The sequence below is a fragment of the Paenarthrobacter sp. GQ52 genome (assembly GCF_059759005.1).
The window spans coordinates 1-55,507 of the sequence record NZ_JCAXEJ010000016.1; the positions used below are offsets into that span (position 1 = coordinate 1).

Annotated in this window: 53 protein-coding genes, 1 pseudogene and 2 riboswitches; of the genes and pseudogenes, 30 read left to right on the top strand and 24 right to left on the bottom strand. The window is 62.7% G+C overall.

What is annotated here, in order from left to right:
* Positions 1-381: pseudogene (locus AC6CH8_RS17435) on the top strand (hypothetical protein); the annotation flags it as partial.
* Positions 382-388: 7 nt separating this feature from the next.
* Here AC6CH8_RS17435 and AC6CH8_RS17440 read toward each other — a convergent pair.
* Both AC6CH8_RS17440 and AC6CH8_RS17445 read right to left on the bottom strand, forming a co-directional pair.
* On the bottom strand, positions 389-961 hold the full coding sequence (locus AC6CH8_RS17440) for a pyridoxamine 5'-phosphate oxidase family protein (protein WP_420179153.1): 573 nt from the start codon (positions 959-961) through the stop codon (positions 389-391).
* A 126-nt stretch (positions 962-1,087) separates the two neighbouring features.
* Positions 1,088-3,262 carry an MMPL family transporter gene (locus AC6CH8_RS17445; RefSeq protein ID WP_498191646.1) on the bottom strand — a complete coding sequence of 725 codons (2,175 nt, stop codon included), beginning with the start codon at positions 3,260-3,262 and terminating at the stop codon, positions 1,088-1,090.
* Positions 3,263-3,428: 166 nt separating this feature from the next.
* On the opposite strand from AC6CH8_RS17445, the gene AC6CH8_RS17450 reads away from it, so the two are divergent.
* The 5 genes from AC6CH8_RS17450 (at position 3,429) to AC6CH8_RS17470 (ending at position 7,553) form a co-directional block, all read left to right on the top strand.
* Complete coding sequence (locus AC6CH8_RS17450) at positions 3,429-3,968, top strand: MarR family winged helix-turn-helix transcriptional regulator (RefSeq protein WP_364308988.1); 540 nt, start codon at positions 3,429-3,431, stop codon at positions 3,966-3,968.
* A gap of 69 nt (positions 3,969-4,037) precedes the next feature.
* Complete coding sequence (locus tag AC6CH8_RS17455; RefSeq protein ID WP_498191647.1) at positions 4,038-4,853, top strand: methyltransferase domain-containing protein; 816 nt, start codon at positions 4,038-4,040, stop codon at positions 4,851-4,853.
* A 100-nt stretch (positions 4,854-4,953) separates the two neighbouring features.
* A complete protein-coding gene (locus AC6CH8_RS17460; RefSeq protein WP_498191648.1) occupies positions 4,954-5,328 on the top strand; it encodes a YciI family protein in 375 nt (124 codons plus the stop codon).
* A 45-nt stretch (positions 5,329-5,373) separates the two neighbouring features.
* Positions 5,374-6,552, top strand: coding sequence for an RNA polymerase sigma factor (locus tag AC6CH8_RS17465; protein ID WP_498191649.1), 1,179 nt, complete (start codon positions 5,374-5,376; stop codon positions 6,550-6,552).
* A 17-nt stretch (positions 6,553-6,569) separates the two neighbouring features.
* Entirely contained in the window at positions 6,570-7,553 is a 984-nt protein-coding gene (locus tag AC6CH8_RS17470; protein WP_498191651.1) for an aldo/keto reductase, read from the top strand.
* Positions 7,554-7,581: 28 nt separating this feature from the next.
* Here the strand turns inward: AC6CH8_RS17470 and AC6CH8_RS17475 are convergent, their stop codons facing one another.
* Entirely contained in the window at positions 7,582-8,655 is a 1,074-nt protein-coding gene (locus AC6CH8_RS17475; protein ID WP_498191652.1) for a DNA polymerase IV, read from the bottom strand.
* A 171-nt stretch (positions 8,656-8,826) separates the two neighbouring features.
* Between AC6CH8_RS17475 and AC6CH8_RS17480 the strand changes: the two genes are divergently transcribed.
* Both AC6CH8_RS17480 and AC6CH8_RS17485 read left to right on the top strand, forming a co-directional pair.
* Positions 8,827-9,450, top strand: coding sequence for a LysE family transporter (locus AC6CH8_RS17480; protein ID WP_498191653.1), 624 nt, complete (start codon positions 8,827-8,829; stop codon positions 9,448-9,450).
* 73 nt (positions 9,451-9,523) lie between these two features.
* Positions 9,524-9,880 (top strand): hypothetical protein, encoded by a 357-nt coding sequence (locus AC6CH8_RS17485; protein WP_498191654.1) that lies wholly within the window; start codon positions 9,524-9,526, stop codon positions 9,878-9,880.
* An 11-nt stretch (positions 9,881-9,891) separates the two neighbouring features.
* Here AC6CH8_RS17485 and AC6CH8_RS17490 read toward each other — a convergent pair whose 3' ends face one another.
* Positions 9,892-10,935: a LacI family DNA-binding transcriptional regulator gene (locus tag AC6CH8_RS17490; protein WP_498191655.1), complete on the bottom strand. Its 1,044-nt coding sequence runs from the start codon at positions 10,933-10,935 to the stop codon at positions 9,892-9,894.
* Between the two features lie 200 nt (positions 10,936-11,135).
* On the opposite strand from AC6CH8_RS17490, the gene uriH reads away from it, so the two are divergent.
* From uriH to AC6CH8_RS17505, 3 genes are read left to right on the top strand one after another with little or no spacing between them, the layout of a single operon-like run.
* On the top strand, positions 11,136-12,161 hold the full coding sequence (gene uriH / locus AC6CH8_RS17495) for a uridine-preferring nucleoside hydrolase UriH (RefSeq protein WP_179017819.1): 1,026 nt from the start codon (positions 11,136-11,138) through the stop codon (positions 12,159-12,161).
* The gene (gene uriT, locus AC6CH8_RS17500; protein WP_498191656.1) at positions 12,161-13,606 is read left to right on the top strand and encodes a uridine transporter UriT; all 1,446 of its coding nucleotides are present in this window, start codon (positions 12,161-12,163) and stop codon (positions 13,604-13,606) included. The genes uriH and uriT overlap by 1 nt, the downstream gene beginning before the upstream one ends.
* A complete protein-coding gene (locus AC6CH8_RS17505) occupies positions 13,603-14,559 on the top strand; it encodes a ribokinase (RefSeq protein ID WP_498191657.1) in 957 nt (318 codons plus the stop codon). The genes uriT and AC6CH8_RS17505 overlap by 4 nt, the downstream gene beginning before the upstream one ends.
* 79 nt (positions 14,560-14,638) lie before the next feature.
* Here the strand turns inward: AC6CH8_RS17505 and AC6CH8_RS17510 are convergent, their stop codons facing one another.
* Positions 14,639-14,950, bottom strand: coding sequence for a putative antibiotic biosynthesis monooxygenase (locus AC6CH8_RS17510; protein ID WP_091469903.1), 312 nt, complete (start codon positions 14,948-14,950; stop codon positions 14,639-14,641).
* A gap of 99 nt (positions 14,951-15,049) precedes the next feature.
* Here AC6CH8_RS17510 and AC6CH8_RS17515 point away from each other — a divergent pair, with 99 nt between their 5' ends.
* The 3 genes from AC6CH8_RS17515 (at position 15,050) to pabB (ending at position 18,353) form a co-directional block, all read left to right on the top strand.
* Entirely contained in the window at positions 15,050-15,655 is a 606-nt protein-coding gene (locus AC6CH8_RS17515) for a TetR/AcrR family transcriptional regulator (RefSeq protein ID WP_091469900.1), read from the top strand.
* A gap of 107 nt (positions 15,656-15,762) precedes the next feature.
* Positions 15,763-16,323, top strand: coding sequence for a low molecular weight protein-tyrosine-phosphatase (locus AC6CH8_RS17520; RefSeq protein WP_498191658.1), 561 nt, complete (start codon positions 15,763-15,765; stop codon positions 16,321-16,323).
* Complete coding sequence (pabB, locus tag AC6CH8_RS17525) at positions 16,320-18,353, top strand: aminodeoxychorismate synthase component I (protein ID WP_498191660.1); 2,034 nt, start codon at positions 16,320-16,322, stop codon at positions 18,351-18,353. The genes AC6CH8_RS17520 and pabB overlap by 4 nt, the downstream gene beginning before the upstream one ends.
* 22 nt (positions 18,354-18,375) lie before the next feature.
* On the opposite strand, the gene cls is transcribed toward pabB, so the two are convergent.
* A complete protein-coding gene (cls, locus tag AC6CH8_RS17530; protein ID WP_243836856.1) occupies positions 18,376-19,776 on the bottom strand; it encodes a cardiolipin synthase in 1,401 nt (466 codons plus the stop codon).
* Between the two features lie 158 nt (positions 19,777-19,934).
* On the opposite strand from cls, the gene AC6CH8_RS17535 reads away from it, so the two are divergent.
* Both AC6CH8_RS17535 and AC6CH8_RS17540 read left to right on the top strand, forming a co-directional pair.
* Complete coding sequence (locus AC6CH8_RS17535; RefSeq protein WP_179017757.1) at positions 19,935-20,876, top strand: aminodeoxychorismate lyase; 942 nt, start codon at positions 19,935-19,937, stop codon at positions 20,874-20,876.
* Positions 20,877-21,133: 257 nt separating this feature from the next.
* Positions 21,134-22,588, top strand: coding sequence for an amino acid permease (locus tag AC6CH8_RS17540; protein WP_498191661.1), 1,455 nt, complete (start codon positions 21,134-21,136; stop codon positions 22,586-22,588).
* Positions 22,589-23,090: 502 nt separating this feature from the next.
* On the opposite strand, the gene AC6CH8_RS17545 is transcribed toward AC6CH8_RS17540, so the two are convergent.
* The 5 genes from AC6CH8_RS17545 to AC6CH8_RS17565 all read right to left on the bottom strand — a co-directional run bounded on the left by AC6CH8_RS17545 (position 23,091) and on the right by AC6CH8_RS17565 (position 27,812).
* Positions 23,091-23,573, bottom strand: a complete 483-nt coding sequence (locus AC6CH8_RS17545) for a carboxymuconolactone decarboxylase family protein (RefSeq protein ID WP_498191662.1) — start codon at positions 23,571-23,573, stop codon at positions 23,091-23,093.
* 9 nt (positions 23,574-23,582) lie between these two features.
* Positions 23,583-23,726 (bottom strand): hypothetical protein, encoded by a 144-nt coding sequence (locus tag AC6CH8_RS17550; RefSeq protein WP_498191663.1) that lies wholly within the window; start codon positions 23,724-23,726, stop codon positions 23,583-23,585.
* 125 nt (positions 23,727-23,851) lie between these two features.
* Positions 23,852-24,925 (bottom strand): PLP-dependent cysteine synthase family protein, encoded by a 1,074-nt coding sequence (locus AC6CH8_RS17555; protein WP_498191664.1) that lies wholly within the window; start codon positions 24,923-24,925, stop codon positions 23,852-23,854.
* Positions 24,919-26,484: an aromatic amino acid ammonia-lyase gene (locus AC6CH8_RS17560; protein ID WP_498191665.1), complete on the bottom strand. Its 1,566-nt coding sequence runs from the start codon at positions 26,482-26,484 to the stop codon at positions 24,919-24,921. The genes AC6CH8_RS17555 and AC6CH8_RS17560 overlap by 7 nt, the downstream gene beginning before the upstream one ends.
* Positions 26,484-27,812, bottom strand: a complete 1,329-nt coding sequence (locus tag AC6CH8_RS17565) for an NtaA/DmoA family FMN-dependent monooxygenase (RefSeq protein WP_498191666.1) — start codon at positions 27,810-27,812, stop codon at positions 26,484-26,486. The genes AC6CH8_RS17560 and AC6CH8_RS17565 overlap by 1 nt, the downstream gene beginning before the upstream one ends.
* Before the next feature lie 153 nt (positions 27,813-27,965).
* On the opposite strand from AC6CH8_RS17565, the gene AC6CH8_RS17570 reads away from it, so the two are divergent.
* The 5 genes from AC6CH8_RS17570 (at position 27,966) to AC6CH8_RS17590 (ending at position 32,391) form a co-directional block, all read left to right on the top strand.
* Positions 27,966-29,669 carry a SulP family inorganic anion transporter gene (locus AC6CH8_RS17570; RefSeq protein ID WP_498191667.1) on the top strand — a complete coding sequence of 568 codons (1,704 nt, stop codon included), beginning with the start codon at positions 27,966-27,968 and terminating at the stop codon, positions 29,667-29,669.
* Between the two features lie 83 nt (positions 29,670-29,752).
* Positions 29,753-29,864, top strand: a riboswitch (SAM riboswitch).
* A gap of 13 nt (positions 29,865-29,877) precedes the next feature.
* Entirely contained in the window at positions 29,878-30,144 is a 267-nt protein-coding gene (locus AC6CH8_RS17575; protein WP_054808796.1) for a DUF1737 domain-containing protein, read from the top strand.
* A complete protein-coding gene (locus tag AC6CH8_RS17580; RefSeq protein ID WP_091469876.1) occupies positions 30,141-30,551 on the top strand; it encodes a rhodanese-like domain-containing protein in 411 nt (136 codons plus the stop codon). The genes AC6CH8_RS17575 and AC6CH8_RS17580 overlap by 4 nt, the downstream gene beginning before the upstream one ends.
* Positions 30,552-31,760 (top strand): O-succinylhomoserine sulfhydrylase, encoded by a 1,209-nt coding sequence (locus tag AC6CH8_RS17585; protein ID WP_498191668.1) that lies wholly within the window; start codon positions 30,552-30,554, stop codon positions 31,758-31,760.
* A gap of 10 nt (positions 31,761-31,770) precedes the next feature.
* Positions 31,771-32,391: a hypothetical protein gene (locus AC6CH8_RS17590; protein ID WP_420179172.1), complete on the top strand. Its 621-nt coding sequence runs from the start codon at positions 31,771-31,773 to the stop codon at positions 32,389-32,391.
* Here the strand turns inward: AC6CH8_RS17590 and AC6CH8_RS17595 are convergent.
* Positions 32,378-33,574, bottom strand: coding sequence for a glutamate--cysteine ligase 2 (locus tag AC6CH8_RS17595; RefSeq protein ID WP_498191669.1), 1,197 nt, complete (start codon positions 33,572-33,574; stop codon positions 32,378-32,380). The genes AC6CH8_RS17590 and AC6CH8_RS17595 overlap by 14 nt on opposite strands.
* Before the next feature lie 156 nt (positions 33,575-33,730).
* The gene (locus tag AC6CH8_RS17600) at positions 33,731-35,254 is read right to left on the bottom strand and encodes a UDP-N-acetylglucosamine 1-carboxyvinyltransferase (protein WP_091469865.1); all 1,524 of its coding nucleotides are present in this window, start codon (positions 35,252-35,254) and stop codon (positions 33,731-33,733) included.
* A gap of 213 nt (positions 35,255-35,467) precedes the next feature.
* Here AC6CH8_RS17600 and AC6CH8_RS17605 point away from each other — a divergent pair, with 213 nt between their 5' ends.
* Both AC6CH8_RS17605 and AC6CH8_RS17610 read left to right on the top strand, forming a co-directional pair.
* Positions 35,468-36,424: a WXG100 family type VII secretion target gene (locus AC6CH8_RS17605; RefSeq protein WP_498191671.1), complete on the top strand. Its 957-nt coding sequence runs from the start codon at positions 35,468-35,470 to the stop codon at positions 36,422-36,424.
* On the top strand, positions 36,421-36,900 hold the full coding sequence (locus tag AC6CH8_RS17610) for a hypothetical protein (RefSeq protein WP_420179175.1): 480 nt from the start codon (positions 36,421-36,423) through the stop codon (positions 36,898-36,900). The genes AC6CH8_RS17605 and AC6CH8_RS17610 overlap by 4 nt, the downstream gene beginning before the upstream one ends.
* 14 nt (positions 36,901-36,914) lie before the next feature.
* Here the strand turns inward: AC6CH8_RS17610 and AC6CH8_RS17615 are convergent, their stop codons facing one another.
* Complete coding sequence (locus AC6CH8_RS17615; protein WP_498191672.1) at positions 36,915-37,649, bottom strand: siderophore-interacting protein; 735 nt, start codon at positions 37,647-37,649, stop codon at positions 36,915-36,917.
* Positions 37,650-37,750: 101 nt separating this feature from the next.
* Here AC6CH8_RS17615 and AC6CH8_RS17620 point away from each other — a divergent pair, with 101 nt between their 5' ends.
* Both AC6CH8_RS17620 and AC6CH8_RS17625 read left to right on the top strand, forming a co-directional pair.
* The gene (locus AC6CH8_RS17620) at positions 37,751-39,871 is read left to right on the top strand and encodes a penicillin acylase family protein (protein WP_498191673.1); all 2,121 of its coding nucleotides are present in this window, start codon (positions 37,751-37,753) and stop codon (positions 39,869-39,871) included.
* Positions 39,872-39,930: 59 nt separating this feature from the next.
* Positions 39,931-40,530 (top strand): GNAT family N-acetyltransferase, encoded by a 600-nt coding sequence (locus tag AC6CH8_RS17625; protein ID WP_178995809.1) that lies wholly within the window; start codon positions 39,931-39,933, stop codon positions 40,528-40,530.
* Here the strand turns inward: AC6CH8_RS17625 and AC6CH8_RS17630 are convergent.
* Genes AC6CH8_RS17630 through AC6CH8_RS17640 form a run of 3 tightly spaced genes read right to left on the bottom strand, consistent with a single transcriptional unit; the run spans position 40,527 to position 43,530 of the window.
* A complete protein-coding gene (locus AC6CH8_RS17630) occupies positions 40,527-41,321 on the bottom strand; it encodes an energy-coupling factor transporter transmembrane component T family protein (RefSeq protein WP_498191674.1) in 795 nt (264 codons plus the stop codon). The two genes, AC6CH8_RS17625 and AC6CH8_RS17630, sit on opposite strands and share 4 nt — an antisense overlap.
* Positions 41,318-42,910, bottom strand: coding sequence for an ABC transporter ATP-binding protein (locus AC6CH8_RS17635; RefSeq protein WP_498191675.1), 1,593 nt, complete (start codon positions 42,908-42,910; stop codon positions 41,318-41,320). Before AC6CH8_RS17635 ends, AC6CH8_RS17630 begins: the two co-directional genes overlap by 4 nt.
* Positions 42,910-43,530, bottom strand: coding sequence for an ECF transporter S component (locus tag AC6CH8_RS17640; RefSeq protein ID WP_498191676.1), 621 nt, complete (start codon positions 43,528-43,530; stop codon positions 42,910-42,912). Before AC6CH8_RS17640 ends, AC6CH8_RS17635 begins: the two co-directional genes overlap by 1 nt.
* Positions 43,531-43,605: 75 nt before the next feature.
* Positions 43,606-43,742: riboswitch (TPP riboswitch) on the bottom strand.
* Between the two features lie 355 nt (positions 43,743-44,097).
* On the opposite strand from AC6CH8_RS17640, the gene AC6CH8_RS17645 reads away from it, so the two are divergent.
* Positions 44,098-44,787 (top strand): NUDIX hydrolase, encoded by a 690-nt coding sequence (locus AC6CH8_RS17645; RefSeq protein ID WP_498191677.1) that lies wholly within the window; start codon positions 44,098-44,100, stop codon positions 44,785-44,787.
* 36 nt (positions 44,788-44,823) lie between these two features.
* A complete protein-coding gene (locus AC6CH8_RS17650) occupies positions 44,824-45,084 on the top strand; it encodes a DUF4235 domain-containing protein (protein ID WP_017199491.1) in 261 nt (86 codons plus the stop codon).
* Positions 45,085-45,155: 71 nt separating this feature from the next.
* On the opposite strand, the gene mnhG is transcribed toward AC6CH8_RS17650, so the two are convergent.
* Genes mnhG through AC6CH8_RS17680 form a run of 6 tightly spaced genes read right to left on the bottom strand, consistent with a single transcriptional unit; the run spans position 45,156 to position 51,500 of the window.
* Entirely contained in the window at positions 45,156-45,548 is a 393-nt protein-coding gene (gene mnhG / locus AC6CH8_RS17655) for a monovalent cation/H(+) antiporter subunit G (RefSeq protein ID WP_498191678.1), read from the bottom strand.
* On the bottom strand, positions 45,538-45,816 hold the full coding sequence (locus tag AC6CH8_RS17660; RefSeq protein WP_498191679.1) for an MrpF/PhaF family protein: 279 nt from the start codon (positions 45,814-45,816) through the stop codon (positions 45,538-45,540). Before AC6CH8_RS17660 ends, mnhG begins: the two co-directional genes overlap by 11 nt.
* Positions 45,813-46,379: a Na+/H+ antiporter subunit E gene (locus AC6CH8_RS17665; RefSeq protein WP_179017768.1), complete on the bottom strand. Its 567-nt coding sequence runs from the start codon at positions 46,377-46,379 to the stop codon at positions 45,813-45,815. Before AC6CH8_RS17665 ends, AC6CH8_RS17660 begins: the two co-directional genes overlap by 4 nt.
* Complete coding sequence (locus tag AC6CH8_RS17670) at positions 46,376-47,989, bottom strand: Na+/H+ antiporter subunit D (protein ID WP_498191680.1); 1,614 nt, start codon at positions 47,987-47,989, stop codon at positions 46,376-46,378. Before AC6CH8_RS17670 ends, AC6CH8_RS17665 begins: the two co-directional genes overlap by 4 nt.
* Positions 47,986-48,486: a Na(+)/H(+) antiporter subunit C gene (locus tag AC6CH8_RS17675; protein ID WP_091469832.1), complete on the bottom strand. Its 501-nt coding sequence runs from the start codon at positions 48,484-48,486 to the stop codon at positions 47,986-47,988. Before AC6CH8_RS17675 ends, AC6CH8_RS17670 begins: the two co-directional genes overlap by 4 nt.
* Positions 48,483-51,500 carry a Na+/H+ antiporter subunit A gene (locus tag AC6CH8_RS17680; protein WP_498191681.1) on the bottom strand — a complete coding sequence of 1,006 codons (3,018 nt, stop codon included), beginning with the start codon at positions 51,498-51,500 and terminating at the stop codon, positions 48,483-48,485. The genes AC6CH8_RS17675 and AC6CH8_RS17680 overlap by 4 nt, the downstream gene beginning before the upstream one ends.
* A gap of 203 nt (positions 51,501-51,703) precedes the next feature.
* Between AC6CH8_RS17680 and AC6CH8_RS17685 the strand changes: the two genes are divergently transcribed.
* From AC6CH8_RS17685 to AC6CH8_RS17695, 3 genes are all read left to right on the top strand, one after another.
* A complete protein-coding gene (locus AC6CH8_RS17685; RefSeq protein WP_179017770.1) occupies positions 51,704-53,107 on the top strand; it encodes an MFS transporter in 1,404 nt (467 codons plus the stop codon).
* Positions 53,108-53,171: 64 nt separating this feature from the next.
* The gene (locus tag AC6CH8_RS17690; protein WP_017199499.1) at positions 53,172-53,654 is read left to right on the top strand and encodes a cation:proton antiporter regulatory subunit; all 483 of its coding nucleotides are present in this window, start codon (positions 53,172-53,174) and stop codon (positions 53,652-53,654) included.
* A 5-nt stretch (positions 53,655-53,659) separates the two neighbouring features.
* Entirely contained in the window at positions 53,660-54,859 is a 1,200-nt protein-coding gene (locus AC6CH8_RS17695; RefSeq protein ID WP_091469826.1) for a cation:proton antiporter, read from the top strand.
* A 52-nt stretch (positions 54,860-54,911) separates the two neighbouring features.
* Here AC6CH8_RS17695 and dcd read toward each other — a convergent pair whose 3' ends face one another.
* Positions 54,912-55,487, bottom strand: coding sequence for a dCTP deaminase (gene dcd / locus AC6CH8_RS17700; protein WP_011776299.1), 576 nt, complete (start codon positions 55,485-55,487; stop codon positions 54,912-54,914).
* Positions 55,488-55,507: the final 20 nt, after the last annotated feature.

Genomic DNA, 55,507 nt, shown 5'->3' on the forward strand with positions numbered 1-55,507 from the left:
CTCGCTTTCGAAACGCCGACGGCGCCGGTCGCCGCCGTTCTGGTGGGCTCCTTAGTCTGTGGCTGGGCCTTCTTCCGCTTCCCACCATCATTTCTGACCAGGAACGTGCTGCTCCTGGTCATACCTGCCGCCGAATTCTGCCTCTTGGCTTTCCTGACCAGCATCAATGGTCAATCAGCTCTCCTGTACGTGTGGGCTTACGGCACCATGGCCGGGGTTCTCCTGGGCGGACGCTATTGGAGCGGCCCGCGACTAGGCCAACCGCGCCCGCCCTTCAACGGTCAGGCTGAACCGAAACGAAAACGACGAACCGTACGGCGCTCACAGGACAGGCTGAAGCAGGAGCATACGCAGAACGAAGTAACCGCTGAGCACCGCTGACCGGGTGTTAGGCGTCCGCCGGTTCAGCAGGGTCAAAGTCGTAGGCGGCAAGGCCATCAATGCTCGTGCGGTTCTTGGTGATCCGGTAGTCGGCGCTGCCGTCAGTGCCCTTGCGTTCAAAGTACGGACCTAACAAATCGCGGTGACCTTCAAAGCTCATCAAGGGAACACCCCACCCGCATGAATCCGAAACACGGTGGACGTCAACAACAATGACGGCCCTCGCACCGGGTTTGTCATCGAAGCGCTGGGCAAGAGATTCGAAGTCAGGGTCATAGCGGGTGACGACGCGCCCTGTCCCGTGGAGTCGGACGATGTTCGGGCGCCCGTCAAAGGCGCAGAACATGACGGTAATCCGACCGTTCTCCCGCAAATGTGCTATCGTCTCGCTCCCGCTGCCAGTGACATCAAGCCAAGCAAACGTATGCGAGTCAAGGACAGCGAACGTGCCCGGAAGCCCGCGGGGAGATACATTGACGTGCCCGTCGCTGGACAGCGGAGCGGTCGCAACGAAGAAGACCACCTGTTGTTCAATAAACTTGCTCAATCGCTCATCGATTGCCCCGTAGACCTTGCCCATGGGGAACACGCTGCCACGGGCAAGAGCGTGGTCCAAACCCGTCTCAGTGCTCGGAATTGATGGCGCGACGCCATGGTGCTGGAGCGCCGCCCGGCCCTCACCAGCTGAGGGCCGAGCAGGCCGAACTCACCGCCCCACCGGTGCCTCTTCCTCCTCGCGAGGAGCGACCGGCGCCGACGAAGACTCACGTGCCAGCTTCCCCGGCCACCAGATCTTGCTGCCGATGTCGTAGGCAAGCGCGGGAACCAGCAGGGAGCGGACCAGCACCGTATCCAGCAGCACACCGAACGCCACAATAAACGCGAGCTGGACCAGGAACATGATGGGGATGACACCAAGGGCCGCAAACGTAGCGGCCAGGACCACACCGGCAGAGGTAATGACACCGCCGGTAACAGCCAATCCCCGCAGGATTCCCGGACGTGTCCCATGCTTCAGCGACTCTTCACGGACACGGCTCATCAGGAAGATGTTGTAATCCACGCCAAGGGCCACCAGGAACACGAAGCCGAAAAGCGGCACGGTAGCGTCGGCGCCGGAGAATCCGAAGACTCCATTGAAGACCCACGCTGAGACACCCATCGCGGCACCGTACGAAAGCACCACGGAGAGCACCAGCAGCACTGGCGCCACCACGGATCGCAGCAGCAGCATCAGGATGAAGAGGATGACCACCAACACAATGGGAATGATGACCACCAGATCGCGTTGCGCGGTGGTGTTGGTATCCAGCGCGGTCGCCGTGACTCCACCCACCAAAGCGTCGGCGTCGGCGTCCTTAACAGCCACCCGCAGCGACTTCACCGCTTCTTCTGCTTCAATCGAATCTGCAGCCGAGTTCAATGTGGCGTTGATCAGAACCTTGCCATCGCGGACAGCCGGGTCAGCAGGAGTACCGGGGGCGCCCGTGATCGGGACATTACCGTCGGCCAATAGGTACGCGTCGCCCACACCGTCGGCTGCCTTGACCTTCTCCAGCACCTGCTGCGCGGCACCTTCGGAAGCGACCACGACGGCGGGGCTGCCGCTGCCGGCGTCGAAGTGGCGCGCCAGCGCTTCCTGGCCGTCGACGGCGTCGGATGCGGAAAGAATGACGTCCGTTTGCGGAACCCCGTTGGCCTTCAACTGCATCAAGCCGGTCGAAGCGGCAAGCAGCAGCAGGACCGAAGCCACCCACACGACGCGCGGCCGCTTGGAGACCAGCCGACCCGTGGCGCGCCACAGACCCTTTTGCCCCTCAAGTCCGGTGACAATCTCAGGTTCGCGTTCTTCGTCGGGCAGCAGCTTGGGCCGGAAGGGCCAGAAGGCGGCCCGCCCAAGCAAAGCCATCAACGCGGGCAGAAGTGTGAGCGCGGCGAACAGGGAGCAAAGGATGCCGGCCGCTGCCACAGGGCCAAGGGCCTTGTTGGAGTTCAGGTCCGAGAAGAGCAGGCAGAGCAGTGCAATGATCACGGTGGCACCAGAGGCAAGAATTGGTTCGAACGATGCCTTCCAAGCCGTGATGACCGCCTGCGTGCGGTTAGTGGTGTGGGTCAGGGCTTCACGGAACCTCGCAACATACAGCAGCGCGTAGTCGGTGGCCGCACCAATCACAAGAATTGAAAGGATGCCTTGGCTCTGGCCGTTCAGTTGGATCCAGCCGAGCTTGGCCATGCCGAACACCAGCAGAATCGCGGCGCACAAGGCGAAGACCGAGGTGAACAGCACCGCCAGCGGCAGCACCACGGAGCGGTAAACCAGCAGCAGGATCACGAACACGGCACCAAGGGCAACCAACAGCAGAATGCCGTCGATCCCGCCGAACGCGTTGACGAGGTCGGCGGTCAGGCCGGCGGGCCCAGTGACGAACGCCTGCATTCCGTCCGGGGCACCGGGCTGCACGACGTCGCGCAGCTCCTGGACTTTCTCCCGAAGCTCATCGGAAGACGCCATAGGAACAATGAACTGGACGGCTTTGCCGTCTTCGGACGGAATAGGCCCGACGACGGCGCTCCCCAGCTTGAGCGCCTCAATGTCGGCTTTCAGTTGGGCTGCTTCGCCCAGCTGAGCCGGGGTGAAGGCAGCGTCGTTCTCAACAATGACCACGGCCGGAATCTCTTCGGAGTCCCGGAACTTGGCCTGCCAGTCGCCAGCTTCCGTGGCTTCGGCGCCCGCGGGAAGGAAGGATGCCTGGTCGTTTGAGGAGACCTCCTCCAGTCGCCCAAAGGTGGGGCCGCCAATGCCTGCGATGCCGAGCCACGTAATGACCAGCACCACGGGCACCAGCCAGCGCAGCCAGAACGGTACTTTCTGCGAGTTCATGAGTCCTTCTTCTCTGGGGATGCTTCAGGGGCTTTATTCCATCATAGATTATCTCTATGATGGAACTATTCCAAGAGCGCCGAGAAGCGAATGCCGGAATCCCCTACGGCTGGGAGTAATATCCGGAAGGCAGTAAATACGAGACGACGCTGGCAGGAGGGCGGACATGTCGGACTCAACAGTCCCGCGCCCTGAGGCGAGCCGCCCGGAAACGGGCCAGGATACGAACCGTCCCGAGACCGCCGCTCCCCAGGAACTTGTGCGGCTCCTCCAGGACTTCACCCTCGAAGCCAACCACTACGTGGACGCCGCAGGCGGGCGGAACGACATGCACCGCACGGACTTGAACGCACTCGCCGTCATCATGCGCCACACGGCGGCGGGGAAAGTGGTCACGCCTGGTGTTCTCCGCGCCGAACTCCGGCTCAGCTCCCCCGCCACCACTGCGTTGGTTGATCGCCTGCATGCATCGGGGCACGTAGTACGCGAACGTCTTGGCACCGACCGGCGGCAAGTCCAGTTGCAGATGACGCCCAAAGCGTACCGGGATGGCAGCGCCATGTTCATGCCGCTGGCTATCCGCATGGGCAAGGCCATGGCCGCTTACAGCCCCGAGGAACTGGAGCTTGTCACCCGGTTCATGACGGACATGGTGGAAGCCACCTTGGCAGCGCGTGAGGAAGCCACCCAACCCGAACCCAACTGAGTCGCATTTGTGCGCGTTTTGACCGCCCAAAACGCGCACAAATGCGACCCAGTTGGGTAGCGTTTCCCTATGAACGCGCAGCAGCCTGAAGATGTCTATACCCACGGGCACCACGAGTCGGTTGTCCGGGCCCACGCCTCACGGACGGTCGAGAACTCGGCCGCGTTCGTGATCCCCCATCTCACCCCCGGAACGTCAGTGCTCGACGTCGGGTGCGGACCAGGCAGTATCACCTGCGACTTCGCGGGGCTGGTTGCGCCCGGGCAAGTGATCGGCTTGGACCGTTCCGCGGATATCGTCATCCAAGCCACCGAACTGGCTACCGACCGCGGCGTGGACAACGTGACGTTCCAAACCGGCAACATCTACGACCTCGACTTCGAGGACGAATCCTTCGACCTCGTCCACGCCCACCAAGTCCTCCAGCACCTGACCGACCCCGTCGCCGCCCTCCGCGAGATGCGCCGGGTGGCCAAACCCGGCGCCATTGTTGCCGTCCGCGACGCCGATTTCCACGGCATGAGCTGGTACCCCGAAGTCCCCGAATTGGACGACTGGATGGAGCTCTACCAAAAGATCGCCCGACGCAACGGAGCAGAACCCGACGCCGGCCGTCGCCTGGTTTCGTGGGCCCAGCAAGCAGGTTTCACCCAGGTGGCGCCGACCAGCAGCAACTGGCTTTACGCCACCGCCCAGCAGCGCGCGTGGCAATCAAGGGTCTGGAGCGAACGCGTGCTGCACTCCGCGTTCGCCGAGCAAGCCCTGGAGTATGGATTCGCCAACGAGGCCGACCTCGCAAGGATCGCCGCGGGCTGGCACCGCTGGGGAGCAACCGATGACGGCTTCTTCCTCATTCCGAATGGTGAGGTCATAGCCCGGGCGTAGTCGCCACAAAAAATTCGCCCAACCATGTAGAAAAGCCCGCCGCAGTTCCGACCCATGAGTGAAAGCACCCACACAGGGCGCTCCTCACAAGGAGTTTGAGATGAAATACATGATCATGATGTTCGGATCGGCCGAGGGCATGATGGAGACCGCCGACCCGGCTTGGATCCAGGAAATGATCGGGTTCATGATCCAGATCGACAAGGACCTGACGGAGTCCGGCGAAATGGTGTTCAACGCCGGACTGGCCGATGGCAGCACCGCGAAGCTCGTCAAGCAGACCCCCGACGGCGTCATCACCACGGACGGCCCGTACGCAGAGTCGAAGGAGTCGCTGGTGGGCTACTGGGTGGTTGACGTGGCCAGCGAGGAACGTGCCGTTGAGATCTGTTCAAGCATCGTGAAGTACGCGCAGGTGGTTGAGCTTCGCGCAGTTCAGCAAGCTCCGCCGCAGGAAGCTTCGCCGGAGGTCTAACTGGGTTCCCCGCGGGATACGCGACTGGAGGACCTGCTGCGCACGTTGGCGCCGCAGGTCCTCGGCGTGCTGGCCCGGACGCATGGACAGTTCGACGCTTGCGAGGATGCCGTCCAGGAAGCACTCCTTGAGGCCGCCCTTCAGTGGCCCTCCGGGCTGCCCGACAATCCCAGGGCATGGTTGATGGCGGTCGCATCCCGCCGGCTGGTGGATATGTGGCGCAGCGAAAGCGCCCGCCGGGCCCGCGAGGACCGGGTCGCGGGCATGAACGTTGATTTCTCCTACAGCTCCGTATCAGAAGCCGATGACACCCTCACGCTGATGTTCCTCTGCTGCCACCCGGCGTTATCGGCACCGTCGCAACTCGCCTTAACGCTCCGGGCCGTCGGTGGACTCACGACGGCGGAAATTGCCTCGGCCTTCCTGGTCCCCGAAGCGACCATGGGACAACGCATCAGCCGCGCGAAACAGGGGATCCAGAAGGCGGGAGCCACGTTCAGCATGCCGCCGCCTTCCGAGCGCAAGGCAAGGCTCGGCGTCGTACTTCACGTGCTGTACCTGATTTTCAACGAGGGTTACGCGGCAAGCTCGGGTCCGTCGCTCCAGCGCGAGGAGCTGACCACTGAAGCCATCCGGGTTGCGCGCCTGCTGGTGGCCGTCGCACCGCGTGAACCGGAGGCCGTGGGCCTGCTGGCCCTGATGCTGCTGACCGATTCCCGGCGCGCGGCGCGTGCGCTTGCAGACGGAACACCCGTCCCGTTGGCGGAACAGGACCGACGGCTCTGGAACCAGACGCAGATTGAAGAGGGCATCGCGCTGCTGTCCTCCGTCCTGGGACGCGGGGCCCCCGGGCCGTATCAACTTCAGGCCGCCATCGCCGCTGTGCACGCGGAGGCCACCACCGATGAGGAGACTGACTGGCCGCAGATCCTCGCCCTGTACACAGTCCTAGAAGCAGTGGCACCCAGTCCCGTGGTCACGCTGAACCGGGCCGTAGCTGTGGCCATGGTGCATGGACCCGGCGCCGGGCTTGAGCTGCTGGCCGGGTTGGATGGCACGCTTGGCCGGACGCACCGCTTGGACGCTGTCAGGGGCCATTTACTGGAGATGTCGGGCTCCTATGTGGAGGCCCGCGCCGCGTACCTTTCCGCCGCCAAGAAGACCGGAAGCCTGCCTGAACGAAAGTACTTGATGGGAAAAGTAGCGCGGATGGACGAGCAATAACCCATATAGTCGAAACCATGGAACAGCGCATACTTGGCAAGACCGGCAGGTCCGTCTCAACTGTCGGACTGGGGACGTGGCAACTCGGAGCCGACTGGGGTTCTGTCACCGAAGAGGACGCCTTTGCCGTCCTGGAAGCTTCGGTGGAAGGCGGCGTCAACTTCTTCGACACAGCCGATGTGTACGGAGACGGCCGCAGCGAGCAGTTCATCGGACGCTTCCTCCAGGCACATCCGGACCTGGACCTCACTGTTGCCACCAAAATGGGCCGCCGTGTGGATCAGGTCCACGGGAACTACACCTTGGAGAACTTCCGGACGTGGACCGACCGTTCGCGGCGCAACCTGCAGCAGGACACCCTGGACCTCGTCCAATTGCACTGCCCTCCCACGTCCGTCTACAGCAGCGACGAAGTCTACGACGCCCTGGACACTTTGGTCAGCGAAGGCGCCATCCGCAACTATGGCGTCAGCGTCGAGCGCACGGATGAGGCCCTTGAGGCCATCAAGCGCGGGAACACCGCCTCCGTGCAGATCATCCACAATGCTTTCCGCCTGAAGCCCCTCGACGAGGTGCTGCCCGCAGCGAAGGAAGCAGGCGTTGGCATTATTGCCAGGGTGCCGCTTGCCTCTGGTTTGCTGTCCGGGAAGTACACGCCGGACACCGAGTTCCCTGAGGACGACCACCGCAATTACAACCGCGACGGTTCTTCGTTCGACGTCGGCGAGACATTCTCCGGCGTCGATTTCGCAACCGGTGTCAAAGCCGCCCAGGAGTTCAGCGGCTTAGTGCCCGACGGCGTCAGCACCGCACAAGCGGCCCTCGCCTGGGTCATCGCTCAGGACGGTGTCACCTCGGTCATTCCCGGAGCACGATCCGCTTCGCAGGCAGCCGCAAATGCCGAGGCCGGTGGGATGCAATCCGTCGGGGCAGGGTTGGCTGACGGCGTTCGGGATATCTATGACCGCTACTTCCGCGAAGCGATCCACCCGCGCTGGTAGCTGCCGGGCCGCCGTCGGGCGTTGGCTTTCACCAGCCGCTGCGCGTCGGCGTATGTCCCTTTCGGGCTTCCTCGGGCATGGACATTTCGGCGCGCAATCCGAGGAGCCGGATGGGACGGTCCGGCTCCATTTTGGCGGTGAGGTCCAAGGCCTGCGTGAGGACTTCATCCCTGTCAAAAGTCTCGGGGATCTTCCTGGCGTAGGTCTTGGTGAAGAACGGTGCGTAGCGGACTTTCAGGGTCAGCCCGATCACCGGGCGTCCCTCCGCTGCGACGTCTCCCAGGACCTGCGCCGTCAATTCCTTCACGGCGTCCTCGATTTGTGAGGGGTCGGTGAGATCCTGCTGATACGTGGTCTCCCGGCTGTGTCCGCGGGCGACCCACGGGGTGTCATCCACCTCGCTGGAACCTTCCCCGCGTCCCAACTGGGCGTACCAAGGTCCCATCTTGGGGCCGAATTCGGGGACGAGATCCTGGGGATCGCACGCGGCAAGCTCAGCCACCGTGGTGATGTGGTGTTTCGCCAGCCTTTGCGACACTTTGCTCCCGACACCCCACAGCTCCTTGGTGGGCTTTTCGCCCATGACGTCGAGCCAGTTGTCCTTTGTCAGCCTGTAGATGCCGGCAGGTTTGCCAAAATCCGTCGCATTCTTTGCACGGACCAAAGTGTCGCCGATGCCCACGCTGCAGTGCAGCCGGGATTGCTCCAGGACGGCGGCTTGGATCTGCTTGGCATAGGCTTCCGGGTCCTCAGTTTCGACGCCAACGAAAGCCTCGTCCCAGCCCAGCACTTGAACCGTGGCACCCGGCTGTGCGCGCAGGGTGGTCATCACCACGTCCGAAGCCGCCAGGTAGGCCTCTTGATCCACCGGCAGGATGATGGCGTCCGGCACCTTACGGGCTGCGATCCTCAGAGGCATCCCGGAGCCGACGCCGAAGGCCCTTGCTTCGTAGGATGCCGTGGATACCACGGCCCGTTCCGTAGGATCTCCCCGACCACCCACGATGATCGGTTTCCCCGCTAGCTCAGGCCGGCGGAGGACCTCGACAGCCGCAATGAACTGGTCGAGGTCTACGTGCAGTACCCACGGGATTCCGCTCACGGCACCAGTTTGCCCTATGGCCCGGGGCGGTGGCTGTACCTTCACCACCTTCTTTGAGCTGCGGGAGCGCGAGAATCAACCAACTCCGGGTGCATTCCGCCTCGTAGGCCGCCAAAGTAGGTGGTGACGGCGCGCGTCAGAAGAATTCACTTACCGGGCATAAGCTGAGGTGTGCAGTTTTCACTTTGGCTGGCCCTGGTTGGTGCCGGCACCCTGATCAGTTTCACTCCCGGCGCCGGCGCCATCTTCACCATGAGCAACTCGCTCAATTCCGGCTTCCGGCGCTCCATCTGGGGCATCCTCGGGCAGCAGGTGGCCTTGGTCATCCATATCGTCATCGTTGCCCTGGGCGTGGGAGTCCTGGTTTCCAACTCACCCGTCATCTTCAATGTCATTCGCTATGCTGGCGCCGCGTATCTGGTGTACCTCGGGATCAGGCAGTTCCTGCGCAAGCCGGATTTGGACGAGGAAAAGGTCGACAGCCAAAAGAACGAGTCGGCCCTGTCCATGTTCCAGCGCGGCATCTGGGTGAACCTGCTGAACCCGAAAGCCATCGTGTTCTTCCTGGCGTTCATGCCGCAGTTCATCAGGCCGGACCAGCCGCTTCTCCAGCAATATGCCGTGCTGACGGCAACGGTCCTGGTCATCGACATCCTGGTGATGTGGTTCTTCTTCGCTTTGGCGGCGCGGTCTTTCCAGCGATTTACCCACGACCAGCGTGGCCAGAAAGTACTCAACCGCGTCTTCGGCTGCCTGTTCGTGCTCGTGGGCATCCTGCTCGCAGTCATTCACTAGCCGGCAAACCTGCCGCAGCGAGGCAACCCGGAAGCGAGGCAACCCTGCCGACCCTGGTGCTACCGTCATGGGCATGGAGCCGGACTGGATCGAACACCGACGCGCGGACGACGGCGAGCACGTGGGTTGGATGAAGCCCATCGATGACGGGTTTGTTGCCGTGGATTTGCTGGGCCGTCCCCGGACCGACGTTGTGGACTGGTTGAGCGCCGAGGAAACTCTTGACGAACTCGGGCTGCGCTACCTCGCCGACCCTCACGAGTTACGGCTCGACGACGGCGGTTGGTTGCGCGTGCGGATAGCGGAAGTGACGCCGTCCGTGGTTCGAGTGAAGAAAGAGGACTGGGGCGACATGACAGCTCCCCAGATCTACTTCACGGTTTCGTTGCCTGTCACGGAGGACCAGCTTCGCCCCCTATCTCCTCGCTAGAAACGCTGCCCCTAGCTAAAAGACGTAGATCCCCGCACCACCAGCGAGCTCTCGAGCGTCACATGCGATTCCTCCAGCGGCAGGCCTTCCATCAACCCCCGCAGCTGCTCCCCCGCTTTGCGTCCCAAGGGCGTCGCAGGCAGGTGGACGCTGGTGAGGCTGGGGTTGCTGGTGGCCGAGTAGGGCAGGTCATCGAAGCCTGCCACAGCCAGTTCCTCAGGGATGCGCACACCTTCAACGCGGGCTTCCTGCAGCACGCCGTAGGCATGCGTATCGGTACCGCAGACGACGGCGGTGACCCCCTCGCGTTGCCACTCCGGCCAGGCAGCGGCGAACGCGGCGGCGGCAGCACCGACGTCGATCGGGGTGCTGATGACGTGCCCGTCAGCCACGGAAAGTCCACAGGAGGCAGCCTCTGCCAGGAAGGCGTCGCGCCGCAATTGGAAGGTGGTTGTACCCGTCACGCCGTCCACGTAGGCGGCCCGGGTGTGTCCTGAAGCGGCCAAGTGCCGGGCCAGCTCGCGGGCGCCTTGGGCGACATCGAGATTCACGGAAGGCGCGTAGGACTCAAGGCCCGGCGCGTCCAGCAGCACCAGCGGCCCCGCGGGTGACAGTTCCTCCAGGAACTCCGCACTGGGGGCACCTACCAGCAAGCCGGCAGGGCGGAGTGCCAGAAGTTTGCGGACGTCATCGGCCTGCGGTGATTCTCCGGCGTCGGTCACGGAGAGCAGCAGCTGGTATTCGGAACCCAGTGATTCCCGAACACCGGCGATGACGTTGGCAAAGAAGGGGTTGGAAACGTCCGGCGTCACCAGGATGACAATCGAGCTGACACCGCGCGCAAGGGAACTGCCAATGCTGTCCACCACATAGCCGAGTTCGGCGATGGCAGAACGGACGCGGGAAATGTTGTCCTCGGATACCCGCCCTTGCGTTTTTCCGTTCGCCACCAGTGACACGGTCGCCGTCGAAACGCCTGCCCGGGCGGCCACCATCGCAGCCGTCACGCGAGGTGAGCGGGGCGCGCGGCCGTGGCGCCGATCCAGGGATTCCATGCATCGATCGTAGCGTTCATAAACCGCTCTGACCTGCGAGAAGGCATCAAGCGCTTGACGTAGCGAGCAAACGCCGAGCGTTAAGCGTTTGACGTACCCCGCAAAGCAGTGCCAGAATTCCCCTGAATGCTTAGCGCCCTGCCCCGGGCAACTACCAGGCAGGCCCCAATGACGTGGAGAGAACCGTGGAACCCAACACCATGACACCGGCACGCAAGAAGATCATTCTTGACTGCGACCCTGGCCATGACGACGCAGTGGCATTGCTGCTGGCTCACGGCAACCCGGACATCGAGCTGCTGGCAGTGACCACCGTGGTGGGGAACCAAACTCTGGAAAAGGTCACCCGAAACGCCCTTTCCGTAGCCACCATTGCCGGCATCACGGGCGTCCCCTTTGCTGCAGGCTGCGACCGCCCCTTGGTGCGCACCATCGAAACGGCCCCCAGCATCCACGGCGATTCCGGCATGGACGGCCCGGAGCAGCCCGAGTCCGCTATCGAGCTGGACCCGCGCCACGCCGTCGACCTCATCATTGAAACCGTCATGGCACATGAGCCGGGCACGGTCACCCTGGTCCCCACCGCGGGCCTCACCAACATTGCGATGGCCGCCCGCAAAGAGCCGCGCATCGTTGAGCGTGTCAAGGAAGTTGTCCTCATGGGCGGCGGTTACCACGTGGGCAACTGGAGCGCCGTGGCTGAGTTCAACATCATCATCGACCCCGAAGCCGCGCACATTGTCTTCAATGAAAAGTGGCCCTTGGTAATGGTTGGCCTGGACCTCACGCACCAGGCGCTGGCCACGGACGAGGTAGTGGACCGCATCGCAAAAATTGGCACCAAGCCAGCCAAGTTCGTCATGGAACTCATGGACTTCTTCCAGAAGACCTACAAGGATGCCCAAGGCTTCGATTTCCCGCCGGTCCACGACCCCTGCGCAGTCGCCTACGTCATCGACCCCACCGTCATGACCACCCGTAAGGTCCCCGTAGACATCGAACTGCAGGGCAAACTCACCCTCGGTATGACCGTTGCAGACTTCCGCGCACCCGCACCGGATGACTGCCACACCTCCGTTGCCGTAGACCTGGATCACAAGAAGTTCTGGGATTTGGTCACCGATGCCATTGAACGGATCGGCGAACCAACGCACGACGTCGGCGCTGACGCCACCGCTGCAGTCAACGCCACGGCCGAGGCAATCCTGGCAGGGGAAGCCAAATAATGTCCTCCCTTACAACAGCATCCAAATCCACCCGCGGCAACGTCACCGCCCTCATGGTTGCGTTGCTGGCCGCCTGCGTGGCCTTCCAGCTCAATGCGTCCATGCTCAGCCCCGCACTGGTCACCATGGGCAACGAACTCAACACGGACCAAGCCACCATCGGCCTGTCCCAGACCTGGTTCTTCACCGCCGCAGCCCTCTTCTCCCTCTTCCTCCCGCGCCTCAGCGACATCGTTGGCCGCAAGAAGATCCTCGTTGGCATGATGCTCCTGATGGCTGTCGGCTCGGTCATCGCAGCAATGGCGCCCGACGTCACGTGGCTGTTCGTGGGCCGCATCATCCAGGGCGTCAGCGGCCCAACTGTTCCGCTCTGCCTGATCATGCTCCGCTCCGCGGTCTCCAATCCGCGCAAGTACGGCACCCTCATGGGCCTCATCACCGCAGTCAACGGCGGCGTGGCCGGCGTCGACTCATTCGTAGGCGGATACTTCGCTGAGAACTTCGGCTTCCGCAGCATCTTCTGGTTGATGGTTGCACTCGCTTTGGTAGCTACCGTCCTGATCGCCGTCCTCGCAGGCGAAAGCAAGCCCGCCGCCGGCACCACCATGGACTGGCTGGGCGTGTTCTTCATTGTCATCGCCGTCGGTGCCCTGCTGACCGCACTGAACGAGGGCGCAAAACTGGCCACGGCCTTCGACGCCGGCACCCTGACCCTCGCGATCGTGCTCACGGTGATTGCCGCCGTCGCGTTCTTTGCGTTTTGGAGTGTGGAAAAGCGCGCCAAGCAGCCCATGGTGGAAACAGTGCACCTGCGCCAGCGCTCCACGTGGGCTCCGCTGCTGACCACCACCCTCACCATGACGGGCATCTTCGCGGTCATCAACGGCATAGTCCCGGCCTATGTTCAGGCAGCTGATCCCGGTTTCGGCGTTGGCCCCACCGAGATGTCGCTCATCATCCTGACCCCCTATGCACTGCTTGGCTGGCTGTTCGGCCCCATCAGCGGCCGCCTGGCGCCTGTCCTCGGCTACACCAAAGTCCTGCGCATCGGCCTTGTCGGCAGCCTCGTGGCACTGGCCATCATCGCGTTCTTCGGACTCAACAACCTGCCCATGATGATCGTGGGCACGGCCTTGCTGGGCATCATGTACGCCGGTACGGTCAACATCATGCTGAACGGATTGGGCGTGGTTCTCTCACCCCAGGGCAACCCGGGCTTCCTGCCTGGCATGAATGCCGGCGCGTTCAACCTCGGCGCGGGCCTGAGCTTCCTTGTCCTTCCTGCGGTCCTGGTGGCCACGTCTTCACTCAATGACGACAAGGCTTCTTATCTGACCGTTGTGGTGGTGGGCCTCGCCATCACGTTCGCTGCCTTCGCCGCGTCGTTGCTCATTCCGAAGCCCGTGGACGCAGAAGTGACCGAGAACGACAAGGTGACCGCATGACCAGCGCACCCAAGGCGGGAATCGTCGTCGTCGGCTCCCTCAACGCGGACCTCACCATCTACTGCGACCGCCTCCCCCAACCCGGCGAAACAGTCCACGGCAACGGTTTCGCAGTGAACCCCGGCGGCAAGAGTGCCAACCAGGCGGTGGCTGCCAGCAAGCTCGGCGGGCATGTAACCCTGATCGGCGCTGTGGGTGACGACTCCAACGGCACCATGCTCCTTGAATCGACAGCCAGCGCCGGCGTGGACGTTTCGCGGGTCCGACGCTCCGACGTCGCCACCGGTGTCGCAGTCATTTCCGTGGATGCCAGCGGCGAGAACAGCATCATCATCTCGGCTGGCGCCAATGGCACCCTGAGGCCGTCGGACGTTACGCCCGACGCCTTCGAGGACGCGGCTGTGGTGTGCCTCTGCCTGGAGGTGGGGACCGATACGGTCATCGCCGCCGCCCAAACAGGGCACGACGCCGGCGCAACAGTTCTACTGAACCTCTCGCCTTACGCCGAGGTGCCGGAGCGTTTGGCCAGGTTGAGCGACGTGCTGCTGGTGAATGCGCACGAGGCGTCACTGTTCCTCGGCGCAGAAGCCGACGTACCCGACGCCGAGGCTGGCGTGGAGGCGTGGGAGCCGGTCCGGAGCCAGTTTGCGGACCGGGGTTTGCAGCGGGTTCTGGTCACTCTCGGCGCACATGGTTCCGTGGTCCTGGATTCGTTGGCACGTGGCACTGAAGACCAGATCACGCGCATTGCCCCGACGCGTGTTTCTGCGGTTGACACCACGGGCGCCGGCGATGCCTTCACTGGTGCTGTCGCTGCACGTTTGGCCGCTGGTGATTCCTTGGCGGATGCTGCATCCTTTGCCTCAGTGGCGGCCGCGTTGGCTGCAACGAAGAAAGGGACGCAGGCCGCATACCCGACCATCGCCGACGTCGAGCAGCTGCGGGACGCTTAGTCCCGGCGTTGCACCCAACTGGGTCGCAATTGAGCGCGTTTTGAACCCCCAAAACGCGCTCAATTGCGACCTACTTGGGTTAAGCGGATTTGCGGGCAGCGCGTTGGGCAGCGCGCTCTACGGCCTTGCGGCTCAGGGCGCCATGACCGGCCATGAGCCTGGGCACCACAACGTAAACAGCCGCGGGAACCACAAGGGCCGTCAGCAGCAGTGCCCGCAAGACCGGGTGCCACGAGTCCATGATGGGGCCCAGGAGCAGCATGCCGATGGACACGAGCGGGAAGATGGCCAGCCACGTAATCACCGCGCGAACGTGCACGGATGGCATGTGAGGGCGGGTTGCCGGTGCTGTGGGCTCGGTTGTGATCTCGGAGGTTGTTTGTGTGGTCATGGCATTCTCCAACTAAACGGTTGCTTTTGGCTTGGGATCACAATAACCCCGCTCGCCCACAATTACAACCATCTAGTTGGAAACTGGTAATATGACCCTATGGCGTGGGACACAGAGCGAACCAAAGGGCTGCTGCTCGAAGCAGCAACGTCCGAGTTTTGCGCGCGTGGACTGGCCGGTGCACGCATTGACCGCATTGCGGCAGAGGCGGGCGTCAACAAGGAGCGGATCTACCAATACTTCGGCAACAAGAATGCGCTTTTCGACGCCGTAATCGTCACCGCGCTGAGCTCACTCATGGATGAAGTTCCCATCGAGGGCAGCGGTCCCGAAGCAATGGCAGACTACGCCGGCCGGCTCTTCGACCACCACCAGAAGGATGCCACGGCACCACGCCTCCTGTTTTGGGAAGGGCTCGAACGGGGCGCGGAGGTTGTCGGACTGCCCAAGCGGATGGCCAACTGCGCCTCCAAGGTCAATAGCACTATCGCCGCCCTCCCTGGCATTTCCAAGGAAGACGCCGGGGACCTCCTCATCACCATCGTAAGTTTGTGCGACGCCGCACCCGTGCTCCCTGCGCTCGACGGACTCATGGCCGGGGACTATCCGGGCAGGGCCGAAAGGCGACGCGCCGCCGTCGTACGCACCGTTTACCTGGCCGCCGCAGCGCTGGCCGCCGAAGCGCGGGAAGCCACTCCCGCCTAGCGCAAGCACCTGCTGGAAGCGCCGGCGTGACAGCTTTGACAGGAAAAGTGACTCACTTGTGAAGTTCCCCCTAGCCAAGAGGGGGCGCCATGAATCATGCTTGCTGCATGTACTCAACGACGAGCCCATACCGCATCATCACGGTCTGCACTGGAAACATCTGCCGCTCGCCCATGGCAGCGCTCATGCTTACCGAAGCCTTCGAAGCGGAAGGGCTCGGCCGGCTTGTAGTGGTGGACTCCGCGGGCACTACAGGGTACGAGGTTGGACACCCCATAGACCCCCGTGCCGCACGCGTCCTGACCGCACAGCACCTCACGTCGGAGGACCACGTTGCCCGTGAGTGGCGGCGGGAATGGTACGCCGAACGTGACCTGATCCTCGCACTGGACGTTGACCATTTCGGCTGGCTCCAGGAAGGCGCGCCGGATCACTCCTCACTCGAAAAAGTTCGGATGCTCCGCAGCTTCGATCCACACATGGCAGGCCGCAGCTCCCTGGACCTGGGCATCGAAGACCCTTGGTACGGCGGGCACGCGGACTTCGATAACACGTGGACGCTCATCAAGGCCGCCATCCCCGGGATCGTGCAGTATGTCAAGGCAGCCATCAGCTCCGCGCAGTCCACGGCAGGCCAGGACCACCAGCAGGTAACCTCTATGACATGACCCCTGCACCTGTGATCATCGCTGTTGACGGCAGGTCCGGCGCAGGAAAAACCACGCTGGCCGTTGAACTGGCGGCCCGGTTGCGGCAGCACCACAAGGTTTCGCTGTTCCATCTCGAGGACATCTACCCGGGCTGGAACGGTCTCATGCCGGGCATCGAGCGGTACGTCGGCACGGTCCTGAAGCCGCTGAGTGAGGGCCAGGCGGCAGAATGGACCAGTTGGGATTGGGAGAAGCATTACGACGGCGGCCTGAACGTCACGCTGCCCGCCGAGATAGTCATTGTGGAAGGCGTAGGAGCGGCAGCGGATGCGGCCCGTCCCATGCTGGATGCCGTGGTGTGGGTGGAATCCCCCGGTGACGATCGCCGTCGTCGCGCTTTGACCCGTGACGGAAGCACCTACGAACCTTACTGGGACAGCTGGGCAGCCCAAGAGGACGAGTGGCTTTCAGCCGATGCAGTGATCGGCTCCGCCGACGTTCGCGTGCAGAACCTTGCGAACGGCAGCGCACCGGATGATGTCCTGCGTGCCCTCATGTACCTGCCTCCGGTTGCTGCCATTTTGTCGCCGGAACTCAGCGCCCGCCGAGGACTGCAATTGCGCTCCGAGCGCCTCGAGGCGACGCCCGACGCAGCGCTTCTCTTCGCTTCCCTGTACGGCAAGTCCACGAACGCGGTGTGGTTGGATTCTTCCAATGCCTCCGCGGTCGCCGGCCGTTCCCAAGCGGCCGCGCGCAGCCGCTTCAGCATCTTGGCTGACGACGGCGGCACCTTCGGCCAGTCGGTGCTTCACCGGTCCGGGACTACCCAAGTGACCGCCGGTTCCGCCACCGTGAGCACCTCCGGGCCGTTCTTCCGCTGGCTCGATTCTGTCTGGGGCCGCCGCGCCGTCCGCGCACCCCGCGGTTACGACGGCCAGTTCACGCTTGGCTGGCTCGGCTACCTCGGCTACGAACTCAAGCGCGAAACCGGCGGCAATGACGTTCCCTCCGACACCCCGGACGCGGCCCTGCTCTTTGCCGGTCGGGCTGTGGTGCTGGACCATCGCGAACAAACTGTCTGGCTGCTTGCCTTGGACGCTCCCGACGCCGAGGAATGGTTCCGGGAGGCCCGCGCCGCCGTCGAGGCTGCTGTCGCCGCTCTTGACGTCGCCGTTTCTGTGTCAGCCGGCACGGTTCCCGAATTCGTCAGCCGCGACTCTGCCACGGATTACAAGCGCAAGATCGCTGACTCCCAGCACGAAATCAGCGAAGGTAACTCCTACGAGATCTGCCTGACCACTACGTTGGAAGCCCCAGCCGGCGACTTGGATCCTTGGGCGGGTTACCTCAGCCTTCGACGCCGAAACCCGGCACCGTTCGCCAGTTACCTTCGGTTCGGCGAACTGGTGGTCGCGAGTACGTCGCCCGAGCGATTCCTCCGCATATTGTCCGACGGCGGCATGCGTGCGGAGCCGATCAAGGGGACACGCGGCCGGTCCTCCGACCCCTCCGAGGACGCTGCTTTGCGGCACGATCTTGAGACGTCGCTGAAGGACCGTGCGGAGAACATCATGATCGTGGACCTGCTGCGCAACGACCTCAGCCATTTTGCCATCCCGGGTTCGGTGACCGTCAGCCGGCTGTGCGCGATCGAGAGCTACGCAACGGTCCACCAAATGGTGAGCACCATAGACGCGCACCTTCGTCCGGGGGCTCCGCGGGCGGAAGCCTTGGCAGCAGCCTTCCCGGCCGGGTCCATGACAGGTGCGCCGAAGATCAGCACCATGGACATCCTCGACCAACTCGAATCCGGGCCTCGGGGCATCTACTCCGGCGCCATCGGCTACTTCTCCTTGAACGCGGCCACGGACCTTGCCGTGGTGATTCGCACTCTGGTGGTCAATCCCGATAGCGCTGGCGGGCGAACCCTGTCACTCGGCGTGGGTGGAGCTATCACCGCGGATTCCGTTGCGGACGATGAGTACGAGGAAATCCGGACCAAGGCATTCGGCGTGCTGTCCACGCTTGGCGCTGAATTCCCGGGCTGAGCCGCTAGTCCACAGTTGGGGACTACTGGAGCGTCGCAGTCAATCTGGCTACGTTATCCACATACTTCGCCAGCGGGGGTCTATCCATCCAGTCTTCCAACATAAGCTCCCGGGACACCTCGCGATAAGTGGACTCCACAGCCCGCATGAGGTTCACGGTTTCGGCGCCGAGGAGCATCACCGAGACCTCCATGTTCAGGGAGAAGGAGCGCATGTCCATATTGCTGGAACCAAGAACGGCCACTTCGTCGTCGATGGTGAAGTGCTTGGCGTGGAGGACATACGGCGCCCGGTACAAATAGATGCGAACCCCTGCATCCAAGAGGGCTTCGTAGTAGGAACGCTGGGCGTGGTGAACCAGGAACTGGTCCCCCTTTTCTGACACGAAAAGCTCCACGGCGACACCTCGCTGCGCTGCTGTGGTGATCGCATACAGCAGGGAATCGTCAGGGACAAAGTAGGGGCTGCAGATGGAGATCGTGTGCTGCGCCGAATAGATCAGGGTGTTGAACAAGCGGAGGTTGTTTTCAGTGGCGAAACCTGGGCCACTCGGCACTACCTGGGCTGTTACGCGACCAGGCGGAGGCTGTGTTGGCAGCCGCAGTTGGTCTTCCAGGGACTCGTCGGTTTCGCTGAGCCAGTCCGTCGCGAAGACGACATTCAAGGTAGCGACGATCGGTCCCTCAAGCCGGGACATAAGCTCAACCCATTTGCGTCCCACCTTGTGGTGCTTTGGGTTGTTGTAGGAAGGTTCGATCAAGTTCTGAGAGCCGGTGAAAGCGACCAGTCCGTCGATCACCATGATCTTGCGGTGGTTCCTCAGGTCCGGGCGCCGCCACTGACCGTGAATGGGCAAAAGCGGTAGCATCCGCTTCCACTGGATCTTGCTTGCCTTCAGTCTTCGGATCAGGCGGCGGTATCCCTTTACCCGAAGCGTTCCAATGTGGTCGAAAAGGAGCCTCACCGTGACACCGCGCTCGGTCGCCTTCTCCAGCTCAGTCAGAAGCTCATCGGTGACGGAATCGCTGCTCATGATGTAGAACTCCGCGTTGACGTAGTCCTTCGCGCTCCGAACCGCCTCGGCCATGGCTTTGATCGACTCCTCGTAACCGGGAATCAGTTCAACCTTGTTGCCGTCCACCATTGGCAGCGAACCAAGACGGTGGTTCAGCTCACCCGCCGACTTCACCCATTCCGGGCCTGAATAGACACTCACTGGATCTGCAAGGTCGGAAGTGACGGCACGCACGCGCCGATTCACTTCTTCCTGCTGTTCACGCCGGCGCTTGGACAGTTTGAAATTGCCAAAAAGGAGGAAGAGGACGAACCCTACGGATGGGATGAGGAACACAGCCAAAAGCCAGGCCATGGCCGTGGTGGGACGCCGGTTGCCGGGAATGATGCCCAAAAGGACGATGCGCATGATCACTTCCGCGATGGCCCACGCGCCTAACAACCAGGTCCACTCCTGGCCAAACGGAAAAGGAAAGAGCACCTGCAAACCCCCACGGTCCAAGAACAACAGTGACCACAGCCTATCCGGCAAAGTCGTGCGCCACGGCCCCGCACTAAGCTGGGACCATGACTTCACCTGCTCCCACGGTCCTGGTTTTCCTGGACCCCGCCTTCGAAAACGGACGCATTGCCGATTCAAGCCAGCCACAGCTCATGGCTACCGACCTTGGCGCGACCCGCGGCGACGGAGTGTTCGAATCACTCCTCGCTGTTCAGGGACGACCCCGCAAAGTCCAAGCCCACCTGAACCGGCTGAGCAGTTCCGCCGCAGCCTTGGACCTGGTACTTCCGGAGCAGGATGCCTGGCGCAAGGCGATCGATACCGCCATCAACGAGTTCCGCGATGTCCACCCGGCTCCCACGCCGGAGGAGGACGAGGTTGTGGTCAAGCTGATCGTGACCCGCGGTGTCGAAGGTGCAGCCAGCCCCACATGCTGGGTGCAGGCTTCGCCCTCACCTGCGGGCAGTCGCCGACAACGCGAGACGGGCATCGACGTCGTACTTTTGGACCGTGGCTTCGACACCGAAGCGGGCGAACGGGCGCCGTGGCTGTTGCTGGGTGCCAAGACGCTCTCTTATGCAGTAAACATGGCTGCGCTGCGCTTCGCGCATAAGCAGGGCGCAGATGATGCCATCTTCACCTCCACGGATGGCCGCGTGCTGGAGGGCCCAACCTCCACTGTTTTGCTGGCTCACCTTGAAACAGTCGACGACGGCGAAGGTTCCGTGAAGACCATACGCCGCCTCATCACGCCGCAGCATGACAGCGGAATCCTGCCCGGCACCTCGCAGGGCGCACTGTTCGCAGCGGCAAAAGCTGCCGGCTGGGAGCTCGGCTATGGGCCGCTTGTGCCGCAGGACCTGTTTGATGCCGACGCCGTATGGCTTATCTCCAGCATCCGTTTAATTGCCCCTGTGAACCACATCAACGGCAAGGAAATCGGCACACCGTCTGTTCGGAAGCAGCTCACAGCCGAGCTCAATGAGCTGTTCGCAGGCATCGAGTAAATCGCTGGGCTTCCAAGGCTTTTCGCTGATGAAGCCCCGCTAGAACCTAGCAGGTCACAAGTAGAGTAATTGCTCGCATGACTCAATGATTAGAAACTCTTGGGCTCGACCATGAGCGCCCAGTGCGTTCAATCACGTTTCTTATCCTCCTTGAAATGATCATTCGTCATGTGATGAATCTTGTTCTCGTGTTAGTTGGATCACGTCCCGCTAGTACAACTACTTCAGACTTTGCTGGCTAACTTCCCGGAGGGAATATGGGACTCAGCTCCCCCACAGAAGCCGAAGCATCGGCAACCGAGGCACAGTCCCAGACTGGCGCCTCACAGACAGGACTTCGCCGGTCCATGGAGGCCCGGCACCTGGTGATGATCGCCATGGGTGGCGTCATCGGCTCTGGCCTGTTCGTTAGTTCCGGATACACCATCTCCACCGCCGGCCCCTTGGGCGCCGTGATTGCCTTCCTCATTGGCGCCGTGGTGGTCTACCTGGTGATGGCATGCCTCGGGGAGCTCGCTGTTGCGTTCCCCGTCTCAGGTGCCTTCCACATTTATGCCGCCCGCACCATCGGCCCGGCTACTGGCTTTGCCACGGCCTGGTTGTACTGGCTCTGCTGGGCTGTGGCTCTAGGTTCCGAGTTCACCGCAGCGGGCTTACTCATGCAACGCTGGTTCCCGGGCGTCGACGTCTGGATCTGGTGCTTCGTCTTCGCCACGGTCCTGTTCACCCTCAATGCCATTTCATCGCGCGTCTTTGGCGAATCGGAGTTCTGGTTCGCGCTGATCAAGGTTGCCGCCGTCGTCGGCCTGATCATTCTGGGCGGAGCCGCATTGGCTGGCTTCCACCCTCTGGCCGCTGGCGAGTATCCGTCCTTTGGCGAGAACTTCAGCACGCCGGACGGCCTCTTCCCGAACGGATTCACCGGCGTCTTCGTCACGTGCCTGGCGGTCTTCTACGCTTTCTCGGGCTCCGAGCTGATCGGCGTTGCCGCTGGAGAAACCGCAAACCCCGGGGCGAACATCCCCAAGGCAATGCGGACCACCGTCATACGACTCATGATCTTCTTTGTTGGTGCGATCGTGGTCATCGCCGCCACCATTCCCTACGAACAAGTCAGCGTGGACGAGAGCCCGTTTGTCACCGTCTTCTCCATGCTCGGCATCCCATACGCCGCGGACATCATGAACTTCGTGATCATCACGGCACTGCTTTCCGCGGGCAACTGCGGGCTTTTCTCCTGTGCACGCATGCTTTTCTCGCTGGCCGACGAAGGCCACGCCCCCAAGGCCTTCCGTAAACTGACCAAGCGCGGGATCCCCATGGTGGCCCTCTGCGTCAGTATGCTGGGTGGCCTGGCTTCGCTGATCAGCAGCGTTGTTGCCCCGGCCACTGTCTACTTGGTGCTCGTTTCCGTGGCCGGTTTCGCGACCGTTGGCGTTTGGATGTCCATCGTCGCTTCACACTTCATCTACCGCCGGACGTTCATCAAGAACGGTGGAGACCTCAGCACGCTTCCGTACAAGGCTCCGTTGTTTCCGCTGGTACCGATCCTCGCGTTCGCGCTCTGCCTGGTATCGCTGATCGGCATCGCGTTCGACCCCAACCAAGTAGCTGCACTCTTGTTCGGCGTTCCGTTCGTGGGTGCCTGCTACGCCATCTTCTACTTCAAGTACGGGCGACGCCGGTCGCTCAAGAAGGCTGTGGACGCTTAGGACCTTCTGGTCCCCGGCTTCCTGACCTTCTTTGGAAGTCAATCAGCCCTTGGGCAACCGCCTCCGGTTGCCCAAAGGCTGATTCAATGACAAAGGGGGTCACGACCCCACGCCTCGTGCCGCCACCACCCACATTGAATCCTGGATGGCTCCGACACGCCCGCCAAGCGGTGTGTCACGGCCCTGTTGGACGCCAAAGTAGGTGGTGGCGGCACGCCCTGGTTGGATCCTCCGAGAACTTACGACGGCGGCCCCCGCCTTGCCTGCCCGCGCTGACCTTCGCGGTCTCCTGACCTTCTTTGGAAGTCAATCAGCCCTTGGGCAACCGCCTCCGGTTGCCCAAAGGCTGATTCAATGACAAAGGGGGTCACGACCCCACGCCTCGTGCCGCCACCACCCACATTGAATCCAGGTTGGCTCCGACACGCCCGCCAAGGGGTGTGTCACAGCCCTGTTGGACGCCAAAGTAGGTGGTGGCAACACACTCGGCTAGCGATGGGATCTATTTCTTGGCTGCGCGTACCGGGTGCTCGCTCAAGATAGACAGACGGTTGAAGGCGTTGATCCCTATTGCCGCCATGCAGAGGACGCTGATCTGCTCGTCACTGTAGTGCTGACGTGCCTGTTCAAAAAGCTCGGGGCTGGGCCTCGACGAGCTCATACGGGTGGTCTGCTCAGCCATCTCCATCGCCACCACCTCAGCGGGTTCAAACAGCTGAACTTCCTTGTAAACGGCCACGAGGGACAGCCGCTGTTCCGTCTCGCCGTATTTGAGGGCGCGCCGGTGATGAAGGTCAAGGCAAAAGGCGCAGCCGTTGATCTGCGAGCACAAGTAGTTGATGAGCTCAAGGGTGCGGCGCGGGATGCCAAGCCGGTCAGCTTCGTCCACGAGCTGCTGGGAATAGTGGCTTAGGGTCGCGTAAAGATCCGGCTGCTGCTTGTCCAGATAGCCGGCTAGACGTGGTTTTGTTTCCTGTTCAGGCATGGTTGGAGCCTAACGCAACGGGGGTTCCTGTCCCCGCTTCAGCTCCTGAATGCGGAGGCGAAGGAAGATGATCGCCAGCGCCAGGGCATAGATCACCAAAGCTGCAACGCCCACTGTCACCAAGACGTAGAGAATGCCAAAAGCTGAAAACAAAGAAGGCCCCCCAATTACCGGCCCGGCCGGTGCCGACCAGGGTTTCAGATGCTAGCAGCCCCTATGCCAAACCCGAGGGACGTGAGAGAGGGCCCACCCCAAACCCGAGGGACGTGAGAGAGGGCTTACTCGCGGGCGTCGCGGGCGCCTGGGGTGTCGGCAGCGAGCCGTATGCCGTGCTCCGCCAGCCACACCGGGTTGAAGGCCTTGCTCAAGTAGTTCGTGCCGGCGTCGGGCGCTATGGCCACCACCACCGAACCGTGAGGTGCTGCTCGAGCCACCCGCACAGCCGCGGCAACAGCGAGCCCGGAAGACGGACCCAGCGCGAGTCCTTCTTCATCCAGAAGCCTGTGGACGGTGGTGTAAACCTCGTCGTTGGGGATCCGCAGGAAACGGTCCACGATGGCGCGGTCGAAAGCCTTAGGCCATTCAGCTTCGGGCCAGGAGTTGCCCACGCCGTCCACCAGGATCTCGCCGGGATGGCCACCGCTGTAGGCGGAGCCGTAGGGGTCGGCACCAACAACTTCCACGTGCCCGCCGGGTCGTGAGGCAGCCACGCGTTCCTTCAAGAACCGGCCGTTCCCGCTGATGGTCCCGCCGGTGCCTATCCCCGCTACGAAGTGGGTCACCAGGCCACCTGTCTGTTCCCAGATCTCGGGCCCGGTGGTTTCATAGTGCGCGGCCGGATTGGCAGGGTTGTCGAACTGCATGGGCCGCCACGCGCCGGGCGTCTCGGCGGTAATCCGCGCTGCCACGGCGCGTGCGTTCTCCGGCGATTCCGACGGCGCGTTCCAGTCCGTGAGGATCACTCGGGCGCCGTAGTTGTGCAGCGCGGCAAGCTTCTCCTCGGAGATCGTGTCGCCCGTAACCACCACCACCGGGTGTCCGGTCAGGTGTCCGATGAGGGCGAGCCCGATCCCGGTGTTGCCCGACGTGCTTTCCACAATCGTGGCGCCCGGTTGCAGCTCGCCAGACCTTTCCGCCGCCCGAACCATACTCAGCGCGGTGCGGTCCTTGATGGAGCCACCAGGGTTCTCGGACTCGAGCTTGATGTGGATGGTGCTGCCCAGGCCGTGACCCAGTGATTCCAGCTTCACCAGCGGGGTGTTGCCCACTTTGTCCAGGACTGAGGCGTCCAGCCCGTCCGGAATCGAGACAGCCGCGTGCACACCATGTTTGCGGATCGCTGTACTCACCACGGTTCCTCCCCTGTCTCCAAAAATTCCCTGGCTACGGCATCCCGCAACTCCAGACGCGCCCGCGCCACCAAGTCAGGAGCCGACGGCCGGTCGGCAAGCACATCGGCCAGTCTTCCCACGACGGCGCCCGTCCCCGTTCCGAGCGGCTGCGCGGCTCCCGCTTCAAGCAGCAGGTACGACGCCGTCAACGCCTCGATAACCAAGAGCTTTTCGGCAGCCTCCAAAGACTTTTCGAGCTGCTGCAGGGCAAGCGGGGCAAGCGTCGAATGGTCCTCGACGTCGGCAGAAAGCGTCGGCGCCCCGAGCGTCGCCGGTGCGGCGAGGAACTTGAGTTCGGCCAACAGTCCAGCGGCCGAGTACCAGAGCAGCCCGGGAAGTTCTTCTTGGGCCAGACCTTCCCCGGAGGATGCCGCCTGCAGGTGGCGGGCCCGGATAGCCCGTTGTGGTGGATACAACTTGGCGATGCGGCGTTCACTGGAAATCCCAACGTGGGCCAAAGCCAGCCGCAGGCCCTCGAAGGCGAGAGTCAGTTGCATCGGTTGGAAGTTCCCGCCGGACACCATCTGCCCGGAGTCGAGATCGACCAGGGGATTATCGCCGCGGCCGTTTAGCTCCACTTCCAACGCAGTACCGAGCTGCGTCACCAGGGATCGAAATGCCCCGTGCGTCTGGGGCGCGGCCCGGAACGATAACGCATCCTGCACCGAAACTTCGGGACGAACATCCTCCAGCCACCCACCGCTCAGAAGGCGGCGAACAGCGGCAGCCGACTCCCGCTGCCCGTCCACCGCCTTGGCCGCCTGGATTGCCAGCGAGAACGGGCTGAGGTTCCCGCCGCCGTCGTACCTTGCGATCGTCTCCAGTGAGAGGGAAAGTGCGACGTCGGCCAGTTCGGCCAGGTGCCGCAACCGCACCAAGGCGAGGGTTCCTACACCCACCGAGTACGCATTGGCACTGACCAGGGCCAGGGCCTCACCCGGCGCGAGAACAAGTGGCTGGAGACCGGCGTCGGCGAGCGCTTTGGCGCCGGGGATCAGCGTGCCATCCGCGTCGAACGCTTCGCCCTCGCCCAAGGCAACGGCGGCGACGGCGGCAAGTTGGGTCAGGTCTGACGAGCCCACTGAGCCTTCCCGGGGGATGGCGGGGAAGACTCCGCGGTTGAGCAATTCGGCGTAGAAGACTGCTGTTTCGGGTCGCACGCCGGAACCACCGCGGCTGAAACCGATAAGCCTGGCAAGGATGACGGCACGGGCAGCAGCTCGGTCAAGATACGTGCCCACACCGCTGTTGTGATACCTGACCACCTGCACCTGATACGCCAGGAGCGACTTCTCCTCCACAGCCGTATCCCGGCCTGACCCTAGCAGTGTGTTGAGCCCGTACACACGCTTCCCGGAGGTCGCGGTGAGCTCCACTAGTTCCCTCGACTTACGCATCAAAGTCAGCGCTTCCTGGTTGAGTTCCACGTCAAACGAGGGATCTTCGGCGGCCAGCGCCATGTCCGATGCCAGCACCGGAGCCGCACCGATCAGGAAGGTTCGCGGTTCAGCCGACACCATCAGAAGTCCAAGAGATTTTGCCGGAAACCACCGTTGCCGTAGCTCTTCCTCAACAGGCCACGCCGCCGCAGTTCAGGGGTGAGCTTGTCCAGGACACCGTGCACGGTCACAGGGTCCACGAAGCCGGAGAAGAGGAAACCGTCGCCACCCACTTCAGACCCTGTCGACTCCAGGTAGTCGGCGATTTCGCCAACCGTACCAATGATGGAATCACCCGCTCCTCCGCTGCGGGCCTGCAGGATCTGTCTCAGTGTGGAGCCCGGAGGGGCCGCCTTGGCGAAATGCTCCAGCGTCCCTTGGTTGCTGTTGGTGCTCAATTCGGGCAGCGGAGCGTCGAGGTCGAACTGTTTGAAGTCGATCACTGAAAGGTAGGAGATGGAGTTGAGTTGGCTGTCGATGTCGCGTTGGGTGAGTTCACGCCTCTGTGCCCGCAACTCCTCTGCTTCTGCCGTGGAACCAACAATGGTGGGCTTCAGGACGAAAAGAACCTTGACGTCGTCGGGATTGCGGCCTGCTTTTGCAGCTTCCGCGCGGATGGAATCCCGGTAGGACTTCATCCCGTCAACGCCGCGTGCCAAGGCAATGGCCACGTCGGCATGCCCACCTGCGAAGGCCTTACCGCGCGGCGACGCACCAGCTTGCACCAGAACGGGTTCTTCCGGCAAAGGCGCAGTGTTCAGCGGACCCCTGACCTTGAAGAATTCGCCTTCGTGGTTAATGGGGTGCACCTTGCTGTGGTCCGCGAACACCCCCGCCTCAACGTCCTCAAGCACGGCGCCGGGTTCCCAACTCCGCCAGAGCCGCCTGACGACGTCGACGAATTCCTCCGCTTTCTCGTAACGGAGGTCGTGTTCGATCTGCTGGTCCAGCCCATAATTCTGCGCGGCGAGGTCGCTGCCGGACGTGACTACGTTCCAGCCGAGCTGCCCTTCTGAGAAGTGTTGCAGCGTGGCCAGGAGCCGGGCGGCAGTGAAGGGCGGGTAGAAGGAAGCGCTGACCGTCGGGACGATCCCTAAATGCTCAGTGGCCGAGAGAAGGTACGGGACCAGCGCCAGCGGATCATGCTTCGGAGCGAACGACGCGTGCGCCAGGGAGACCTCGGCCGTGCCGCCGTAAGTATCCGGGACGGTGAGGGAATCCTCGATGATGAACAGGTCCAACCCGGATTGCTCAAAGGCCCGGACAGCCTCCTGGTACAGGGCGGGTTTCTTCCAGTCATAGCCCAGGCTGTAGCCGGGAGTCCCCCAGCCCTGGACACCAAAACCGTGTCCCACGAACCATCCAAAGTGCAGCATGGGCTTGAGTGTAGAACTGCTCTGTCCGTTCACCGCGACCTGATTTCATGCGAAGTTACAGGGGGTCGTACTGCGTCAATTATGCTCCCGGGGCGTCACATTTGGGCGGGCCTCATGAAGGTTTGGATTTCCACATACGACGACCGCCTTGTTCCGCAAACAGCATGGGTCAGGAATGATCGCTGTATGAGTTCACCCGCCCGTTCTTCCCCCAAGTCTTCCGCCAAGGACCGGCTTTCGGGCGTCTGGGCGCTCAAGGGCTACAAACGCGAATGGCTCCGGCACGACGTCGTGGCAGGTGCTGCCCTCTTCGCCCTGCTGGTACCCGCCGGTATGGCCTATGCGCAGGCGGCCGGCCTTCCACCGGTCACCGGTCTCTATGCCACTGTGGTCCCGCTGCTGGTTTATGCGATCGTCGGGCCTTCCCGCATCCTGGTCCTCGGCCCCGATTCTTCCCTCGCCCCCATGATTGCCGCGGCAATCGTGCCGCTGGCAGCGGGTAGCAGCGAAAAGTCGGTAGCGCTCGCCGGACTCCTGGCCGTGTTAATTGGGGTGATCATGCTGGCCGGGTCGGCCCTCAAACTCGGGACCATCACAGGACTGCTCTCCAAACCCATCAGGCTCGGATACCTGAACGGGATCGCTTTGCTGGTGGCCCTTTCGCAGCTGCCGGCATTCCTGGGGATAGAGGCCGACGGCGACATCTGGCAAAAGCTTGCGAAGGTCACCACCGGGGTGCTGGGCGGCGAGGTCAACATCACCGCGCTGCTGCTGGGCGTGGGTTCGCTGGCGCTGATCTGGATTCCCCGGCTGCTGAAGTGGAAAGTGCCGGGTGTGCTGCTGGCGGTGGTCGGCTCGTGCGTCGCAACGGCCGTTTGGAGCCTCAACGACGACGTCAAGGTCACCGGAGTCCTGCCGCAGGGCCTCCCGATGCCCGCGCTCGGCGGCATTGGCTGGGCGGACGCACTCACGCTGCTTCCCGCTGCGGCAGGGATCGCCCTCATGGCCTTCGCGGACACCGGCGTCCTGTCCCAAACATTGGCAGCCAAGGAAGGCAAGAAGGTTTCCGGCAACAGGGAAATGGCAGCACTTGGGGCAGCCAATGCTGCCACGGGCCTGCTGGGCGGATTCCCCATCTCCGGCAGTACATCGAGGACCCCTGTGGCTGTGGACGCTGGTGCCAAGTCCCAGATGACCGGCGTGGTGGGTTCGGTACTGGTGCTTGCTTTCATGCTGCTGGCTCCAGGGGTGACCGAGTACCTTCCGTCCGCCACCTTGGCCGCCGTCGTGATTGCCGCAGCGATAGCCCTGGCGGACCCGGCCGGCGTCCGGCGCCTGTTGAGCCTGAGCCGGAGCGAATCCGTGGTGATGTTGGCTGCATTCCTGGGCGTCCTTACAGTGGGTGTGCTCCAGGGAATCGTGGTGGCCATAGCATTGGCGCTCTTGGACTTCGTGCGGCGGGCCTGGGATCCATACCGAACAGAACTCGGTGCCGAAGAAGGGCTCCCTGGGTACCACGATCTTGAACGACACCCCAACGGCGCACGCATCCCCGGGCTCCTGATCCTCCGTTTCGATGCACCGCTGTTCTTCGGCAACGGGCAGGTTCTTGCAAGCTTTGTCCGGGAACAACTGGACGAAGCTTCGGATAATATCTCCCACGTCATCCTGGCGGCGGAACCCATCACAGGCATCGACACCACGGCCCTGGACGACCTCGTCACGCTGGATGAATGGTTGGCCCGTCACGGCGTGGATCTGGTGTTCGCCGAACTCAAAGGTCCTGTGAAGGACAAGCTGATCCGCCTCGGAACGGCAGCCCGTTTCACGCCGGACCACTTCTTTCCTACAGTCGGCGCCGCCGTCCGCACGCTCAGGGACGAAGAGTGAAACGGCCGCCGATTACGCAACATGACGGCCGCCCCACCACTCGCAAGTGCGGCCGGATGCCCGTGGATGTTACGTTTTTCTTGAGTAATGAGTACCAGCGCAAAGCCCTGACTTGCTGGTCGGCAACCCTCTCTCCGGCGGGGTGCCTCAGGTGACTACTCGGCGTATCGACAATTCGTACTGCAAGCGTGACTGAGGAGCACCAGCTATGCCTGAACCCACTGAAGAAAAACTCTCCTACCGCCTGGTGACAGGCCCGGACACCCGCGACTTCTGCGAGCGCATCCACAATGCCCTCGCCGAAGGTTACGTCCTCCACGGGAGCCCGGCAGCTACGTTCAACGGCACGGACGTCATCGTTGCCCAAGCCGTTGTCCTGCCGACCGCGATCGCCACAGCGGATGCCGCAGTGGCCAATGCCGTTGACCAGTTGGAGAACTACGACGACGAAGAAGCGTTCGAGGGCCACGCATGAGCTACGCAGGTGACCTGACCCCGCACGACGCGTGGGCCAAACTTCAAGACGGTGCCATCCTGGTTGACGTCCGGACCGAGGGCGAATGGGCCCACATTGGAATCCCTGACACCAAAGCTACCGAGAACGACCCCCTGTTCATCCAGTGGAACTTGGCCGGCGGAATTCCGAACTCCCGCTTTATTGAAGACCTTCAGCAACAGGCTCCCGAGGACGACGGCGTTGAGCTCGTTTTCCTATGCCGTTCCGGGCAACGCTCCATCTCGGCGGCCATCGCCGCAACCCAGGCCGGCTTCACTGCCTACAACGTCCTGGAGGGCTTCGAAGGCGAACCGGACCGCTACGGTGAGCGCACCGTCAATGGTTGGAAGAACCGTGGCCTGCCGACGAATCTGGGGACCGAGTAAGTGACTTTTAATCCCGACGCCGCCGGCTGGAGCCCTGACACCCAGGCCGTCCGCGGTGGCCTTGACCGCACCAATTTCCAGGAAACGTCCGAACCCGTTTTCCTGAACTCCGGTTTCGTCTACGAATCCGCTGCCGCCGCCGAACGTGCCTTCACCGGCGAGGACGAACGATTCGTCTACTCCCGTTACGGCAACCCGTCCGTGGCCACGTTCCAGGAGCGGCTGCGGCTGCTCGAAGGAACCGAGGCGTGCTTCGCGACGGCGTCCGGCATGTCTGCAGTCTTCACCGCCCTGGGTGCCTTGCTGGCTGCCGGTGACCGTGTGGTTGCTGCCCGCTCGCTGTTCGGCTCCTGCTTCGTGATCCTCAACGAGATCCTTCCCCGGTGGGGCGTGGAGACGGTCTTTGTTGACGGACCCGACCTTGAGCAGTGGCGCGAAGCCCTGTCCGAGCCCACCACTGCGGTGTTCTTCGAGTCACCGTCCAACCCCATGCAGGAGATCGTCGATATCGCTGCCGTCAGCGAACTGGCCCATGCCGCCGGGGCGACTGTCGTCGTCGACAATGTCTTTGCCACTCCCCTGCTGCAACGCTGTGGTGAGCTGGGTGCAGACGTGATCGTGTACTCCGGGACCAAGCACATTGATGGCCAGGGACGAGTCCTTGGCGGCGCGATCCTAGGCACCAAGGAATTCATCGATGGTCCGGTCAAGCAGCTCATGCGGCACACTGGCCCGTCGCTTTCGGCGTTCAATGCCTGGGTGCTGACCAAGGGCTTGGAGACTATGGGACTGCGAGTGAATCACAGCTCGGCTTCTGCTCTGAAGATCGCAGAGTGGCTCGAGCAGCAACCCGCCATCAGCTGGGTCAAGTACCCGCTGTTGAAGTCCCACCCTCAGTACGAGCTCGCTGCGAAGCAGATGAAGGCCGGCGGTACTGTGCTGACGGTCGAGCTGCTTCCTTCGGCCGGGCGTACAGCCAAAGACGCTGCGTTTGCCTTGCTCGATGGCCTCCGTGTCATCGATATCTCCAACAACCTTGGCGATTCCAAGTCCCTCATCACGCACCCGGCAACCACCACCCACCGGGCCATGGGGCCTGAGGGCCGTGCGGCCATCGGGCTCTCCGATGGTGTGGTTCGCCTGTCTGTCGGGCTTGAAGACGTGGACGACCTCATCCTGGATCTGGAGAAGGCACTCAAACAGGTCTAACCTTGCTGCCATGAGCGGGAACCATCCCTATCGCCGTGCCGGATCCGTGATCGTTGCCGGCACGGCGGTGTGGTTCGTCGGGATTTCGCCGGTCTCACGTGTCTACATCACCCCCGATGACGCCGAACGCCTCCGCATGCTGCAAGCCGGCCAGCGCGGCTGGATCACAGGTCAGCACATTACCGCGGCCGGGACCGTCGCAGTGCCCATAGGATTCGCGGCGTTCGCCCGTGCCATTCCAGCTATGGGAGCTCCGCGCACGAGGGCGAAGAAGTGGGCCTACGCCGCTGCGGCCGCGCTGCTGGCCGGTGCACCGTTCTTCGTCTCCAGCGTTGCCCGGCGGGCTTCCGACATTGAAGGGTTCGCCTACCGCCGCGGTTCCAGCGCTCCGTTCCTGTTGTATTCCGGGCTGCATGTTGTGGCGTTGGCTGCGCTCGGCGGGAGCCTTCTTTCTTTACCTGCCAAACGGTGGATCGGGGTCACGGCTGCGGCCGCCGCACCCATCTACGGAGCCGTCCTTCTGGCCAAGAAGGACATCCCACCGCTCTTTTTCTACCTCGTGGAGGGGACCGTCGGCGCCTACCTGATGGCCTGGGAAGAGCCGGCAGCCGACAAGCCTAGGGCCGCCTGACCCGGGTCAGCATGGGCGAGGGTTCCTTATGGGCATCGGCGGCAGTGCCGCGCACCGTCACCTTCGCAGCATGTGCGACGACGGCGGCCAGGGCTTCGTTGGTGGGCGGACTTCCCGTCTGGGTTTGCCCTTCGCGCTGCCTTTTGTTGTAGCGTTCGGCGGCTTCCAGTTGTTCGTGGGCACCATTGCCCCGCGCCAGTAAGTCCGAAATCCCGGCTTTGACGAGTTCCAACTCGTTTTGGTCGTCCAGGACCGGGCTCAGGTAATCAACCAATGCCCACACGACGTCCGCCGCTGGCTGAGGTAGGAAGTCACCGAAGTCCAGGAGATCTCCGCGCAGACCCGAATTGCTGGCCTGCCAACTCGCCATCCGCAGGAGTGCCGTGGGCACCGCGGTGGGTTCCACGCCGTCGAGCATTTCCAAGGAGGCCGTCTCCACCAAAGCCCGCACCAGCACCGCCATGAGGGCCGCGTCCTCAGCGCGGAGGCAGACGTCGGCCACGCGGACCTCAACAGTGGGGTGGTTCCTGGAGATGCGGGCGTCAAAGTAGATCATGCCTTCATCCATGATCACGCCCGTTTCCAGGAGGCGCTTCACGATGCGTCGATAAGCAGTAAGGGAGCCAAAGACGGAGGAAGGGCCGGACGTCGGCCAGCGATTCCAAGCCTGTGTGCGGTAGCTGTCGAAACCAGTGGGAAGCCCCCGCCAGTAAGGCGAGTTGGCGGTTAGGGCTGTCAGGACGGCCAGTTTGTCCCGGATGTGGTCCAGTACCACCACGCCTTCCTCGGGCGACTCCACTGATGTGTGCACGTGGAATCCGCACGTCAGCTGCTCCGTGGCAATGATGCCGAAGCGATCCAGCATCGCGGCATACCGGGGGTCCGGAGTGGTGTGAGTATTCGAGGCCAAGGGAGACGTGGCGATTGCGGCAACCCGCGCTCCATGCTGCCGTGCGGCCTCGTTGGCCATGGCCCGGCCACGGCGGATCTGTTGCAGGAGCTCGCCGTAACTATGGCATGGGCGGGTCTGTGTCTCGATCTGCTCCAGTTTGAGCTCGTGGCTGAGGCCCGTGGCAGTGCGGGGTTCAGCGTGGCCCGCAAGGAGTGCGTCCGCGAGGGCCAGGGGCTCGCCCGTCACAGGATCGACGATGAGCAGCTCTTCCTCAACCCCGAAAGTGCGCATGCTCCATTCTGCGTCAGGAGGGCTGGTGAGGACAGGGCTTGTGCTTCCGGGACTTTTCGCACCCGTTCCCGCCATTCGCACCAGAGTTACTTGGAGCATATGGCGGGAACGGGCGCGCCGAAAAGGAAGAAAGGGTGCGCGGCCGGCCAGCAGGCCCTAGTCCTGGAAGTACTCGATCTTCGCACCGATCGTGTTCAGGCGCTCGGCGAGGTCCTCATAGCCGCGCTCGATCACGTAAATGTTGCGAAGCTCGGAGGTTCCCCGGGCCGCCAACATTGCCAGAAGGAGGCAGGCCGCAGGTCGCAGGGCCGGCGGGCAGCCGATTTCAGCGGCACGCCACTTGGTAGGCCCATTGACGTAGATCCGGTGCGGATCCAAAAGCTGCACTTGGGCGCCCAGCTTGTTGAGCTCCGTCAAGTAGATTGCACGGTTCTCGTAGACCCAGTCGTGGATCATGGTCTGCCCCTCGGCATTGCCTGCAATCACCGCAAAGAACGGCAGGTTGTCGATGTTCAGGCCCGGGAACGGCATCGGGTGGATCTTGTCCTGCGGCGCGCGGAGCTCCGAGGGCTTGGTAGTCACGTCCACCAGCCGGGTACGCCCGTTGCGAGCCATGTACTCGCCGGAGATTTCGAGGTTCTGGCCCATCTGCTCCAGGGTGGCAAGCTCGATTTCCATGAACTCGATGGGAACCCGTCGGATGGTGACCTCGGAGTTGGTCACGATGCCTGCGGTGATGAGGCTCATTGCCTCGATGGGGTCTTCAGACGGGAAGTACTCAATGTCTACATCAATGGCTGAGCGTCCGGTGATCTTCAGTGTGGTGGTTCCGACGCCGTCGATGTCCACGCCCAGGCCCTGCAAATAGAAGCAGAGGTCCTGCACCATGTAATTGGGGCTGGCGTTCCGAATGATGGTGGTGCCCTCACGGTGGGCGGCCGCCATGATGGCATTCTCCGTCACGGTGTCGCCGCGTTCGGTCAGAACGAAGGAACGGTGGAGTTCGTCACCGGGAGGTGCGGTCACGGAGTAGAAACCGGACTTCGCTTCCACCTCGAGGCCGAACTGGCGAAGCGCCTGCATGTGCGGTTCCACAGTGCGCGTACCCAAATCGCAGCCACCGGCGTAGGGCAGCAGGTATTCGCTGGTTTCGTCCAGAAGCGGACCGAGCAGCATGATGACGCTGCGTGTGCGTCGGGCTGCGTCAACGTCCATGGATTCAAGATCCAGGACCTCGGGGCGGCGGAGACGGAGGTCGCTTCCGTTGAGCCACGTGCATTCCACACCGATGGACGTCAATACCTCGACGATCCTGTTGACTTCCTCAATCCGTGCCAGCCGGCGCAGAGTGGTGGTTCCGCGGTTGATCAGGCTGGCACACAAGAGGGCGACACCGGCATTCTTACTGCTGTTGACGTCCACTTCGCCGGATAGGGTCCTGCCACCCTCCACGCGGAGGTGGGTCATCTGCGGCTTGCCCACTTTGACGATGGAGCGCCCAAAAATGGCTTCAAGGCGTTCGATCATCCGGAGGCTGAGATTCTGTTTGCCCTGTTCCATCCGGGCGATTGCGCTCTGGCTGGTTCCCAGCTCAGTAGCCAGCTGCCCTTGCGTCCAGCCTTTTTCACCCCGGGCGTCGCGGAGCAGGAGGCCTACATTCTCGGCGGTAGGTTGCGTCATACCCAAAAAAATATCACAAATGAGCTAGAAGTGAAGAGCAAAACAACGAATCAGCGGCATACATCACACCGTACCCGTTCTGTGCGATATAAAGCACGACGACGGCGGCTTACTTCTCGTGAACGCTTTCCCTCAGTTTCATCAAGGGCAGAGCTCCCCATTGTGCCCTAACGAGGGTTAGCGAAGGATGTACGGGAAAGCTCAGGGGGAAATATGCCTTTCTACGGCGCCGACGTCGATCAACTCAAAGCACTATCCAAAGCGCTCGCCAGCGGAGCATCGCTGCTTACTAGCCGCGCCCGGGAGCTCGACTCCTTGATCGCCCAGGGCGGTTACTGGCAGGGGCAGGATGCCAAGCGTTTCGCTTCCGACTGGCAGGGCCACCTACGCCCCCTGCTTGAAAGGACCTCGCGCGGGATAGAAGAAGCGTCCAAGTCCGTGCTCACCAATGCCGACGAGCAGGCGGGCGCGTCCACCGAGGGCGCCGGCGGCAGCTCAGGCAGCTCCAGCAACCCGGGTACCGACGCAACAACGAAGACAGCGGCTGCCACGGACCCCACCCAGCCCACGCCAGAAGAAATCCTGGACCAGTACCAAGTCAGCGACGCCGAAACCACCAACTGGCCCGGCGACTGGGATCCGCTGCGGTTCGTGGTGGACCAGAAGGTGGTGACCGAGAAGGAAGCGGAACTCCTGAATGGCCTGGGCCCCTTTGAGCTGAACGCTTTCAAGGGCATCCACGACGACGCCTTCAGTGTTGCCGACGAGCGCTTCCCCAGCGAAGATCGCAACGACGACCAGAACGATGCCTTCCGCCACGCTTATTGGAATGCCCTCATGGTGAAGGAGTTCGGCGCGGACTGGGCAGAGGATTACGCTACGGCTCACGAACAGCTCCCCGGGAATCCGGCTCCCCGCGAGGCCATGGATCTGTATAACAATGAAGTTGGGCGCAACGTGGCCATCGCCAATCCGGACGCCAGTGCTGAGGAGCTTGCAGACTTGATCGAGGACGCGGTCAACAACGGAGACACCGTGGTGGTGGGACCTGACCTATTGCCGCACCCTTCAAACGAGGTCCCCGCTGACCAGACGGGTGATGCAGGCAATGCCGAGCCCGCCCCTGGCGAGGATCCGGAGTTCAACGACGAGTCCAGGACGACATCGTGACTCTTCCATGCACCAACAACTTACGACGCCGCCCCAAGACTGCAGCGCTCCGCGTCACCGTTACCACCTTGCTCACCTTTGTCCTGGCCTGTGCCTTGGCATCCTGTTCCCTCGGAGGATCCGTCATGCCCGAAACGAACGATCACCTCAACGATCAAGTCCTGGAGTCCGCCAAGAACGGCACATCGCTCAAGCTGGCCGACGCCACGGACTTCGACTGGGACCAAGCAGGTTTTGTCACGTCGGGAACCCCGGCCAAGGACATTGAGGAGGCTTTTGGCGAACCCCTCACCAAGGAGAGCCGCTATACCGCTTCACCGGCACTCTTTGTCTTCCTGAAAGACGGCAAGGTGACTAAAGCGGTCCGCATTGTCCCGGACGCATTCTCCGGGGCTGACGCCAGGAAGAAGTACGGCCGCGACGTTGTGCTCACTCCGCCGGAGGGGAAGAAGGGCTTCCTCAACTGGCGCGAGTAACCCGCGAAGAAGAACTAGACCCGCCAGTACCCGAGCGCATCAATCCGGTGCTTGTCCACTCCGAGTTCTTTCCGCAGGTGCTTGACGATTGCCCGCGTGCTTGAGGCTTCGCATGCGATCCAGAAGAAGTCTTCGCTAACGGAAACAGTGTCCGCTGTGAGTGCGCCGCAGACTTCCTCCACCAAAGCGGCGCCGTCGCGTTTGCGCGGAATCCAGGTGACGACGTCGGAATCGGAGGTACGCACCTCAAGCGAGGGGTCGGCGTCGTGCTGGTATTCCAGCCAAGCGGTCACTGGAGCCGCGCCCGCAGCAACGCGCTGGCGCTCGTCCAGCAGCGAGTTGACTGCCGGGATGGACGCAGGGTCCCCCACCAAAAAGATCCGGCGCGGAGCGGGATGCGGGAAGGTGAAGGAACTGCCTTGGACAGTGGCGTCGATGGTGTCGCCGGGCTGCACGGAACGGGCCCAATCAGCCGCGACGCCGTCGTGCATCGCGAAGTCCATGCTGAACGTACCATCCGCGGGGGAGGCGTTGACCAACGTGTAGGCGCGCTGGTGAGCCTTGCCGGAATCGTTGAACCAGAGCCGGATCCACATGGTGGGATGCTGGCCGCTGCGCTCCAGTAGTCCGCCGTCACGCACGTGCACGCGGAGGAAGTCCGGGGTGATCTCGTCCCGGCCCGTGACCTCCAGGGTGAAGTCCTTGGCGCCCATGACTTTGAGGACGACGCCTTCCCAATTGCGCTTCAAGCAACACTCCTTCACGAATGTCCACGATTTGTGAACGGGGCCAAAGCCATTTATCTTGAGCTAAAGTAAGCCTAACCTAAGCTCGAAAGTGGCCAGAGATTATGACGCCTGCCCCCACGCACCAACCCGCCCCGGCAGGCGGCCCCGGAACGTACCGCGATGAGTGGGGAATCCCGCACTTGTGGGCGGATTCCGCCGATGAACTCGCCTTTCTCCAGGGTATGAATGCGGCCACGGACCGCTCGTGGCAGATCGAGCTGGAACGGTGGCGCTCGGAGGGCCGCGCAGCTGAGGTATTGGGTGCAGACGTGGTGGTCTGGGACCGGTTCGCCCGGCAGGCCCGGCTGGATGACACCGCGCGTCGCTGCTTTGAGAACCTCGACGCCGCCACTCAGCGCTGGTGCGGACAATACGTGGCGGGCATCAACCATGCCCTGTCAGACGGCCGACGCGGAGGGCCCGAGTTCGAAGAATCCGGCAGCATCCCCGAGCCGTGGAATCCGTGGACCCCGCTCGGCGTCTTCCTGGTCCATCACATCCTGTTTTCCACCTTCCCCAACAAACTGTTCCGGGCCCACGTCGCGCGGACACTCGGCGACGACGCCGTGAGCTTGTTCAGCATCGAAGCACCGGTTTGGTCAGGCAGCAACGTTTGGGCAGCGCATGGATCGACGACGGCCAGTGGGCTTCCCTTGATTGCCGGCGACCCCCACCGCCTCATGGAGCTGCCCGGCGTCTACCAGCAAATACGGCTCGCCTGCCCGGAGTTCGATGCGATCGGATTCGCGTTCCCGGGTGTTCCCGGCCTCCCCCATTTTGCCCATACGGGCAGCACCGCTTGGGCCATCACCAACGCCATGGCCGACTACCAGGATCTTTTCATCGAGGAGTTGCGCCGGGTCAGCGACTTCACGGGTGAGCGCATCGAGGCGCGCGGAGCGGAAGGCTGGGAACCCGCCGTCGTGAGTTCCGAAACCATCCGCGTCCGCGACGGTGAGGCTGTGTCCGTTGAGATTATCGAGACCGATCGGGGTCCGGTCATCTCGGAAACGCCCGACGGCGGCGCCCTCAGTTTGCGCTTCCCGGCCAGGGTTCAGGGGCGGCTGGGGTTCGAGGCCCTCCTGCCGTTGCTACGGAGCCAAAGCGTCTCCGAGGTGGAGGCTGCCTTCGATGCCTGGGTTGAGCCCGTCAACAGTGTGGTGGCCGCCGACGTTCACGGGTCTGTGAGGCACTTCGTTGCCGGGCTGGTCCCGCAGCGCAATCCGGCCAACCGGCGCCTGCCCGCACCGGCCTTCTCCGCCCGTCATGAGTGGGAGGGCCAGTACGTGATCCTGCCTCGCACCGAGGTCCAGCAGTTTGCCGTGAGCGCGAATGACCGCGCGGCAGGAGGCGGTGACCAAGTGGCCATGGAGTTTGCACCTGTGCATCGTGCCCGGCGCATCCGGGAATTGCTGGAACTGGCTCCCGGGCCTCTGTCCGTAGACAATATGCAGGCCATCCACACGGACACGCTACTGGGTCCGTGGCCGTTGTTCCGTTCGATGCTCTCCGGCCTGGACGTCCAGGATCTCTCCAAGGAGGCGAAGGATTTGCGGGTCCTCCTGTTGGACTGGGATGGCCTCATGGAGGCCGGCAGCCATCGCGCCGCCGTTTTCGCTGCGTGGCGTGGTGCGCTGATCCAGCGCCTGGCGCGGCATTCCGCGCTTGCGCCCTTGAATGAGCCCACAGGTTACTCACCATTGTTCGGGCCGTGGTTGTCAGTGGCGTCGCGTGTCGGTTTTGCCCTTGAGACCCTGCTGGTCCGTGGCTCCGAGCTTGGCATCAGCGTCGGAGTGGAAGCTGCCGCGGCGCTCGAAGACGCCGCGTTGGAGGAATCCATGCTGAATGGTGCTGCCTGGGGCGACCGGCACAAGCTCCTGCCGGTGCATGTCCTTCCTGGCCCGCTCGCAACGTCGGCACCCACTGCCGACCTCAGTGGAGATACCGGGTGTGTACTGTGCACCGAGAGCCTCCCCGGCGTCGATGACCGTAGCTTCCGCGGGCCCGTGGCCCGCTACGTGTGGGACCTGGCCGATCGGCAGAACAGCCGCTGGATCGTGCCATTCGGCGCCTCCGGCGTGCCTGGTCACAAGCACTTCGCCGACCAGCTCCCGCTCTGGACAGCCGGGGAACTCGCCCCGGTGGTCACTGATTGGTCGCTTCTGACCAACGACACGCCCTGACTCATTCCTGTTCCCGCATCAGTCCCACCCACAGCCCGACCCACAGCCCGAAGGACACCATGACCACCACCACCCAGGACTTTTCCGTCCGCACCACCGTCTACTCCGAAGACCTGGAAGGCTGGGGTGCGCTCCGCATTGTTCCGTTAGTACCCATCGAGGACATCGACCTCATCTTCGAATGGGTGACCCAGCCCCGGGCAAAGTTCTGGGGAATGACGGAGAACTCCCGCGAAGAAGTCCTGGGGATCTACGAGTTCCTTGACTCCCTGGAAACCCACCACGCGTTCCTGGCCATCCTGGACGGGGAGCCTTTGGCCCTCTTCCAGACGTACGAGCCGCTGCACGATCCCGTCGGCGAGGCCTACCCCGCCCGCGAGGAAGACATCGGCATGCACCTGCTGCTGGCCCCGGCCACTCGGCCCATTCCGCATTTCACCCCGCGGCTGGGCACGTCCTTGATCAAGTACATGTTCTCCCTGCCGGGCAAGGACCGGATTGTGGTGGAGCCGGACTCCCGCAATGCCAAGGCCCTTCGTCGTCTGGAAGCGACGTGCTTCGAGCTGGGACCCATCATTCAGTTGGCGGAGAAGGAGGCCCAGCTAGGGTTCCTGACACGGGCGGGCTTTGATGAGATCCAGGAGCAGCGGGCCCGCTAGCGCCAGACGAAACTCCAGGTTCCCGCACCCACAGCCGCCAGCACTGCACCGGCTGCGATGACCAACCCGCCAAGGACCACCCACGCGTCCAGCAGTGAGTACGTGGATTCGCGTGCCCACGTCCGTGGCCCGCCGCCGAAGCCGCGCGCTTCCATGGTCACTGCCAGTCGGGATGCCCGCCGAACCGCCTGAACCAACAGACCGAAACTCTGGCCGAGCGTGGCCTTCAACCGCTGGAAGGGGCTGCCTTGGGAACCCACTCCGCGGGCGCGGCGGGCCATTCCTATGGTTTGCCATTCCTCCGCCATGAGCCCTACAAGCCTCATCGAAGCTAACGATCCGAGGACAAAGCGGTGCGGCAGCTTGGCCTTCTGCGCCAGCGCATCGGCCAGGTCGGTGGGGTCGGTGCAGGTCATCAGCAGGATCGCCGGCAACGCGATCGCCAAACCGCGCAGCATGAAACCGAGCCCCAGCTCCAGGGAACCTTCGCTGATGGACCAGAGTCCGACGTCGAGCAGTACAGCGCCGTTGTCCGCCGCCACTATTGCAGTGCTCCAGCCGCCGATCGCTGCCGCAATGATCAGGGGCCAGGCCCGCAGCCACAAAAGCCTGATGGTGAGGCCGGCAAGCGGGAAGAGAGCCAGTTCCGCAAGGAGCGCCGTCGACGCAGAGACCCAGTCGATCGACAAGGCCAGCACCAGGGAAATCAGGAAGACCGACACGAACTTCGCCAAAGGGTTGGCACGAGTCAGCAGGGCGTGGTTGCCGCGGATGTTCAGTGCATCCCTCACGCTGCACCCGCTTCCTGATGCGTTGCTCTGCCTTGCGGTATCGGACCGAGCCGTAGTTCGGTTCCGCCGAGTACAGCACTGAATTCCTGATCGTGGGTTACGGAGACCACCGCGGTTCCGGCGTCCAGCAACTCGGAAAGGAACGACGCCAGCTCGGCCCAGGTATTCGCGTCCTGGCCAAACGTTGGCTCGTCCAGAACAAGGACTTTGGGGTGCGCGGCCAGCACCGTGGCCACCGAGAGCCGGCGCTTTTCCCCGCCGGATAACGTATACGGATTGGCGTCGACGAGATGGGTGAGCCGCAACCGTTCCAGCAACTCGTCCACGCGCTCCTCGCCGTGGCCCAGATGCTTCGGACCAAACATCAACTCATCCAGGACCTTGCCCGTGACGAACTGATGTTCCGGCTCCTGGAACACCGTCCCGATGCGGGAAATCAGCTGGTCTGCTTTCCACTTGAACGGATCAATGCCCGCCCCCTCGGAAAGTTCGACGGCGGCACTCACTTTGCCGTCCACGGGCGCCAAAAGGCCTGCCAACGTGAGCGCAAACGTGGACTTCCCGGCACCATTGGGACCCGTAATGGTCAGGGCTTGGCCTGCCCGGACCTGCGCACTGATGTCCGTTTGCACCGGAACAGGCGGGATGGTTTTGAAACCCTTGCGCCGTGGCTTTAGTCGGGAAACAGCAAGGTCCTGGGCTGCGAGGAGAAGCTGCGCGGCGTCTGGTTCTTTACGGCGGGTGCGGGTTGCCGGAACGTACCCCGGCACCCAGACGCCAGCCGACATCAGCAGGGTGCGGGCCTCGGAAAGGACCTGGTCGGGAGGGCCGTCCAAGAGGACGCCGCCGGCAGCATTCCCGGTCCCTGCGTCCGTGCTGGATCCTGCGGCCGACCCTGGCTGCAAGACCACAATCCTGTCCACCAGGTCTTTCCACACGGACACACGGTGTTCCACCACAACCAGCGTGGCGCCGGTCTTGTCCAGGCATCGCCCAACAGCATCACGGACCTCCAGCACCCCTGCAGGATCCAAGTTGGCCGTTGGTTCGTCCAACAGGATCAGCCCGGGCCGCATCGCCAAAATGCCCGCAAGCGCAAGGCGCTGCTTCTGACCGCCTGAGAGCGCCGCCGTCGGGTGATCCAACGCCAGACCTCCGCCGGCAGCGGTACGCAACCCGACGTCGTCGAGCGCTTCATGGACACGGGACCAAATCTCGTCCCGCGGCACGGCAAGGTTCTCTGCACCGAAGGCAACGTCGTCGCCAACCCTCGACAAAACCACCTGCGTCTCGGGGTCCTGCTGCATCAGTCCCGCGCGTCCACGCTGCTCGCGGGGCGCCACGCCGTCGATCAGCAGGGAGCCGGTCTCATCCGAGTCATCTTCCTCATCCCCCAGCACCCCGGCGAGGGCATGAAGGAGCGTGGATTTGCCGGCACCCGAAGGTCCGAGCAGCAGTACGCGCTCCCCGGGTTCGATCCGAAGGTCGAGGCCCTGAATGGCAGCTTGGGCACGGCCGGCATGCCGCCAACCCCAGCCCTCGGCTGAGATGGCGGCAGGCCTCACCGTGCCGCTTTGCGTGGCCGACATCAGCTGAAGACGGGCTCCGAAGCGGCCTTGCGCGAGGCGAAGGAACTCAGCACGCCGGTCTTGGCCAGGCCGCGTGTCGCCACCCAGGAGAGTGCGCCCGCGATGATTGCGCCGGAAATTGTGGTGAAGGTGATGTAGGCCAGCTTGTCGACGGCTTCATAGGCGATGTTCCAACCCCACGGGAGGAAGGAGTCGTTCAGGCCGCAGAAGAGGCCCGCGCCCGCACCGGCGAGGAGGGCAGTGGGCAGGTTGAACTTCTTGTACCGGACGGCGGCAAAGATGAGTTCCGCGCCCAGGCCCTGCAGAACGCCGGAGATGAGCACGGTGGTGCCGTACTGCGAACCCAGGATGAGCTCACCGGTGGCGGCAACAGTCTCACAGAACAGGGCTGCACCCGGCTTGCGGATAATGAGCATGCCCAGGACCGCGGGGATCATCCAGCCGCCGGCAATCAGGCCGGTGAGAGGCGGATACGTCGCGTTCATGGGGATGGATACCAGTGCGGCGCCTTGGGACCATGCCCAGAAGATCACGCCTCCCGCGATGGCGATCAAGGCCGCCACAACGATGTCTACAACACGCCAGTTATAACTGGTCTTCTTCACGTTTACCGTGGTCATTTTCTGCCTCCTGAGGTTACAGGAGGGGAAAGTGCTCCCCGGAATCCGGCTGGCCTGCGCCGCCCGGATCCGGACACTCTGAGAAGCTCGACTCCCTTGCGCCGGTACTAACCGGATCAGGTTCGAGGGTCTGCGGCTGTCCGCACTCTCAGCGCCCTCGCGTCTCCTGCATCTCTGCAGAGTCCGACGGCGGCGCTCCCCTGTCGTTATCAAATCTGCCCTGATGGGCTGGTTCAGTTTACACCTGAGTCTGTGGCGGGTGTTGGTCTGTTGCCGGCAGGCGGTCACAATCGGCAGTGGTGGTGCGTTGCGAGGCCCGCTCTGCACGCTTACCCCACACCATTCCCTGCACACCAGGCCTCACAACGAGACGGGGGCGCGTTGCGAGGCCCACTCAGCACCCTTATCCCACACCATTCCCTGCACACCAGGCCCCACAACGAGACGGGGGCGCGTTGCGAGGCCCGCTCTGCACCCATCCCCCACGCCATTCCCTGCACACCAGGCCTCACAACGAGACCTGAGAGAATGAACCAGCAGAATCCACCGCGGCAAAGGGGCACCTTCATGACTGACCTTCCCCAGCAAGACCTCCCCCTTCCCACAGAAGTGCCCCAGCCGCGCCTGGCCGCGAGCGTCATCCTCCTCCGTGACGCCCCGGGCGGACTCGAAGCCTTTGTCCAGCACAGGGTGAGCACCATGGACTTCGCCGCCGGCATGGTGGTCTTCCCCGGTGGGCGGGTGGATGCCGCGGACGAGTCCGGCTGGGACTACCCCTCGGACCTGCTTCAACGCCACGCGGCGGACTGGCAGCAGAGCTCCATCTGCAGTGGCGCGGGCGAAGCCACCAAGAACGCCGGAACGGTGCTTTCCGCCGCAATCCGTGAAGTCAAGGAGGAAGCCGGGCTCAGCATCGATGCCTCTGACCTCCGCCCGTGGGCCAACTGGATCACACCGACAGACATGCCCAAGCGATTCGACACCTACTTTTTTGTTGCCAAGCCCTCCCCGGGGGCCGAACCCCGGCACCAGACCACGGAGGCCTGGCAATCGCTGTGGATGCCGGTAGCGGACATTCTTGCGGCGGAGGCCGCGGGCACCCTGAAGCTGATGCCGCCCACGTACTACCTGCTCAAAGAAATCGCCGGGTTCGCCACAGTGGATGTTCTTTGGTCGGCCGAACACGATGTTGTTCCGGTTCTGGCACCTGTCGGCTCCATGGCTGCGTTCCTCAAGGAGCGGGAAAACCGCCGCTAGCGCTTGGAACGAGCTGGAGCCGGTTAGGCTGGGAGCATGAACCTCTTCTTCAAGCTGATCGGCGCCGGTGTAAGTCTCGGAGCAGGCTTCGTAGGTACCAAACTTGTCAACAAAGGGTGGGAAAAGGCCACGGGCAACAAGCCACCCTTGGGCAACGACGACATGGAATCGAGTCTTCGCTCGGCCCTGACTTTCGCGCTGATTTCAGCCTTCGTCAGCACACTCATCCAGGTCCTGGCGAGCAGGGGCACGCAGCGCGCCATTGCACGCTTCGCCAAGACCCACGACATCGTCTAGGCAACCGCACCACAACACAACGCCGGGATCACCCATAAGGGTAGTCCCGGCGTTCGTTGTTTCTGCTGCTCCTAGCGCTGGCTCCCGGGCTCTTGCCCCGCGGCCGCCCGCTGCACAACCGCTTCAAGTTCATCCTTGGTGAGCATTTCGCGATGCCCGTGCTTGGTGCGGTAGGCGGAGCGGCCCACCATGTGAGCGGAAACCGGGGCCGTCAGGAGCTGGAAAATCCACGCCACCAGAAGGACTGGCCATACCCACCAGGTCCGCATCTGGAGGCCGATCGCAGCCAGCATGAGGAACAACCCCAGAACCTGCGGCTTGGTGGCCGCGTGCATGCGGCTCATGAGGTCCGGAAATCTCAACAAGCCAATAGCGGCGCCGAGGGACATCAGTGCGCCCACCACCAGGAACAGTGCAGTGACGGCGTCGATCACAAAATCCAAGCCGGTGGCATCAGGACTCATTGCTCTGCTCCCTCCGTTCGGCTACGAACCGGGCCACGGTCACCGAGCCAATGAACCCGATCACCGCGAGGGCCACCAGCAGCATCAAGTTGTTAAGGTGCTTGTTCATTGCCATGTCGATTGCCAGGGCGGCACCCAGGATCGCCAGCAAGACATCCGATGCCAGAACCCTATCCAGCAAGGACGGACCGATCGCGATCCGGACAATTGCCCCTGCCGCGGCGAGGCTAAGGATTACAGCCGTTGCCACGAGAACGATTTCCTTCATAGCGTTGCCCCTTCCATTCCCGGGCGCTGTTCTGCATTGAGGGCTGCGACTTCTTCGCGCGTGCCCATGATGCGGATCAATCTCGCCTCAATGACTTGGGTTTCCTCGCGGATCTTGTCGATGTCCGCTTCCTCATAAATGTTGAGCGCGTGCAGGTACAGCGTGGACGTTGAGCGGTCCACTTCCACCACCAGTGAACCCGGGATCAACGAGATCACGTGCCCGGTGGCTGTCACCATCAGGTCTGAATGGCTCCGCAACGGAACGGCGACGACGGCGCTACGCACCGTGGGTCCTTTGGCTACAGCCAGGTACAGAACCAGGAAGCTCGCTGCCACCACTTTGCCGAGGAACATCAGAGCGAAGGGAATAGCGCGCAGAATGTTGAACCTGCCACTGAGCTCCACGGGCGGGAGGTAGAACAGTTTGGCCACCAGCACGGCGATCAGGGCACCGAACAACAGGTTGCCCGGGCTGAAGTCCCGCCACAGCGCGCCCCACACGATGACCAACCAGACGAGGAGCGGCAACTCCGTGCGGAAGGAAATGGGTTTTCGGCTCACTTGGCATCACCCGGCTGTGTCTCAGCTGACGGTGCTTCGCCCGTCCGCGGTTCGTCTGTTTGTGCCAACGGCGGCACCTCAACGGAATCGCCCAGGACCGAGTGGATGTACGCTGAGCGGTCCAGCATGATCCCGGCGGAACCGTCAGCAACTTTGAAGAGCGGCCCCGCGAATACAGTGAGCGCCACCCCGAACACCACCAGACCCGCCGTGGAGCCAACCATGGTGCGGGGCAGGACACCCACATTGCCGGGGGTCATCAGCACAGGGTCCGGGTATTCTGCGTCCTCGGGTTTGCGCCAGAACGCCCTGTTCCAGACACGGGCGATGGCCAGCAATGTCAGGAGGCTGGTGACAACGCCACCCACCACCAGCACGATTGCCAAGGGTGTCCCCAACTCCACGCCGGCCTGCAGCAGCCCCAGCTTTCCGAGGAAGCCGGAGAACGGCGGAATGCCCGCAAGGTTCATGGCCGGAACAAAGAACAGCAACGCAAGCAATGGCGAGAGCTTCGCAAGGCCACCCAAACGGTCAATGGACGAGCTGCCGCCGCGCCGCTCTATGAGACCTGTGACCAGGAACAGGCTGGTCTGCACGGTGATGTGGTGCGCAACGTAGAAAACCGCAGCACCCAACCCGGCCACGGAACTCATGGCGAGGCCAAACACCATATAGCCGATGTGGCTAACAAGCGTGAAGGACAGGAGACGTTTGATGTCGCTCTGGGCCAAGGCGCCCAGAATTCCGACAATCATGGTGAGTAGCGCCACCACCATCAGCGGGACGTTGAGGGTATCCCCGGGGAACAGCAGTGTTTCCGTGCGGACCATGGCGTATACGCCCACTTTGGTCAACAACCCGGCGAACACGGCGGTGACTGGAGCGGGCGCCGTCGGATAAGAGTCTGGAAGCCAGAACGACAAAGGGAAGACTGCTGCCTTGATGCCGAACGCCACCAACAGCATCACGTGCAGAAGGTTCTGCGTGCCCTGATCCAGTTCGGCAAGTTTGATGGCAAGGTCCGCCATGGTGATGGTTCCGGTGGCACCGTAGATCATGGCGATAGCGATGAGGAACAGCACGGACGACACCACGGAAACCACAACGTAGGTGACGCCCGCCCGGATGCGCGGTCCGGTTCCGCCCAGTGTCATGAGGACGTAACTGGCCGTCAGGAGGATTTCGAAACCGACGTAGAGGTTGAAGAGGTCACCGGTCAGGAACGCATTGGACACGCCCGCCACCAGGATCAGGTAGGTGGGGTGGAAGATCGAGACCGGCGCTTCCTGGTCGCCGTCGGCCATGCCCTGGCCGGTCGCGTAGATGAGCACCGCCAGGCTGACCACAGTGGAAACCACCAGCATCAGCGAAGAGAATTGGTCCACCACGAGGACCACGCCCCACGGCGGCAGCCATCCGCCCAGCGTGACGGACGTTGTGCCGCCGTCCCACACGGAGACCAGGAGCAGGCATTCGAGGAGGAGAGTCGCGCTCAGGATGCCAATGCTCACTACCCGCTGTGCGCTGTGGTGCCGGATCAGCAGGAATGCCAGGGCAGCGCCAAGGATCGGTAGGAGGACAGCTAGCGGCGACAGGTTTGCGAGATTCACGCGCTGCCTCCTTCCTGGTTCGAAGCCGTGTTGGGGGTTTCGGTCGCGTCGGGCCTGTCCTTATTTGCAGGGCTGGCCGGGGTGATGGCGAATTCGGACGTTTCCAGCGGGACGATGGCGTCGTCCTCCGCATCGAAGCTCGGAGTCTTGGCCACGCGGACGTCTTCGAGGTCATCCTGGATTTCATCCTGGCGAGCCAGGACCCATGTGCGGTAAATGATGCCGAGCATAAAGGCGGTGACAGCGAACGAAATGACGATCGACGTCAGGATCAGGGCCTGGGGCAAAGGATCGTTGTACGTTTCCGGGTTCGTTTCCTTATCGAACAAAGGGGCAAGGCCTGCGTACCCTCCCGTGCTCAGGATCAGGATGTTGGTGGCATTAGCCAGCAGCATCAAACCCAACAGCACGCGCGTCAGGCTGCGTTCCAGGATCAAATAGATCCCGCAGGCGTACAGGACGCCCATGACGATCAGCAGGGTCAGGTTGATGCTCATGCGTTGCCCTTCCCGGACGCAGCGGATTCGGCGGCTTCCTCGGCGAGGTCGGCATGCCCGGCTGCATCTTCCTCAGCCAGCGGGGCACCCTTGCCTTCAAAGTGTTCGTCGATCTCGGCACCGAGGCTCCGAAGGACATCGAGCGCCAACCCCACCACCACGACGTAAACGCCAATGTCGAAAATGGTGGAAGTGACGAACTTGACGTCACCGAAGACCGGTAGCCAGAACTCGATAATGGCGCTCTGGAACACCTGTCCGCCCAGGAAGAGCGGCACCACACCGGAAGCGGCCGCCGTCGCCAGTCCTGTCCCCAAAAGGGTCCCCGCGCTGACGGTGGCTGCCTCGCTCAACTCGAACCGCCCACCCGCTAGGTAGCGGATTGTCAGTGCGAGCCCGGCGGTGAGGCCGCCGGCAAAGCCGCCGCCCGGAAGGTTGTGCCCGGCGAGGAGAAGATAAATGGAGAACACGATCATGGAGTGGAAGATCAGTCTGGTGACCACTTCGAAGATGATCGAGCGGCGTTCGGGGGCCAGGGTACGGCCGGCAACCAGCCACGCATCGCGGCTCACGTCGGTGAACTTCTTCGCCACGGCCAAGGTGGCGCCGTCGCGGGAGTCACGGTCGACGCCGGTGCGTCGCCCGACGCTGCCTTCCGGCACGGCCTCCGAAGTCTTGATCCGGTCGCCGCGGCTGCGGACGAAGATCAGGCTGGCTACACCCGTGGCAGCAATCGCGAGCACCGAGATCTCACCGAACGTGTCCCAGGCGCGAATATCCACCAGGGTCACGTTGACTACGTTCAGTCCCCCGCCGCCTTCATACGCCAACCGCGGGAAGTCCAGTGAGATGGGGGTGGCAACGCGCGCGCCCATGGCGTAAATCGCCACGAAAATCATGGTGATGCCAAAGGCCGCACCAATGATCACGCGGATTACCCTGAGCCGACCCCCGGTCCTGTCCCTCAACTCAGCGGGCAGGCTGCGCATGGCCAGCACGAAAGCAACCAGCACAATGGTTTCCACCAGCATTTGGGTCAGTGCGAGGTCCGGTGCGCCTTGGAGTGCGAACATGAGGGCAATGCCGTAACCCGTGACGGACACCATGAGCACGGCGAGGAAACGCTTGTTGGCCCGGACGGCAGCCAGGGCACCCACCACGATGCCGATGCCTGCCACTACTTGCAGTGGCGAGTTCGGGTCGATGAAGTACATGCCGTCCGGCAGTGGCTTGTTCGCCACGATCAGCGCCGTCATCGGAACCGCGAATGCCACGCTGAGGATCACCGCGAGGTAGAAGTACAGCGAACCACGCTGCGTGCGGCCTGTCACCCAAACCGCGATGTCGTCCAGCGCGCCGATGGTGTTCTGGTAAGCCCTGTCGCCGTCCACCCAGTCCGGGACCAGGCTTTGGGCACGGGCAACGAGGTTGCGCCAGTAGAACATCGCGGCGCCGGCCGCGAACGTCAGCGTGGTCAGGCCCAACGCGGGGGTGACGCCATGCCACAAAGCCAAGTGTCCGGCGTCGACCGCGTCCGGACCGTCAGCGAACAGCGCTGCGTAAGGCTGGATCCAGGTGTCCACGGGCGTTGGCCATAATCCATAGACGATAGTGAGCAAACTAAGGATGGCCGGTGCTGCCAGGAATGCCGGTTTGATGGGCTTGAACGGGGTAGGTTCCACGCCGGGCTTGACGGCAAAGGCTCCCCACATGAACCGGGCGCTGTAGGCGAACGTCAGGATCGATCCGATGACCAGGCCCACCAGGATCAAGATGCCCCACGCTGGAGCGCCATCACCGGTGCCGTAGTGGACGAAGGCTTCAAACACTGACTCTTTGGCTACGAAACCTGCCAGGGGTGGCACACCGGCCATGGACGCCGCTGCGATACCGGCCACAACACCCAGCGCCCGCGACGAACGGAAAACGCCGGAAAGCTTGCGGATATCGCGTGTCCCGGACTGGTGATCGATGATGCCCACTACCAGGAACAGCGCGGCCTTGAACAAGCCATGCGCCAGCAGCAGTCCGAGTCCGGCCAGGGCAGCGTCGGGACGTCCTAATCCCACCACCATGGTGAGGAAGCCGAGCTGGCTGACCGTGCCGTAGGCAAGGATCAGTTTGATGTCTGTCTGGCGTAGGGCCCGGTAACCACCCACGAGCATGGTGGCCAAGCCCAGCCCCAGAACCACGGGAAGCCAAAACTCCGACGCCGAAAACCCGGGAGCAAGGCGAGCCACGATGTAGATGCCGGCTTTGACCATCGCGGCAGCGTGAAGATACGCGCTCACGGGGGTGGGCGCTGCCATGGCACCTGGAAGCCAGAAATGGAATGGGACAAGCGCCGATTTGGTTACGGCGCCAGCCAGGATAAGTACGACGGCGGTGGCCACCGCTCCCTGCATCGGTCCGGCCATGAGCGGCCCGGCTTGGTCCAGTATCGTCGAAATGCGATAGGTTCCTGCGGCCTGCCCCAGGATGATGAGGCCGACGAGCATGGCGAGGCCACCCGCGGTGGTGACCATGAGTGCCTGCAGTGCAGAACGCCGCGCCGCCAGACGTGTGCGGGCGTAGCCGATCAGCAGATAGGAAAGGATGGTGGTGAGCTCCCAGAAGATGAAGAGCATCAGCAGGTCATCGGAGGTCACCAAACCGAACATGGCTCCGGCAAAAGCGAGCAGTTGAGCGCCGAATCCGCCCAGGCCGGCATCCTTGTTCTTGAAGTACCTGGCGCAATAAACCAAAACCAGGGATCCCACTCCGAGGATCAGTAAGGACATCACCCAGGCCAAGGGATCCATACGGAAGGCGAGCTCAAGCTTCAGGCTGGGAATCCATGGGATGACTTCTTCTATGCCACCACCGGAATATACAGGGCCGTACTGGAAAAGCAGCCAAATGAAGGCACCTACGGGAACCGCTGCAAGAGCATAGAAGGCATTCCTGCCGAGTTTGCTGAAGATCAAAGGCGCCACAGTTGCCGCTACAAAGGTGATGGCGAGAACTGTGATCACTGTTATCTCCGCAAAGTCAGGAACATATTGTCAAAAGTTGGAGCAGGCGGTCATACGTTGGGTTCGGTTTAGCTAGTTTATCAAGGCGAACCGACAGTTTTTGGCATGGGAAGCTGACTGCGCGCATGGCTTAAAGCCGCGTTCTCCACATAGCGGTCTGTCATCTACCCGCCGTTCTCCGCTGTCGCTATAGCATTCAAGCTATGAACGCGGCCGCAGTTCCCGAAGCCTCCCACTCGACGTCCGAGCTTGCCTCAGGACCCGTCGCTTCCAAGAAAGGACAGATCCTTGCTTGGGCATCCTGGGACTGGGGCTCAGCTGCCTTCCAAGCGGTGATGACCACCTTCGTCTTCACCGTTTACCTCACGTCCAATGCGTTCGGCGGAGAAGATGCGGCATCGGCCGCGCTCGGTGCTGCCCTCGCCGTTGCCGGCCTCGCCATTGCCTTGCTGGCTCCCGTCACCGGGCAGCGTTCCGACGCCGGGGGACGCCGCAAGATGTGGCTCGGTGTCAACACCGCCGCAACAGCTGTCCTGACAGCGCTCTGTTTCTTCGTGTTCCCCCAACCGGAGTTCCTGCTGCTAGGGGTATGCCTGATAGCACTCGGCAACATTTTCTTTGAGTTTGCCGGCGTGAACTACAACGCCATGCTGGCGCAGATATCTACGCCCCGGAACATCGGCAGGGTCAGCGGCTTCGGGTGGGCCATGGGTTACCTGGGCGGCATCGTTGCGCTCCTCCTGGTTCTTCAGCTATTCGTGCAGCCCTCCTTCGAGTGGTTTGGCGCTTCAACGCAGGACTCCTTGAACATCCGGCTCGTTGCCATCTTCTCGGCACTGTGGTTCTTCATCTTTGCCCTTCCCGTGATGTTCGCTGTTCCTGAAGTTTCCGTGAAGAAGAGCACCGCGTCGCTGGGTTTCATTGCGTCCTACAAGTTGTTGTTCCGCCGCATTGGGGCCATCTATCGGACCAGCCCCCACACCATCTACTTCCTGCTTTCCAGTGCCATCTTCCGTGACGGCTTGGCGGCAGTATTTACTTTCGGCGGCGTCATCGCCGCGGGGACGTTCGGCTTCGAGCTCAAGGACGTTATCTTCTTCGCTATCTTCGGCAACGTCGTGGCGGCCGTCGGTGCAATCATTGGAGGCTTCCTCGACGACAGGATCGGACCGAAGGCAGTCATTATCCTCTCGCTGATTGGACTTCTCGTCGCAGGCACGGCCATTCTGGTCCTGGGTAACGGCGACTACGTTTTCTTTGGCAATGACTGGCCAGGTGCCACTACGTTCTGGGTCTTCGGCCTGCTGCTCTGCTTGTTCGTGGGACCGGCACAATCGTCCTCACGCGCATATCTTGCAAGGCTTGCCCCCCACGGAGAATCCGGGGAGCTTTTCGGGCTCTACGCGACCACTGGGCGGGCCGTCAGCTTCCTCGCACCGACGCTCTTCACGCTGTGTATCGCCATCGCCTCGCCGCTTGTGGCAGAAGGTGAAGCCCAGCGCTGGGGCATCCTGGGAATCATGGTGGTCCTTCTGGCCGGCCTGTTGGTGATCCTCCCAGTGAAGCCACCGGCCAAGGTGGAAATAGCCGTGGTCCCTGAGCGTTAACTACATAGGACTGGCTGAGCATTATCGCCGTACCAGACCCATACAACAGAGTTAGGGTGTAGCTATGAACGTGGATGAGACTGAACTCCCGGGCCTCGGGATCCGCAAGGATTTCGTCACGGCGTCGGGCCGTCGCATCGGTGTGGTGGAACTTCGCGAGGGTGAGACCGAGCTGTTCGTGTCCACCTGGGACGACCCCGACACGTGCCAAGCCTCCATCCCGTTGACAGCAGACGAAGCATCGACACTGGGGAACCTCTTGGGCGGCCAGCACATTGCCATGCGCTTGGCAGAAGAACATCGCGAGATACCGGGCATCGTTACCCGCCAGTTCTCCATCACCCCGGATTCACCCTTCGTCAACCAGCCCATGGGCAAGGCGCAGATCCGCACCCGGAGTGGTGTTTCCATCGTGGCGATCATGCGCGAAGGTGAGGTTGTCCCCTCGCCGGCACCCGACGTCGTACTTCACACCGGTGATTTGCTCGTAGCGGTCGGCACGCAGGAAGGTCTTGACTCGGCAGCCGACATCCTCCGCAACGGCTGACCGGAATGGATCCGCTCGCACTAGCCCTCGTTGAACTGGGGGCCGTCGTCTTCTGCCTCGGTCTCCTTGCTCGATTAGCGGGCCGAATAGGCATGTCCCCCATCCCGCTCTACTTGGTGGGAGGCTTGGCCTTCGGTGCCGGCGGGTTCGTCAAGTTGGACGGAATGCACGAGTTCGCCCATCTTTCCGGTGAAATCGGCGTTATCCTCCTGCTGCTTATGCTCGGATTGGAATATACGGCGTCGGAGCTCGTCACTGGCCTTCGGCGATCGTGGCAGGCCGGCGTTCTTGATTTTGTCCTCAACTTCCTTCCGGGCGCGGGACTCGCCGTGCTTTTGGGTTGGGGACTTGTGGGGGCCATCGTCATGGGTGGCGTCACCTATATCTCGTCGTCCGGAATCGCCGCCAAGGTGATCACTGACCTCGGCCGGATCGGTAACCGCGAAACTCCCGTGGTGCTGTCAATCCTCGTTTTTGAGGACCTCGCAATGGCCATCTACCTCCCGATCCTCACGGCGATCCTGGCCGGCGTGGGGTTCCTGGGCGGACTGCAGACTGTGGGAATTGCCCTTGCAGTAGTCACCGTGGTGCTGGTCATCGCCCTCAAGCACGGGCACCGGGTCTCGCAAGCAGTGCACAGTGAAAACTCCGAGGTCTTCCTACTGAACGTGCTCGGTCTCGCCCTCCTGGTGGCCGGCATCGCTTCGGCGCTGCAGGTGTCCGCCGCAGTGGGTGCCTTCATGCTGGGCATCGCAATTTCCGGTGCCACTGCCCACAACGCCACCAGAATCCTCGAACCGTTGCGGGATCTCTTCGCAGCGATCTTCTTCGTCGCCTTCGGGCTGAACACCGATCCGACGTCCATTCCGCCCGTCCTTGGTTGGGCCCTGGTGCTGGCCGTCATCACCGCAGCTACCAAGATGCTCACAGGATTCTGGGCTGCCAAGCGGGCCGGCATCGCCGTCCCGGGCCGTTTCCGCGCTGGCGCTGCCCTGATTGCGCGCGGTGAATTCTCCATTGTCATCGCTGGTCTGGCTGTTGCGTCCGGGGCAGTTCCGGACGAACTTGCGGCACTCGCCACCGCGTATGTACTCATCATGGCCATCCTTGGCCCTCTGGCTGCCCGCTTCGTGGAACCAGTGGTCAAGGCCATTCGGAAGTCGCCGGGAGCTCCCCCGCGGACACAGGAGCGCGCACCAGCGTAGCGAGTCTCCAAAGTGCCGAGAGCTACCCCCTCGGCAAAGGCACCAAACGAGGCTAGATGGACGTCCGGTGGAAGTTCTGGTGGCTGCGGCTCGCGGTGGGTCCTCGCTGGCCCTGGTAACGGTTGCCGTATTCGCCGGAACCGTAGGGGTGCTCGGCCGAGGACGTCAGTCGGAAGAAGCACAGCTGTCCAATTTTCATGCCGGGCCACAGCTTGATGGGCAGAGTTGCCACGTTGGAGAGCTCCAATGTCACGTGACCTGAGAAACCGGGGTCAATGAATCCGGCCGTGGAGTGCGTCAGCAGCCCGAGGCGCCCAAGGGATGACTTCCCTTCGAGACGGGCAGCGATATCGTCGGCCAGGCTGACGGTTTCGTAGGTTGAGCCGAGTACGAACTCTCCGGGGTGCAGGATGAATGGCTCGTCGCCTTCGACTTCAACCAGCCGGGTCAGTTCGGGCTGTTCCTCGGCAGGGTCGATGTGGGCATATTTATGGTTGTCGAAGAGCCGGAAAAACCGGTCAATCCGCACGTCAACGGAAGATGGCTGAACCATCGCGGGGTCGTACGGTTCAAGAACAATCCGTTGGGAGTCTATTTCGGCACGAATATCGCGGTCAGAGATCAGCACAGCATCAAAAATACCCCATG

What these genes read in the sequence shown, in the direction of transcription:
- AC6CH8_RS17515 (WP_091469900.1), top strand. Translation starts at nt 15,050, where the DNA reads ATGGCGTGGGACACAGAGCGAACCAAAGGGCTGCTGCTCGAAGCAGCA.
- AC6CH8_RS17490 (WP_498191655.1), bottom strand. Translation starts at nt 10,935, where the DNA reads ATGGAATCCCTGGATCGGCGCCACGGCCGCGCGCCCCGCTCACCTCGC.
- AC6CH8_RS17440 (WP_420179153.1), bottom strand. Translation starts at nt 961, where the DNA reads ATGGGCAAGGTCTACGGGGCAATCGATGAGCGATTGAGCAAGTTTATT.
- AC6CH8_RS17675 (WP_091469832.1), bottom strand. Translation starts at nt 48,486, where the DNA reads ATGAGCATCAACCTGACCCTGCTGATCGTCATGGGCGTCCTGTACGCC.
- AC6CH8_RS17625 (WP_178995809.1), top strand. Translation starts at nt 39,931, where the DNA reads ATGACCACCACCACCCAGGACTTTTCCGTCCGCACCACCGTCTACTCC.
- AC6CH8_RS17590 (WP_420179172.1), top strand. Translation starts at nt 31,771, where the DNA reads ATGAGCGGGAACCATCCCTATCGCCGTGCCGGATCCGTGATCGTTGCC.
- AC6CH8_RS17535 (WP_179017757.1), top strand. Translation starts at nt 19,935, where the DNA reads ATGACTTCACCTGCTCCCACGGTCCTGGTTTTCCTGGACCCCGCCTTC.
- AC6CH8_RS17505 (WP_498191657.1), top strand. Translation starts at nt 13,603, where the DNA reads ATGACCAGCGCACCCAAGGCGGGAATCGTCGTCGTCGGCTCCCTCAAC.
- AC6CH8_RS17635 (WP_498191675.1), bottom strand. Translation starts at nt 42,910, where the DNA reads ATGTCGGCCACGCAAAGCGGCACGGTGAGGCCTGCCGCCATCTCAGCC.
- AC6CH8_RS17660 (WP_498191679.1), bottom strand. Translation starts at nt 45,816, where the DNA reads ATGAAGGAAATCGTTCTCGTGGCAACGGCTGTAATCCTTAGCCTCGCC.
- AC6CH8_RS17450 (WP_364308988.1), top strand. Translation starts at nt 3,429, where the DNA reads ATGTCGGACTCAACAGTCCCGCGCCCTGAGGCGAGCCGCCCGGAAACG.
- AC6CH8_RS17695 (WP_091469826.1), top strand. Translation starts at nt 53,660, where the DNA reads ATGGATCCGCTCGCACTAGCCCTCGTTGAACTGGGGGCCGTCGTCTTC.
- AC6CH8_RS17560 (WP_498191665.1), bottom strand. Translation starts at nt 26,484, where the DNA reads ATGGTGTCGGCTGAACCGCGAACCTTCCTGATCGGTGCGGCTCCGGTG.
- AC6CH8_RS17510 (WP_091469903.1), bottom strand. Translation starts at nt 14,950, where the DNA reads ATGACCACACAAACAACCTCCGAGATCACAACCGAGCCCACAGCACCG.
- AC6CH8_RS17460 (WP_498191648.1), top strand. Translation starts at nt 4,954, where the DNA reads ATGAAATACATGATCATGATGTTCGGATCGGCCGAGGGCATGATGGAG.
- AC6CH8_RS17570 (WP_498191667.1), top strand. Translation starts at nt 27,966, where the DNA reads ATGAGTTCACCCGCCCGTTCTTCCCCCAAGTCTTCCGCCAAGGACCGG.
- mnhG (WP_498191678.1), bottom strand. Translation starts at nt 45,548, where the DNA reads ATGAGTCCTGATGCCACCGGCTTGGATTTTGTGATCGACGCCGTCACT.
- AC6CH8_RS17580 (WP_091469876.1), top strand. Translation starts at nt 30,141, where the DNA reads ATGAGCTACGCAGGTGACCTGACCCCGCACGACGCGTGGGCCAAACTT.
- AC6CH8_RS17685 (WP_179017770.1), top strand. Translation starts at nt 51,704, where the DNA reads ATGAACGCGGCCGCAGTTCCCGAAGCCTCCCACTCGACGTCCGAGCTT.
- uriT (WP_498191656.1), top strand. Translation starts at nt 12,161, where the DNA reads ATGTCCTCCCTTACAACAGCATCCAAATCCACCCGCGGCAACGTCACC.
- AC6CH8_RS17520 (WP_498191658.1), top strand. Translation starts at nt 15,763, where the DNA reads ATGTACTCAACGACGAGCCCATACCGCATCATCACGGTCTGCACTGGA.
- cls (WP_243836856.1), bottom strand. Translation starts at nt 19,776, where the DNA reads ATGCGCATCGTCCTTTTGGGCATCATTCCCGGCAACCGGCGTCCCACC.
- AC6CH8_RS17645 (WP_498191677.1), top strand. Translation starts at nt 44,098, where the DNA reads ATGACTGACCTTCCCCAGCAAGACCTCCCCCTTCCCACAGAAGTGCCC.
- AC6CH8_RS17470 (WP_498191651.1), top strand. Translation starts at nt 6,570, where the DNA reads ATGGAACAGCGCATACTTGGCAAGACCGGCAGGTCCGTCTCAACTGTC.
- AC6CH8_RS17690 (WP_017199499.1), top strand. Translation starts at nt 53,172, where the DNA reads ATGAACGTGGATGAGACTGAACTCCCGGGCCTCGGGATCCGCAAGGAT.
- AC6CH8_RS17605 (WP_498191671.1), top strand. Translation starts at nt 35,468, where the DNA reads ATGCCTTTCTACGGCGCCGACGTCGATCAACTCAAAGCACTATCCAAA.
- AC6CH8_RS17540 (WP_498191661.1), top strand. Translation starts at nt 21,134, where the DNA reads ATGGGACTCAGCTCCCCCACAGAAGCCGAAGCATCGGCAACCGAGGCA.
- AC6CH8_RS17640 (WP_498191676.1), bottom strand. Translation starts at nt 43,530, where the DNA reads ATGACCACGGTAAACGTGAAGAAGACCAGTTATAACTGGCGTGTTGTA.
- AC6CH8_RS17595 (WP_498191669.1), bottom strand. Translation starts at nt 33,574, where the DNA reads ATGCGCACTTTCGGGGTTGAGGAAGAGCTGCTCATCGTCGATCCTGTG.
- AC6CH8_RS17545 (WP_498191662.1), bottom strand. Translation starts at nt 23,573, where the DNA reads ATGCCTGAACAGGAAACAAAACCACGTCTAGCCGGCTATCTGGACAAG.
- AC6CH8_RS17445 (WP_498191646.1), bottom strand. Translation starts at nt 3,262, where the DNA reads ATGAACTCGCAGAAAGTACCGTTCTGGCTGCGCTGGCTGGTGCCCGTG.
- AC6CH8_RS17575 (WP_054808796.1), top strand. Translation starts at nt 29,878, where the DNA reads ATGCCTGAACCCACTGAAGAAAAACTCTCCTACCGCCTGGTGACAGGC.
- AC6CH8_RS17455 (WP_498191647.1), top strand. Translation starts at nt 4,038, where the DNA reads ATGAACGCGCAGCAGCCTGAAGATGTCTATACCCACGGGCACCACGAG.
- AC6CH8_RS17485 (WP_498191654.1), top strand. Translation starts at nt 9,524, where the DNA reads ATGGAGCCGGACTGGATCGAACACCGACGCGCGGACGACGGCGAGCAC.
- AC6CH8_RS17650 (WP_017199491.1), top strand. Translation starts at nt 44,824, where the DNA reads ATGAACCTCTTCTTCAAGCTGATCGGCGCCGGTGTAAGTCTCGGAGCA.
- AC6CH8_RS17600 (WP_091469865.1), bottom strand. Translation starts at nt 35,254, where the DNA reads ATGACGCAACCTACCGCCGAGAATGTAGGCCTCCTGCTCCGCGACGCC.
- uriH (WP_179017819.1), top strand. Translation starts at nt 11,136, where the DNA reads ATGACACCGGCACGCAAGAAGATCATTCTTGACTGCGACCCTGGCCAT.
- pabB (WP_498191660.1), top strand. Translation starts at nt 16,320, where the DNA reads ATGACCCCTGCACCTGTGATCATCGCTGTTGACGGCAGGTCCGGCGCA.
- AC6CH8_RS17620 (WP_498191673.1), top strand. Translation starts at nt 37,751, where the DNA reads ATGACGCCTGCCCCCACGCACCAACCCGCCCCGGCAGGCGGCCCCGGA.